Below are 56,900 nucleotides of genomic sequence, written 5' to 3' on the forward strand. Positions count from 1 at the left end.
GACATTTTCACCGGCTCGCCGCCGCGCAGCAATTGTACCATCTGCACCAGCTTCACGTCGAACGGGATGGGCTTGCCCTCGCCTTCGGACAGGGCTGCTACAGCTGCCTTGATGCGTTTGACAGTTCCCGCATGGTCGGCGCCCCAGATGTCGATCAGCGCGTCGGCATCTTCGGCCTTCTGCATGTGATAGGCAAGATCGGCGCCGAAATAGGTCCATTTGCCGTCCGACTTCTTGATCGGCCGGTCCTGATCATCGCCGAACCTGGTGCTGCGGAATAGCGGCAGCTCGACCGGCTCCCAATCTTCGGGCGGCGCCTTGCCCTTGGGCGCTTCCAGCACGCCATCGTAGACGAGATCATGTTCGCGCAGCCACGCCTCGGCAGCCTCTGGCTTTTGCGCAGCCTGCAAGGCAGCTTCGGACGCAAAAACATCATGGTTGATGCTCAGCAAAGCGAGATCGGACTTGATAAGATCCATCATCCGCTCGACCGCAAAGGCGCGGAAAATGGCGAGCCATTCGGCCTCGGGTTCGTTCTGGAAGCGGTCGCCGAATTCCTCTGCTGCCGCTTGGCCGACCGGTACGAGATAGGCGCCCGGATAGAGGCCTTCGGGAATCTCGCCGATATCCTCGCCCAGCGCCTCACGGTAACGCAGGTGCGCAGACCGGGCGAGCGTATCGACCTGACCGCCCGCATCGTTGACGTAATATTCGCGCGTGACTTCGTGGCCTGCAGATTCGAGCAGCGATGCCAGTGCGTCGCCGACGACAGCACCACGGCAATGGCCCATGTGCATGGGTCCGGTAGGGTTTGCGGAGACGTATTCGATGTTCACCCGCTTGCCTTCACCGAAGGAGGACTTGCCGTAATCATCGCCAAGCGCGGCAATGGCGGAGAGTTCCTCGATCCAGTTTTGTCGGGCGAGGCGCAGGTTGATGAAGCCGGGTCCGGCGATTTCGGCGCTTTCGATCAGCGGATCGCGGTCGAGATGCGCGACGATCTTCTCCGCCAAGGCACGCGGATTGGTCTTCGCGGCCTTGGCCAGCACCATCGCGGCGTTGGTCGCCAGATCGCCGTGCGAGGGATCACGCGGCGGCTCGACGCTCACGTTGGCGCGGCTGGTCTCGGGCGGCAGGTCGCCTTCCATTTCCAGCGCGGCGAGAACGGCGTCGATCCGGGCCGCAAAAGCGGCGTAAAGCGTTTGTGATTCAGACATAGGCAGGGCCGTTAGCCTGTTTCGCGCAGAGCGAAAAGCACCCTTTCAGGCGTCTGCTGGTTTAACGGCCCGATCAGCGCGTGGCGTTGTAGGCGAGCTGGTCCTCGTTCAGCTGGAAGCCGATCAGCAGTTCGAACGTGGCGCGGGCCACGGCGGCGCGCACATCGGGTTCGGACAAGGGATCGATTGCGGCGGACTGGTCACCGGCACGGCGGCGACGTGTGATCCGTTCGCGAATATCTTCCGGCAAGGTGGCAGCGGCACGGTCCACATAGGCTCCGGCGGTCCCGCTGGCTTGTGCGCGCTCCTGCCCGTCAGCAAAGTTCAGCGTCACCGTGCCAACGCGCTTGGCGACGACCGAAGAACCGCCGCGCATGACGGTAGAGAAATAGGGAAGTTCAACAGTACGCGCACCGCGCACATCGCGGCGCATAGCGATCACGTCGAATGTGGCGCTGGTGTAGACCTGCGCTCCGGTATCGTTGCACGTGCTGCGCACATTGGTGATGGCGGCAGTCACGTCCAGCGCATCGGCCGTGCGCGCATCGGGGCGCGAGAACATCGTCACATCGCCGGTATAATCGGGTACGCCCACGGCGGGACAGACGGAGCGGAGCGCGGTGATCCCAACGCCCGAGTCGACAACAATATCGCCATCCGAACTACACCCGGCAAGCAGGGCTACGGGTGCGGCGAGTGCAATGAGGGCGGATCGAAACTGCATATGCGTCCTTGATACTGGCGAGATCGGAGCAAGATAAGACCCCGTTCCAAGGAACAGGCCCCTAGCTCTTTCACGAGAGCCCGACAACCGCTAGAGACACGACTATGAACGCCCCCTTTCAGGAAACGTCCTCCGCCAGCGCGCAAGCCAAGGCCGAATCGGATGCAAAATTGCCGCTGAAGGTGCTGATTGCGGCTCCGCGCGGGTTCTGCGCCGGAGTGGATCGTGCCATCGAAATCGTCGAACGCTCGATCGAGAAGTTCGGCGCGCCGGTCTATGTCCGTCATGAAATCGTGCACAACCGCTTCGTGGTCGACGGCCTGCGCGAAAAGGGTGCAATCTTCGTCGAGGAACTGGACGAAGTGCCCGATGATGCGCCGGTCGTGTTCAGCGCGCATGGCGTGCCCAAGGCGGTTCCGGCAGAGGCGCAGCGGCGCAAGATGGTCTATCTCGACGCGACCTGTCCGCTGGTCAGCAAGGTCCACCGGCAGGCCGAACGCCAGATCGACAAAGGGCAGCACATCATCTTCGTCGGCCATGCCGGGCATCCGGAAGTTATCGGCACGATGGGCCAGGTCCCCGAAGGCCAGATGACCCTCGTGGAGACCGTGGAAGACATCGCCAAGCTGACATTCACGCAGGAAGACAGCCTGTCTTTCCTCACGCAGACCACGCTTTCCGTAGACGATACGCGCGAAATCATTGCCGCCTTGCAAGACCGCTATCCGCAGATCGTGGGACCGCGCGCCGAGGACATCTGCTACGCCACGTCCAACCGGCAGGAAGCGGTAAAGGCCATCAGCCCGAGCTGCGACCTGGTGCTGGTTATCGGCGCGCCCAATTCTTCCAATTCGCTGCGGCTGGTGGAAGTGGCAGAACGGCTCGGCACCGATGCCAAGCTGATCCAGCGCGCTAGCGAGATCGACCCCGAATGGCTCGCAGGCGTGGGCACTATCGGCGTCACCGCTGGCGCTTCCGCCCCCGAATTGCTCGTGCGTGAAGTGATCGACAAGCTGGGCGAGTGGCGCACGATCGAAGAAGAGAAGGTGCGCACGGCAGAAGAGAAGATGGTCTTCAAGCTGCCCCGTGAGCTGACCGACTAGGCGAGCCGATGGCGGTTTACACGCAGCTTTCGGCTGAAGACCTTGCCACGCTGATCGCCCGATATGACGTTGGCGAACTGGTGTCAGCCAAGGGCATTGCCGAGGGTGTATCCAATTCCAACTGGCTGATCGAAACCAGCGGCAGCGCTTCCAATGACAAGCGTTTCATCCTGACCATGTACGAACGCCGGATCGACATTGCCGAACTGCCGTTTTTCCTCGGCCTGCTCGATCATCTTTCGAGCCATGGCGCACCCGTTCCGCGCACAATACACGACCGCGAGGGCGCAGCCTCGCGCGAACTTGACGGCAAGGCCGTGGCGCTGATCGAATTTCTGCCCGGCGTTTCCGTCGATCATCCCACGCCTGCACAGGCCCGTAATGTCGGCGCTGTGCTGGCGCAGATGCATCAGGCGGCGCAGGACTATCCCGCCCGGCGCGCCAATGACCTCGGGCCGGCGACCTCGGCACAGGTGCTTACTGATTGCGGCGAGGAGGCGCTTGCAGCCATCGACCCCGCCCTGCCCGCCAGCCTTGGCGAAGCGCAGCGCGTCGCGGCAAACTGGCCGCAAGGTTTGCCTCGCTCCATCATCCATTCGGACCTATTCCCCGACAATGTGTTGATGTTGGGCGATAAAGTAAGCGGTCTTATCGATTTCTATTTCGCTTGCCATGATGCAATGGCCTATGATCTGGCGGTGACACATGCCGCGTGGAGCTTCGCCGATTACGGAAGAAGCTATCGCGCAGACATTGGAGAGGCGTTGGTGGCAGGCTACGAAACGGTGCGAGTGCTGGAGGAAGCGGAGAAATCCGCGCTACCCCTGCTTGCGCAAGGAGCGGCGATGCGTTTTGTTTCCAGCCGCGCGCAGGACTGGATTGAAACGCCTGCCGATGCGCTCGTCACACGCAAGGACCCGATGGATTTCATGCGCCGCTTCGATTTTTACAAGCGCGAGGGAGCGCAGGTCTTCGGATGAAGCATGTCGAAATATTCACCGATGGCGCGTGCAAGGGCAATCCCGGCCCCGGCGGATGGGGCGCCTTGCTGCGCATGGGACGGCACGAAAAGGAATTGTGCGGCAGCGAGCCCGATACAACCAACAACCGGATGGAAATGACCGCCGCGCTCATGGCGCTGCGCGCGCTCATCCAGCCGTGCGAAGTCACGCTCCATACTGACAGCCGCTATCTTATTGACGGCATGACCAAGTGGATCGAAGGCTGGAAGAGAAAGGGCTGGATGAACGCCAGCAAAAAACCAGTGCGCAATGCCGATTTATGGCACGACCTGATCGAGGCCGCAGCACCGCACAAGATCACCTGGGAATGGGTCAAAGGCCATTCCGACCACCCCGAAAATGACCGGGTCGACAAGCTCGCTAGCGACGCAGCCGACGCGATCAACGGCAAATAGGGCCGCAATTGCAAAACAGGAAGGCCGGCCCCGCGAAGGACCGGCCCCCTTGGTGATTTCATTACGCCGAGGCGGATCAGCTCTCGTCGACTACCTTGGCGCCCGGGCCGTTCTTCTGGATCGAGGCGATGGCATTCTTGGCGCTCGACTTGGATGAATAGCCTTCGGTCGAGAACATGACCTCGTCATTGTACTTGAAGCGAACACGGAATTCGCCAGCCTTGTCTTTGTAAATCTGGAAATGGTGGGCCATTCGGATAGTCTCCCTCGTTACAGTCGAGCGTTACATATCAAACATGAGGCTCTTGGCTAGGCCGATGCCTTCGCAAAACGGGCTGGCTCATACAATTTTACATCCAGCGCCTGGGTCATTGCGTCACGTGGCTCGCCTTTGAGAAGCTGCGCGCCAAGGCGTGCGGCAGCCGGAGCGGTCTGGATTCCATAGCCGCCCTGCCCCGCAAACCAGAAGAAACCAGGCACTTCGGCGTCATATCCATAGATCGGGCGACGATCGGGCGCGAAGCTGCGCAGGCCGGCCCATTTGTGCTCGACTGCCTCGATGCGCCAGTCGAGCACATGTTCAAGCCGGTCGATAGCAAGCGCCACGCCGAATTCTTCGGGCGCGGCGTCACATGGGTCCGATGGTATCTCGTCGTGCGGGCTGAGCCACAGCTTGCCGTTTTCGGGACGGAAATAGAAATTGCCCGATATGTCGAGACACAGAGGGAGGTCGGCTGGAGGTGCCGGATCGGTGCGCAATTGCACAACCGTGCGCCGGAAAGGCGTGATGCCCAACGGATGCGCGCCCGCGATTTGTGCTACCCGGTCCGCCCAAGCACCCGCCGCATTGGCGAGAACGCCCGCACTGATCGTTTCGCCATTTTCGAGTTGGAGATCCCAGCCATCCAGATGACGCTTGGCGGCTGCCAGGCGAGAGCGGCATTGCACCCTCGCACCATTGGCGCGGGCGACGCCCAGATAGTGCTGGTGCAAGCCGGCCACGTCGATGTCGGCGCATTGCGGCTGGTGGATCGCGCGATCCCATTCGGGCATCAGGCCGGGCACATGGCTTTCAAGCTGATCGCGCCCGATCTGCACCGGTGAAACGTCTGCGCCAGCAAACTTGCGGAAGAATTCGTCGATGGCAGGCTGGTCCTGCTGGCGCGCGAGATACAGGGCGCCGCGGTCACCAAGGAAGCCGTGATCGCGCAGCCACGGGCCTGATGCGCTGGTAAGGGGCACGATTTCCGGACCGCCGTAACATTGCTCCCAGAACGCGGCGGAACGACCCGTGGCATGGTAGCCGGGCTGATCCTCCGCCTCGAGCACGATGACCCGCATGTCGGGACCGAGCTCGGCGGCAAGGCTGGCTCCGGCCATTCCTGCGCCGATAATGGCAACGTCGAAGCATTCAGCCACCGGGTGCGACCTTGCGCTTGAGGAAGTCGTCAATGGCATCCAGCGCATGAATGCGTACCGGGTCGGCTTCGCGCAGGACTTCGTGCCGCGCCTCGTCTCCGAACATGAGCGATTCGACATTGGCGAGCCGGGCGATGGCGCTGCGTATTGCGGATGGGCTCACCAGCCTGTCGGCAGCGGTTGCAACGATGAAAACAGGAACCTCCACGCTTTCCAGTGCGCCGCGTCGGAAAAGCGCTGTCGCACTTTCCATCGCGCCGCTTACCCAGCCCCAGCTACCCGGGCCAAGCTCCAGTTCGGGCCGATGGCTGCGCCACCAGAGCTCGTCTTCATAGCGTTCGACATCATGTGTCAGCAGGGTCTGGCGCATCCCGGGCTTGGAACCGGGCTTTTCGCTCATCTTCCACGCGGGCCGCTTGGGGTCGCCAAGCTTTGCCATGATTTTTGCAAAGCCTCTCTTGACCGGCAGCGGCACAAGGTCAGGGAAGGTGTCAAGCATGGGTGCGGACAGGATGAGCGCGTCGGGTGCTGGATCGAGCACTTTCTCCATCACCGCCCGCAAGGTCAGATGGCCACCCATCGAATGGCCTACCAGCACCAGCGGTCCCTCGCGCCCCTCCGCCCAGCCACGCCAGAAATCTGCAAGGTCGGCGATCCACAGGGCAAAATCATCGATGTGTCCCGTGGCCAGATCATTACCTAACCGGCCCGATCCGCCCTGCCCGCGCCAGTCCGTGGCGCTGACCTGCCAGCCGCGTTCGCGCCAGTGCTCGAAGCTTTCGAGATATTTCTCATAGGCATCGCCGCGCCCGGCCATGAACAGCATCGATCCGCGCGGTGTCACATCCGCGGGTGGCTGCGGCCAGTCGATATGGCGGATCTCATGCCCGTCGGGCGCAGACCACGTGCCCTCGGTTGCGCCTTCGGGGATCGCCCGGCGATTGAATGCCTTGGGGGCGGCTGTCGCGACTTGGCTAATATGATCCTCCTGCCAGTGGTTACTTTTTGGTAAGTGATAGGCGCTAGCACAAGGCTCAAGGGACATTTGGGGGCCTTATGCTAGACGATCCGTTCAAGTACGCACTGCTCGCCGCGCTGGCAATCGCGCTGGTTACTGCTGCGTTTACCGATCTCAAGAGCCGCCGCATTGCCAATTGGCTGAACGGCGCGATTGCGCTGGGCGCTCCGCTCTTCTGGATCGCCACGGGCATGGCGCTGTGGCCGGACATTGCCTTCCAGATCGGCTGCGCTCTCGCGACCTTCGCTGTTCTCTCCGTGCTGTTCGCATTGCGTGCGATGGGTGGCGGCGACGTGAAGCTGCTGACCGCACTCGCGCTGTGGATCCAGCCGGTGATTTTCCTCAAGCTGCTGATCATGATGGCGCTGCTGGGCGGCGTCCTGACCATCGGATTTGGCATGTGGCACGTTGCCCGTCGCCAGAAAGACAAACTCGCAATTCCATATGGCGTGGCCATCGCATTGGCCGGTCTTTGGACCATCGGAACATTTTATTTGCCCGCAACTGCCGCAGCCGCGGCAGCCGGGTGAACCTCATTTTAACCAATTCCGGTCTAACCGGGGAAACGCAAATTTCGCGATCCAACTAAGGGGGCTTGACGCACCATGGACAAGAAGAAGCTCATCCTGCTGGTAGGAGCACTGATCGTAGCGATCGGTACCGCTCTTGCTGCCCGGAGCATGTTCGCAGGCGCGGCAGCTCCCGAAGTCGAAGCCGCCGAAGTGGAGCCGCAAGGCCCCAAGGTGCTGGTTGCCAAGCGCAGCCTGCCGGTTGGCACCATCATCACGGCCGATGCCGTGGCATATCAGCTCTGGCCGCAGGAATTGGTGCAAGACGCCTATTTCATCGACGGTGAAGCCGATATGGACCAGTTGCTCGGCACCGTTGTGCGTCATCCGATGACTGCAGGTGAGCCAGTGACCCAGGGTTCGCTCGTCGCACCCGGTGATCGCGGCTTCCTGGCCGCAGCGCTTGGCCCGGGCATGCGTGCCGTGACCGTCCCTGTGTCCGCCCGTACGGGTGTGGCCGGCTTTGTCTTCCCGGGTGACCGCGTGGACATGATGCTGACCCAGTCGGTCCAGGGTGAAGGTGAAGATCGCCAGGCTCTGCAGACTGCCGAGACTATCCTGACGAACCTGCGCGTTCTCGCGACCGACCAGTCGACCGAAACGACCACCACTGAAGACGGCCGTACCGTTGTCCGCGCCTTCCGTACGGTGACGCTCGAGGTGACACCGCGCATCGCCGAGAAGATCTCGGTCGCGCAGACCATCGGTACGATCAGCCTCGCGCTGCGCTCGATTGCCGACAACCAGTCCGAACTCGAACGTGCCATTGCCTCGGGCGATATCGAATTGCCTGCAAACGCCACGGCGGAAGAAGAGGAGGCGCTGCTCCGCAACGCTGTCTCCCGTCCGGGTGAAGGTGGTACCACTTTCGTGACCGGCGGCGATGTATCGCGCTTCCAGCGCAGCACCGTACCATCACGCGGAGCAGCACCTGCTGTACAGCAGGCTGGAGGCGCCCCTGTCGTCGCCGGACCGGCCGTACCTTCGGGCCCGACCGTCCGCGTGAGCCGTGGCAACCGGATGTCGGTTGAAGCGGTCGATCGTGGCGCAGGCGCGCTGCTCGACCGTCAGGCCGGCGCCATGGGCACTGCCGGGCGCGTCGCTCCCGTCGGCATGACGACCCTGCGGTGATCGCCATGAACAGCATTCACACACGAACCCAGACTTCCACCGGAATCGCTCCGAAAGGCAAGACTATGACCAGTCGTCTTATCAAGACTGTAATGAGTGCCGCAGTTGCCCTTGCGCCGCTGGCACTGGTGCCGGCAGCCCCGGCCCAGGCCCAGTCCGTCCGCCCGGCACAGGATCTTGTCCTGTCGATCGGTCGCGGCGAGCTGGTGACGGTGCCCGGCAACATGGCCGACATCTTCATCTCCAACGAATCGGTTGCCGATGTCCAGGTGAAGTCGCAGCGCCAGCTGTATGTCTTCGGACTGTCGGGCGGTGAAACCACGATCTACGCCAGCAACGCTGCCGGCGATATCATCTGGTCGGCCAATGTCCGCGTCGGTTCGAACATCGACAGCATCGACCAGCTTCTGGGTCACGCCATGCCGCAGGCCAATATCTCGGTCGCGACCATGGGCAGCAACACCGTGCTGCTGACCGGCACGGTCGCCGCGCCTGAAGACGCTGCCGAGGCAGAGCGCCTTGTCCAGGCCTTCACGGGTGACCAGACCAATGTCATCTCGCGCCTTCGCATGGCAACGCCGCTGCAGGTCAACCTGCGCGTGCGCTTCGCCGAAGTCAGCCGCTCGCTGGTTCGCACCATCGGTTCGAACATCGCGACTATCGACAGCACCGATGGCTTCCAGTTCGGCGTTGCACAGGGTCGCACACCTTCATTCGGGCGTGCAAATGGCCTTGGGGTCGGTCCGACTTCGATCACTGGCTTTGCTCCCAACCCGAACTTCAACCCGCTTCTGCCGGTTGGTGCAAACAACCAGCAATTCATCGAGGAAACGGCAAGCTCCATTACAGGCATTTCGCCTGGGACAACGCTTGGTTTCCTCGGCGAATTCCTCGGTCTCGATATCGGTGGCGCACTTGACCTTGGCGAACGCCGCGGTCTGGTGACCACGCTGGCGCAGCCGAACCTGACCGCGCTTTCGGGCGAAACCGCCGAATTCCTTGCTGGCGGCGAATTCCCGATCCCGCTGAGCCAGGGCTTGGGCACGACCACGATCCAGTACAAGAATTTCGGTGTCAGCCTTGCTTACACGCCGATCGTGCTGGCCAATGGCCGCATCTCGATGCGCGTTCGCCCCGAAGTGTCCGAACTGTCGAGCCAGGGAGCGGTGACGCTCAACGGCTTCCAGATCCCGGCACTGACCATCCGCCGCGCGGAAACGACGGTGGAACTGGGCTCGGGCGAAAGCTTCATGATCGCCGGACTGCTGCAGAACAACGCGCAGCAGACCATCGACCAGCTTCCCGGCGTCGGCGACCTGCCGATCATCGGCAATTTGTTCCGCTCGAGCGATTTCCAGCGCAACGAAACCGAGCTGGTGATCGTGGTCACGCCGTACCTGGTTCGCCCGGTCAACGACCGTGACATTCGCCTGCCAACCGATGGTTTCAACGTGCCCGATGCTGCTGCGCAGTTCCTGATGGGCCAGGAAACCGACGGCGTCACAGGTGGCAGTCGCCCTATGCCGCGTCCTGCAAATCCCGGCCCGAACGGTCCGGACCTGAGCATGACCCAGCAGAACGGCACTTCGCTTGCGAGCGGTGAAGCCCCCCGGGGTGCCGCTACCCAAACCGCCGCCGCAGCCCCGCTGCCCGGCTTCAGCTTCGACAGTGGAGAGTGATCGCCATGACTAATCGTAACAAACGACTTGCCGCAACGGCCCTGGCGCTCTCGCTCGGCTTCGGCCTCTCTGCCTGCGGGACACTGAACGAAGGCCCGCAGAACATGTCGCTCAATTCGGTCAACCAGCCGGTTGTCGAGCGCAGCAACTACACGCTTGACCTCGCCAGCGTTGCTGGCGGCCTGACGGTGCCCGAACAGGCCCGCCTTGCCGATTGGTTCGAAACGCTCGACCTCCGTTATGGCGACCGCATTTCCGTGGACGACCCGGCGATGAGCCCGGCCGTGCGCGAAGATGTTGCCGCCGTTGCCAGCCGCTTCGGCATCCTCCTGAGCGATGTCGCTCCGGTGACCGAAGGTTACGTCAACCCCGGCAATGTCCGCGTGGTCGTAACGCGCTCCATGGCGCATGTTCCGGGATGCCCGAACTGGGAAAACCGTTACGGCATCGAGCAGGGAAACCAGACTTCACCCGGCTTCGGCTGTGCGGTGAACAGCAACATCGCCGCGATGGTGGCGGATCCTGAACACCTGCTCAACGGAGCCAGCGGCTCCGGCGAAACGGTGGTCATGACTTCGAACCGTGCCATCGATTCCTATCGCAATGCGCAGCCTACCGGTGGCGGTGGCAGCAACTTGCCTGAAGTATCGTCCGAGGGGGACTAATCCGATGAGTGCACAGTGGAAACCCGGACCGCTCGGCAATCGCGAGCCGTTCTCCGCCTACATTTGCGACGAAGGTGCCCTCGATGCGCTGCGTCCGGTGGTTATCGAAATGGGCTGGCAGCCCGAGAAGTGCAACAAGGGTGGCCTGCGTAACGCAGTCCAGTCCCTGTCGATCTCGGCCAGCCCTGCCATCCTGATGGTCGACCTGTCCGAAAGCGGTGATCCGCTGAACGATATCAACGCGCTTGCCGAGGTTTGCGAACCCGGAACCGTGGTGATCGCTGTCGGCCAGGTGAACGACGTGCGCCTCTATCGCGACCTTATCGCGAGTGGCATTCACGACTACCTGCTCAAGCCGCTTTCGGCCAACCAGCTGCGCGATTCGCTCACTCAGGCCCAGGCCGTGTTCTCCGCTCCGCGCGGTGGCAATGAGGGTGATGGTGAGCACGAACATGTGGCAACCGCGATTGTCGGCACCCGTGGCGGCGTTGGCGCCTCCACCCTTGCCACGTCGCTGGCATGGCTGTTCTCGATCGAACACGAACGTTCGACCGCACTGCTCGACCTCGACGTGCATTTCGGGACTGGCGCGCTGTCGCTCGATCTCGAGCCGGGCCGCGGCCTGACCGATGCGATCGACAACCCGAGCCGTATCGATGGCCTGTTCATCGAACGCGCCATGATCCGTGCGAACGACAACCTCGCGATCATGTCTGCCGAAGCGCCGATAAACTCTCCGCTGATGACCGATGGCACCGCCTTCGTGCAGCTCGAGGAAGAGTTCCGCCAGGCATTCGACATGACCGTAATCGATCTGCCGCGCAATATGCTGATCAATTTCCCGCACCTGCTGACCGAAGTGAACGTGGTGACGCTTGTCACCGAGCTCACACTGGCATCGGCGCGTGACACGATCCGCATCCTTTCGTGGCTCAAGCAGAACGCGCCTGGCGCGCACCCGATGATCGTCTGTAACAAGATGCAGTCGGGCGCTGCCGAAATCAGCAAGGCCGATTTCGAAGCCTCGATCGAACGCAAGATCAACTTCCAGATCAGTCTTGACCAGAAGGCAGCAGTCAACGCCGCCAAGCTGGGCCAGACCTTCATCGAAGCGAACAAGGGTTCGCGCACGGTTGCTCCGCTGCGCGAGATCGCAAAGACGATCGTGGGCGTAAGCGAAGATGACGGTGCAAGCCTTGAAGAAGGCGGCAAACAGTCTTCCATGCTCGGCAAGTTCGATCTGAAGTCGCTGCTTGGCAGCGGAGCCAAAAAGGCCAAATCGAAAGAAGCTGCAGCGCAACCTGTCGACTGAATGTTCAGGGGGCAGGCCTGCCCTGCCCCCCGACTAGCCCATTGACGCAAGTATTTAGAGAAGGCGGACCATGACCATCATACAGCTCGTGCTTCTGGCCGGTGGCCTGCTGGGATTGATGATCCTGGGCTATTCTTTGTTCACCGGGACATCGCCAGGCAAGGAAAGCCAGCGCCGCCTGCAAGCGGTTCGCTATCGCCACTCGGAAAGCACGACCGACAAGGTCGAAAGCCAGCTGAAGAAGGCGATCGCCGCGCGCAAACCCAAGAAACATGCCGTGGCCGGCTCCGGCTCGCGCATGGATGCACTGGCAGTCCGGCTGAACCGCACCGGCATGGGCTGGTCGGTCCAGCAGTATCTCTATGCTTCGCTGGGACTGACGCTGGCCATTGCTGCCCTGCTCTACTTCCAGACCGGCGGAGCCATGCTTTCGCTCGGCGTGGGCATCCTGATCGGCGCGGGCTTCCCGCACCTGATCGTGGGCCATTTCATCAAGCGCCGGACCAACCAGTTCAACTCCAAGTTTCCTGACGCCATCGAGCTGCTGGTTCGCGGCCTGCGTTCGGGCCTGCCCGTGGCCGAAACCCTCTCTGTCGTCGGACAGGAAGTGCCCGGCCCGGTCGGTATCGAATTTCGCTCTGTGGTCGAACGCATCAAGATCGGCCGCACGATGGAAGAATCGTTGCAGGAAACGGCTGACAAGCTGGGCACGGCGGAATTCCAGTTCTTCGTCATCACGTTGGCCATCCAGCGCGAGACAGGTGGTAATTTGGCCGAAACGCTGTCCAACCTTGCCGATGTGCTGCGCAAGCGCGCGCAGATGAAGCTGAAGATCAAGGCGATGAGCTCGGAATCGAAAGCTTCCGCCTACATCGTTGGCGCGCTGCCCTTCATCGTGTTCGGCATGATCTACTGGATCAACCCGAGCTATATCGGCGGCTTCTTCGAAGACGATCGCCTCATCGTCACCGGCCTGTTCGGGCTCGTGTGGATGAGCATCGGCGCCTTCATCATGGCCAAAATGGTCAGCTTCGAGATCTGAGCGGGGAAAACTGATGTTCTATTTGATCGCTCAATCTACCGGTCCCAAGCTTCTCGGCGTGGATGTGATCCTTGTTGGATCGATCTTCGCCGGGATGGCCGCCGCAGCCGTGCTGCTGGCCATCTACGCGGCCGTCACGGTGAAAGACCCGATGGCAAAGCGTGTGAAAGCGCTCAACGACCGTCGCAACGAACTCAAATCGGGGATGCTCACCCAGAGCACCAAGAAGCGCCAGAGCCTGGTGCGTAAGACCGATACGACCGAGAAGATGAAAGACACGCTGGAGGGCATGAAGGTCCTCCAGGAAAGCCAGGTCAAGGACGTGCAGCAAAAGCTCGCACAGGCCGGTTTCCGCAACAAGGAAATGGCAGTCGTCATCATCTTTGCGCGCATGGTTCTGCCGGTCGCGCTGGGCTTGCTGGGCGTGGTCCTGTTCTACTGGACGGAAACCTTCCCCGAATGGGGCAGCTTCAAGCGGTTCATGGCGTTCGCAGCCCTCGTGATCGCGGGCTACAAGGGGCCGGAACTGTATCTGAAGAATATTTCGAACAAGCGCACCAAGCTGATCCAGAAGGGTCTGCCCGACGCGCTCGACCTGCTGGTGATCTGCGCCGAAGCCGGTCTTACCGTGGACGCCGCGTTCAACCGCGTTGCTCGCGAACTGGGCCGGGCCTATCCCGAGCTGGGCGAGGAATTTGCGCTTACCGCGATCGAACTTTCGTTCCTGACAGAACGTCGCCAGGCCTTCGAAAACCTCGCCTATCGCGTTGATCTGGAAGCCGTGCGCGGCGTGGTGACAACGATGATCCAGACCGAGCGTTACGGTACGCCGCTGGCATCTGCCCTGCGCGTGCTGTCTGCCGAATTCCGCAACGAGCGCATGATGCGCGCCGAGGAAAAGGCAGCTCGCCTGCCCGCGATCATGACCGTGCCGCTGATCCTGTTCATCCTGCCGGTTCTGTTCATCGTGATCCTTGGCCCGGCAGCCTGTTCCATCGCCGACGCCTTCTCTGGCGACGGTCCTGGAAGCACCGGCTAGGACAAGACCAGGTACCCGAATGCAGAAAACCCCGCGCGGCCATACGCCGCGCGGGGTTTTCTCTTAACTGGCCGCTCGATTATACAGAGCGCCTAGCGTTCAGCGCACGCCGTAAGTGCCCGAAAGATCATCTTCGGCAAGACCTTCCGCCTGCAAGCGGGCACGTTCCAGCAAGGTGCGGAAGAGTTGCAATTCTTCCGGAGAGAACCCGGTAAAAAGCTGGCGCTCCATCTCGAGTGCGAGCGGCATGATTTCGGAGTGCATGACCCGTCCGGCATCGGTCAATTCAAGCAGGTGCGAGCGGCCGTCCTGTTCGTTCGGAGTGCGCCTTGCAAGGTCCCGATCTTCCAGCACCTTGCACGCGCGGTTGACCGCCACCTTGTCCATCAAGGTCCGCTTGGTCAGGTCGCGCTGCGTCCGCGCGCCGGAATCGCCCAGCACCGCCATGACCCGCCATTCGGGGATGCTCAGCCCCCAGCGCTGGCGATATTCCATCGCGATGCGGCCACTGACCGCATTCGAGGCCAGCGATAGCTGGTAGGGCAAGAAGCGGGATAGGGCACTTGTCGGTTGCATAAGAAATCACTTTGTTGAACTTTGCGCAAATTTGCAAGTTTATGCGGTTCGGGATCGTCCCGGCGCGCTAATCCTTGCTTTCGTTCAACAGATTCACCAAACGCCCGGCGACAGCATCCAACCTCGCACGTGACGCTATGTCCCAATGCTCGCGCGGCGTGATGATCGCAGTATCCAGCACTGTATCGATGGCACTCGCCTTGCGCTGTTTGGGCAGGCCAGCGGCGAATTCGGCTAGCAGGGCGCGAGCCTTTTTGGAATTGGCTGTCATGGTCTTGATGATGTCGGAAACATCGACGTCACCATCCGGTTCGCGCCAGCAATCATAATCGGTCACCATGCCGACCAGCGCATAGGGCAGCTCGGCTTCTCGGGCGAGCCGCGCTTCAGGCATGGCGGTCATGCCGATCACATCCGCCCCCCAATCGCGGTAAATATTGCTCTCTGCGCGGGTCGAGAACTGTGGCCCCTCTATAGCGACATATGTGCCGCTCTGGTGCACCTTTGCACCAGCCTTGTCAGCAGCCTTGCCCGCCAGTTTCGAAAGCCTCGGGCAGACCGGATCGGCAAGCGGCACATGCGCGACGATACCGTCGCCAAAGAAGCTACGCTCTCGGCCTGCAGTGCGGTCAATCAGTTGATCTACAACGACAAAATCTCCAGGAGCATATTCCTCCTTTAGGCTGCCGATCGCGGAAATTGCGAGCACATCGGTAATGCCGCAGCGCTTAAGCGCATCGATGTTGGCACGGTAATTCACATGGCCGGGTGCCAGGCGGTGACCGGCGCCGTGGCGCGCGATGAAGGAGAACTGCACCGATCCGATGCGACCCGTGGTGACGGGACCCGATGGCTCGCCGAAAGAGCTTGCCACCGGAATTTCCTGTGCGTCTTCCAATGCTCCCGGTTCGTAAAGGCCCGATCCGCCGATTACGCCGATATGCCATGCCTTGGCCATTGCCAGCCCTCCCCGTGTTGCCCTGTCAACCTGAAGCGTCGCAGATTACTTCGGCGGCATCCGGATTGCTCCGTCGAGCCGCACGCATTCCCCGTTGAAATAACCGTTTTCGACCATGAAGCACACCAGGCTGGCATATTCTTCCGGATCTCCGAGCCGCTTGGGGAAAGGTACAGCCTGGGACAGCGCCGCCTGCGCTTTTTCCGGCAAGCCGGCAAGCATCGGCGTGCGGAATATGCCGGGCATGATGGCGTTGACCCTGATACCTTCGCTCATCAAGTCGCGCGCGACCGGCAGGGTCATGCCCTTCACCCCCGCCTTGGATGCGGCATAGGCAACCTGACCGATCTGGCCGTCTTCGGCGGCGACTGAAGCCGTATTCACGATACAGCCGCGCTCGCCATGATCGCCGACCGGGTCTAACGTGATCATGCCCGCTGCCGACTTCGCCATGCACTGGAACGTGCCGACGAGATTGATTTCAACCGCTTTGCGAAAGGCGTCGACCGGGTGGTGGCTGATCTCGCCCGTTTCACGGTCGCGGCGCACCAGCTTGGCGGCCGGTGCGATGCCGGCGCAATTCACCAGCACCCGCTCCTGGCCATGCGCTTCGCGTGCCTTGGCGAGACCTGCATCGACCGATGCCTCGTCGGTGACGTCGACCACGCAGGCTACGCCGCCGATGTCAGCGGCAACTTTTTCCGCGCCTTCCTTGTTCATGTCGAATATGGCGACCTTCGCACCCTTGGCTGCCAGAGCGCGGGCGGTGGCTTCACCAAGACCGGATGCTGCCCCGGTGACGATGGCACAGACAGTTTTGTCGATAATCATGCTTCTTCCTCGATCCTGCGCCACGAATATGGCGCGTGGGTTTCACTGCACGGTCCTACCGTTCGCCTGCGCCCGGTCAAGCGAGCAGCCTTCGCTCCAGTGATAAGATGCCCGGTCTTCGCCTCGGCAAAGAAAAAGGCCCCGCAACTGAAGTCGCGGGGCCTTTTCTTGTCAGTCCCTTGCGGAACGTGAGGATCAGAAGCGCACGCTGAGCGATCCGAAGAACTCACGGCCGTCAAGATCGTAGCCATTGCCGATCGGAACGTTGTTGACGCTGAACACTTCGGTGCCATCGACAAGCGGCGGAGCCGTATTGAAGATGTTCGACACGCCGAGGCGCAAAGTCATCAACTCGTTAAAGTTGTACCGGATCGACGCGTTGTGGACGAAGTAATCGTCCGCAAAGCCAATATCGCGGCAGAACACGCCATCGCCCTCGACGACGCCGTTCGGAATGAAGGCACCGGTTGCGGGATCGTTGGAACCCGAACCGTTACCCAGACACGTGTCACCGATCACGCCGGTAGGCTGGCCATCGGGGCCACGACCGAAGGCGTCGCTTAGCGGATCGATGCCACTGGCCTGCTGCTCGGTTTCACCGATCCAGCGAGTCTGCCAGGTCAAGGTCACCGGACCGTAGCCGACGGAAGCGATCGCACGACCAGTCCATTCGGGGAAGCCGAATTCGCCGGTGAAGTCATCGAAATCTTCCTCGTCATCAAGGATGAACAACGTGCTGCGTTCGATCAGGTGGTTGGCCTGCAGGGTCAATCCAAGATCAAGGATATCACCGCCGAGCGGCACTTCGTAACCGAAGCTGGCGTTGATATCGATTCCGCGGACTGTTTCCTTGTCCTGGTTCAGGAACAGCGGGAAGGCCTGCGTGATAAGCTGACGCCCACCCGAATAAACCAGCTGGTCACAGTAGATGCTGCGATCGTAGCTCGCCGGCAATTCACCTGCGGGTGTCAGCGTAACGTCGGTCGTGTCGTAACAATCATTGACCGTGAACTGAGCCGAAAGTTCGGCGATCGAGCCCTCGACGATGATCGAGTAGTAGTTGAAGTTGAACGACACGTCGAAGTTGCCGAAGTTTTCCGCTACCGCAACACCGGTCGTAAACGACTTCGAGGTTTCCGGATCGAGATCAAGAGTACCACGGTTCGCCACTTCGATGCTGCTTGCACCAATAGTGTTGGTACCCGCAGGGCTGATACCAACACGCGTGGGATCGCGACCTTCATCACGGCAAATCGCGAGCAGCGCTGCATCGCGCGTATCGAGATCGGCCTGATAACCAGCCGGGCGATCAGCACTGGCCAGAGGCTGGAAGGCCGCTGCCGGAACGGCGCACGGGTCACCAACGGTTGTGAATCCGGTGATGCCGCCCAGGAAGTTCTCGCGAAGGTTCGGAGCACGGAAAGAGGTACCATAGGTTGCCTTCAACAGAACCTGAGGCACGGGGCGCCAATCGGCCTTGAGCGAGTAAGTACCAGCTGTTCCGTAGAACTCTTCTTCGCTTACACGTCCTGCAGCATTGACGTTGAATTCACCCCAGAAATCGCTGTCGAAAACCGGGACGTTGAGTTCACCGAATGCTTCGACAATGTACTTGTCGCCATTCGTGCCGAAGTCACGGAAGAAGCCAAAGAACAGACCGTTGAAGGCGCTGATATCCGGGACCGTCGAGATGCTGTCGTGGCGGAATTCACCACCGAGTACGACTGCAAGCGGACCGGCGGGCAGCTCGACCAGATCGCCGGTGGCGTAGGCCGAAAGGACGATTTGCTCGTAAGTCGTGTCGACCTGACGGACACCGAACAGATAATCCCGCTCCGCCTGGCTGGCAAAATCGCCAAAGGGCAGCTGGAAGATGCTGTCTGCGAAGAGATTGACCGGAACACAGCCCTGCACGAGGTCTGGCGCGGCCAGGTTCGGGTTAGACAGGGTGCCGCACGGACCGATGTAGCGCGGATCGTCGCCGACGAAGTTCGCGCCCGGACGCGTCCCACCATCCCGGCTGTCGCCGATGTTGACAAGTGGCTGGCCGAATACTTCGTAGTTGTTGTCGTAGTCGTCAGCGATGCCGTCGCCATTGTTGTCGGCCACGCCGTCACCGTCGAAGTCGGCGGTGGGATCAATACCCAGCGAATAGGCCAGGCGGTCCTCGCGAATACCGCGACGGATGGAGCGGCCTTCCGAACGCGAATAGACGCCGGAAACCTCGAAGCTCCAGGAATCGCCAAAGAACGGCAGGTCACCGCGCACACCGAGCACGCCGCGATACTGTTCCTGCGTCACGTCCTGGTTGTTACGGTCACCGCGGATCTGCGCATTTGCGTCAACCGGCAGCGACATGCCGTAGTTACCACGACCGAAGGGAACGCCCGGTGCTGCGTAGACATCGAACGAACCAGGTCTGGTCCCGTTAAGGTCGCCGAAAGTATCGGCCTGGAAGTTATCCAGCAAACGACAGTCAACACCGTTCGGATTCGTGTCGATATTACAGGGGTTGAACGGGTTGAGGTCAGGCACCGACGGGAAGATGCTCGGCGAGCCGGTATTGTCCGAAAACACCTCGGCGCGGCTGTAGAGCGCTTCGAAGAACGGCGTGATGTTCATTTCACCGCCGAGCGAATATTCACCGTAAGCCATCACGTTATACAGCTTCTGCTGCGTGATGAACGACTGCTCGAGGTTCGTACCGTTCGTGTTGAAGTCGTAGAAGTCGATATCACGGATACCGTCGCCATCACGGTCAAGCTGGGCACCGAAAGCGTTCGACGAGTCGGCATAGGGGAAATCCGGGAAACCGGGGTAGTTGCTGCCGCCTGGACCGACATAGTAGGCCGAACCGCCGAAGCTGTTGGTCTGGAAGATACGACCGGTGAAGCCCGTCAGCACACATTCGTTGTTGGGGATGCTGATAGCACCGCCGGTCTGGTTTTCCAGGATGGCGCGATCGGAAACGCCAATGCGTCGGATATCGCCCTGGTTGGTGATTTCATAATCGGTACGGCAACCGTTGAACCATTCGCGATCGCTGAGCTTGATCTCGTCACGATAAGCGTATTCGGCACCGATGCCGAAGAAGCCGCGATCGAAGGTGGTGCCCCATGCGCCGCTGACTGTGTAGTCATCGCCGCCGCCATCGGGATTGACGCTGCCCGAACCGAACAGTTCAAAACCGTCAATGTCGGTGCGCAGAATAACGTTACCCACACCGGCAACGGCGTCCGAACCGTAAACCGACGATGCACCGTCGAGCAGCAGGTCGTAGCGCTCGATCAGCGAGGACGGGAGGAGGTTGATCGACGGGCTGGTCGGCGCGCCTTCCACACCAGCAGGTGCGAGGCGGCGACCGTTGATCATAAGAAGCGTACGGTTCGCACCCAGGCCACGAAGGTTGAGAGTCTGCGAACCCGGGCCATTGTCCAAAACGAAGCCCTGGAAGGTGGCGTCGATCTGCTGGCCGGCAGCAGCTTCCGAGCGCTGCAGGATCTGCGCGGCATCGAATTCACCAACGTCGCGAGCGGCTTCGGTATCAAGAACCTGAAGCGGCGAAGTGCTGGAGTAGGTGTCAGCACGGCGAACACGCGAACCGGTAACAACAATGCTACCTTCTTCATTGGCACCCTGTGCGCCGGTGTCGTCGACATCGACAACCACCTGCTCGTCAGGATCGTTGTTCGTAACGCCGGTAGCTTCCGCCGCGTCCTGCGCGAATGCCGCACCACCTGCGAGAAGCGCGCCGGCCGATACAGAGATCGCCAGACCCGTCAGGGCAGTTCTACGAAGATTTTTCATGTTTTCCCGTCCACCTTAGAAAGTCGAATTCACAAATTATTCAGCGCGCCCACGGCAACTATCTTTGCTGCTTTGCGGGAAGCGGACGGTGTACTGGAGTAAGCAGCACAGTCCGCAACGCTGGATGACGCTTCGTGCAATAGGCTCCGCCCCATGTCAAAACGCCATCGCCTACTATGGCGGCACAATGACCCGATTTGGTTTAGTCTGTGACTAAATTCACACACTGGTGAATGTCGATGATTTTGGCCAAAAATTTCGTGTAGGTTGCATCGCGCTACCTGAAAATTTCGTGAGGATGGGATTTCCGCTCTGTCGATGGTCGCTGCGCGCGTTCTTCGTTTCGCGTGGGCCACTTGCGGGGCTCGATCCTGCTCGCTCTGTCAGCAAAATCCTTGCCGGCACGAAGAAGGGCGGAGTTTCACCCGCCCTTTCCGATTCTACCAAAGTTGCAGCGTTATCAGCTTACAACCATCTTTAATTCTCCATCGCCTTCGTCGATCTCGACCGTGCTGCCATCGGGCACTTCGCCCGCCAGCAACATCTCGGCCAACGGATCCTGCAAGTAGCGCTGCACCGCACGCTTCAGCGGCCTTGCGCCATACACGGGATCATAGCCGACGCGGCCCAGCCATTTGCGCGCACCGTCGGTCAGGTCGAGTTCGATCTTTCGATCCTTGAGCAGTTTCTGCACGCGCGACACCTGGATATCGACGATCGGCGCCATGTGCTCCATCGCCAATCGGTGGAACAGGATGATCTCGTCCAGCCGGTTGAGGAATTCGGGGCGGAAATGACCGCGCACCACATCCATCACCTGCTCCTCGACATCCTCCACCTTCTGGTCGTCGCCGAGGTTCGAGAGGAACTGGCTGCCCAGATTCGATGTCAGGATGATGAGCGTGTTGGAGAAATCGACCTTGCGGCCTTGTCCGTCGGTCAGATGGCCATCGTCAAGCACCTGCAACAGCACGTTGAACACGTCGCCATGCGCTTTCTCGACCTCGTCGAACAGCACGACCTGGTAAGGCCTGCGTCGCACAGCCTCGGTCAGCACGCCGCCTTCTTCATAGCCGACATAGCCCGGAGGCGCGCCGATCAGGCGGGCGACCGAATGCTTCTCCATGAACTCACTCATGTCGATGCGGACCATGGCGTGGTCATCGTCGAACAGAAACGATGCGAGCGCCTTGGTCAGTTCGGTCTTGCCGACGCCGGTCGGGCCGAGGAACAGGAAGCTGCCCAGCGGGCGGCCGGGATCCTGCAATCCGGCACGCGCACGGCGCACGGCCTTGGACACCGAATTGATCGCCTTTTCCTGCCCGATCACACGCTTGGACAGGACGTCTTCCATCTTGAGGAGCTTGTCGCGCTCGCCCTCGAGCATCTTTTCCATCGGGATGCCGGTCCAGCGGGCAACGACAGAGGCGATGTCGTCCTCGGTCACTTCCTCGCGCAGGAGCGCGTTCTCGGTCGTGTCCTCGGCTGCGGCAAGCGCCTTTTCCAGTTCGGGGATCTTGCCGTAGGAAAGCTCGCCCGCCTTGGCGAGATCGCCAGCGCGCTGCGCCTGCTCCAGTTCGATCCGCGCCGCGTCGAGGTCTTCCTTGATCTTGGCCTCGGCATGGATCTTGTCGCGCTCGTTCTGCCAGCGCGTGGTCAGTTCGGAGGATTGCTGTTCGAGGTTGGCGAGCTCTTCGCGCAGGGCGTGGAGCCGGTCCTTGCTCGCCTGGTCGTTTTCCTTTGCCAGCGCCGATTCCTCGATCTTGAGCTGGATGATGCGCCGGTCGAGCGTTTCGATTTCCTCGGGCTTGCTCTCCACTTCCATGCGGATGCGGCTCGCCGCCTCGTCCATCAGGTCGATCGCCTTGTCGGGCAGGAAGCGGTCTGTGATGTAGCGTTCGGAAAGCTGCGCCGCAGCCACGATCGCACCATCGGTGATGCGCACGCCGTGATGCAATTCGTACTTTTCCTTGATGCCGCGCAGGATCGAGACCGTGTCTTCCACGCTCGGTTCATCAACGAATACCGGCTGGAAGCGCCGCTGGAGGGCCGCGTCCTTTTCGACATATTTCTGGTATTCATCGAGCGTGGTCGCGCCGATCGTGTGCAGTTCGCCGCGTGCCAGGGCGGGCTTGAGCAGATTGGAGGCATCCATGCTGCCTTCGCTCGCGCCCGCGCCGATCAGCGTGTGCATTTCGTCGATGAATAGGATGATCTCGCCATCGGCACCTTTCACCTCGTCCAATACGGACTTCAGCCGTTCCTCGAACTCGCCGCGATACTTCGCGCCGGCAATCATCGATCCGAGATCGAGCGCCATCAGGCGGCGATCCTTCAGGCTGTCGGGTACATCGCCATTGGCAATGCGCAGCGCGAGTCCTTCGGCAATCGCGGTCTTGCCGGTGCCGGGTTCGCCGATGACGACGGGATTGTTCTTGGTGCGCCGCGCAAGGATCTGGATGACGCGGCGGATTTCTTCGTCGCGTCCAATCACGGGGTCGAGCTTGCCGTCGCGCGCAGCCTGCGTCAGGTCGCGCGAATACTTCTTCATTGCATCATAGGATGCCTCGGCGTTGGCGCTGTCCGCCGTCTTGCCGCCGCGCAGTTCGTTGATCGCCGTGTTGAGCGCCTGCGCTGTCAGCCCCGCATCAGCGAGAGCCTTGCCCGCCTTGCTGTCCTTCGCCAGCGTCAGCGCCAGCAACAGGCGTTCGACGGTGACATATTCGTCGCCCGCCTTCTGGGCGACCTGTTCGGCGCTATCGAGAACGCGCACCGCGTCATTATCGAGACCCGGCGTCTGTTGCGCCCCGCCCCCGCTGACTGCAGGCACCTTTGCCAGCAGTGCATCGACCTGCTGGACTGCCGCGCCCGGATTCCCACCGGCGCGCTGGATCAGTCCGGCAGCCATGCCCTCTTCATCCTCCAGCAACGCCTTGAGGATGTGTTCGGGAGAAATGCGTTGGTGCGAATTGCGGATAGCCACGGTTTGCGCGCTCTGGAGAAATCCGCGTGCCCGGTCGGTGAACTTTTCGAGATTCATACCCTATTGGTCCCTTGCCTGATTACCCGTGACAGATAGTGTTGCATATGCGCAACACAAGTGGTGTCGGACCCGATATTTCTGCTCTTGGTCGAAATAATCGCCCAGCCAAGGCTAGCGCGCCGAAACGGCTTTCGCCAGCGCGCAGTCGTGCTAACAGGTTGCTCATGAAACTCATCGCCGCTCTGCGCCCGTTCGTACCCGTCGCAACTGCCCTTGCCTTGCTGGGCTGCACAACCACGGCTCAACAGCCCGCAGCCGTGCCGCAGGCCGAGGTGAGCGCGCCCACACTTGCTTCGCTGGACGAGCTGATCGCGGAAGTCAGCATTCCCTATGAGACTTTTACGCTCGATAACGGCTTGCAAGTGGTCATCCACACCGACCGCAAAAGCCCGCTTGTCGGCGTCACCACCTATTACCGCGTCGGATCGAAGCACGAGCCGCGCGGGCGCACGGGTTTTGCCCATTTGTTCGAGCACCTGATGTTTGGCGGCAGCGAGAATGTCGAAAATTTCGATGTTCCCCTGGAAGCGGCAGGATCGACCGGCACCAATGGCTCCACATGGTACGACCGCACCAATTACGTCGAGGTGGTTCCCACAGGCGCGCTCGACCTCGCGCTGATGATGGAAAGCGATCGCATGGGCTATCTGCTCGGCGCGATCAGCCAGGAGAAGCTCGATAACCAGCGCGCCGTGGTGCAGAACGAGAAGCGGCAGGGGGACAACGGTCCCTACGGTCTTGTCAGCTATCTGTTGAACGACGGGCTGCTGCCGGTCGGCCATCCCTACCGCCATTCCACCATCGGTTCGATGGCAGACCTTTCCGCCGCCAGTCTCGAAGATGTGCAGACTTGGTTCCGCGACAATTACGGGCCCAACAATGTCGTCCTTGCGCTGACCGGCGATATCGATGCAGCAACCGCGCGCCCGATGGTCGAACGCTGGTTCGGCGACATCGCGCGCGGCCCCGATGTGGAAACCGCAGACGCCGGCCCCGTGACACTGGCCGAACCGCAATATCGCGAAATCACCGACCAGGTGCCGCTGGCACGCATCTACCAGGCGTGGACCGGCCCCGGCATGGAACACCCCGATGCCGTGCCGCTGGCGGTAGGCATGTCGATCCTCGGCGGGCTCAGTTCTTCGCGGCTCGACAACACAATGGTGCGCGGCGAGGAGCTGGCGACCAGCGTTTTCGCCTATGCGCAACAGCATGAGCAATTGAGCTTCCTGCAAGCGAGCGTGAACGTGAAAACCGGCGTCGACAATGCAGAGGCGCTCACACTGCTCGAAAGCGAGATCGCAAAGATGATCTCCGAAGGCCCGACGCAGGATGAAATCAACCGCGCTGTCACGCAGATCGTATCCGGCACGATTGGAGCACAGGAGCGGGTCGGCAATTTCGGTGGCAAGGGCATGATCCTGGCCGAGGGCCTGATGTATACCGGCAATGCTGGCCAGTTCCGCGACGAGCTTGAACAGATGGCGGCGCTGACACCCGAAGCGGTTCGTGAAGCGATGGAGCGCTGGCTCTCACGCCCCTCCCACACTCTGGTTGTCGTTCCGGGCGAACGCACGCTGGATGGAGCAAATCTCGGCGGCTGGGGTGACGAACATCTCAATCCCGCGCCGCAGCCCGATACCGGCTCCGACGTGGAAGTCGCACGCACCGGCCCAGAACGCGCCCTGCCCACCCCTGCACCCGTTGGCGAATTGACCTTCCCGCAAGTCGAACGCGCCACACTGTCGAACGGCATTCCCGTTGTCCTCGCGCGCCGCACGGCCGTGCCGCAGGTGTCGCTTGCGATGGTGTTCGATGCCGGTTCGGTGGTCGATCCCATCGGACAGGCTGGCGTGCACGAAACCATGATCGACGTGCTCAGCGAAGGCACGACCACGCGCAGCGCGCTCGATATCGCGCAGGAGCAGGAGGCGCTGGGCGCATCGCTCAGTGCCGGCGCGGGCGTCGACCGTTCAATTGTCTCGCTCACCGCACTGTCCGCCAACCTCGCACCCTCGCTCGACCTGATGGCCGATGTGGTGCGCAATCCGGCCTTTGCGCCCGATGCGGTGGCCCGCGTGCGCCAGCAGCGCGAGGCCGCCATCGCGCAGCAGCTCGCTTCTCCTGCAGGCCTTGCCCAGCGCGCCTTCCTGCCGCTCGTCTATGGTGCGAACCATCCCTACGCCTATGCTTCCACCAGTGGCGATGCCGATGCGGTTGCCACGATAGAGGCAAGCGATCTTGCCGCAGAACACGGCGAGTGGATGCGTCCCGACCTCGCATCGATCACTGTAGTGGGCGATATCTCGATGGATGAACTGGTCGCCGCGCTCGAAGCCAGCTTCGGCGACTGGCAAGCTCCGGCAACCGCCGCGCCTGCCAAGAATATAGACGCTCCTACACCCGCTCCGGCTCCGCGCCTTGTGGTGGTCAACCGGCCCAATTCACCCTCGAGCTATCTCACGCTGGGTCGCCTTGTCCCCTTCGCTGGACATTTCGATGGCTTCGAAGCGCTCGAACTGGCCAACGAAGTGATCGGCAGCGGCTTCCTTTCGCGGCTTAACAACGACCTGCGCGAAACGCGCGGCTGGACCTACGGCATCCGCTCCTCGATCCCCGAAGCACGTGGCCAACGCCGCCTGCAGGTGGGTACGCAGGTGCAGGCTGACAGGACAGCGGATTCAATCCGCGTCATCCTCGACCAGATGCAGGCCTTCCCCGCCACCCGCCCGGTCGACGCCACCGAACTGCAGCGCGTAACCGACGGAAATATCCGCAATTTGCCCAACCGTTATGAAACCAACGGACAGGTGCGCAGCGCCTTGCTTGGCAATCAGTTGCTCGGCCGCGATTTGCGCTACGAAGCGCGGCTGCCCGATATCTACCGCGCGATTGATGCCGATGCGATCAATGCCGCAGCTGCGCGTTACCTCCAGCCGGAAAATTTCGTGATCGTTGTGGTGGGTGACCGTTCGGTTATCGACCCGCAGCTTGAAACGCTGGGCATGGACATCACCTATCGGGACGCGGACGCGCTTTAAGGCCAGTCCCCGCCGATCACCAAGAACACAAAGCAGGAGAGTATTATGAGCGACGTTGGCGGCACCTATGATTTCGTGGTCAACAGCCCGATGGGCGAACAGAAGGGCACCATGACCGTGGTTCCCGATGCCAGCGGCAACAGCTTCACCGGCTCGCTCAACGGCACGCTGGGTTCGATGGACATCGATGACGGCACGATCAGCGGCAACACGCTGAACTGGAAGATGAAAATGAAGATGCCCCTGCCCATGACGCTCGATTGCGAAGCCACGGTCGATGGCGACGATGTGACCGGCACTATCGACGCAGGCATGATGGGCAAGATGCCGCTTACCGCCAAGCGGCAGGGATAGGCGGGACTAGAAACTGCCCCGCAGCGCCTGGTAGATCACCGCTGTCACCGCATTCGCCAGATTGAGCGAGCGGATGTGCTCGGAACGCATCGGCAGGTAAAATTCGCGATCACCATGGGCTGCCCGGATGGCTTCGGGCAGCCCTTTCGTTTCGCAGCCGAACACCAGATAGGCATCTGCGGGGTATTCCGGCTCGTAGAAGCTGGCGGGCCCATCATCCTCGAACAGGAACAGCTGGTCCGCGCGCGGCTGGCGCTCGGCGAGGAATGCCTCCCAGCTGTCGTACTCGGCCAGCCGCACATGCTGCCAGTAATCGAGCCCGGCGCGTTTCAGCCGCGTATCGGTGATCTCGAACCCGTAAGGTCGCACAAGCACCAGCTCCAGCCCGAGCGCCACGCAGGTGCGCCCGATCGTGCCGGTGTTTCCGGGGATTTCCGGATGGACGAGGACTATGGAAGGCGCGTGGCGGGTCAGCCCAGCTTGTCCTTCAAGATCTGGTTCACCACCGCCGGGTTGGCCTTGCCCTGCATCACCTTCATCGTCTGGCCGACGAAGAAGCCGAACAGCTTGTCCTTGCCCGCCTTATACTGCTCGACCTTGTCGCCATTGGCGGCGATGATCTGCTCGATGGCGGCTTCGATCGCGCCGGTGTCGCTGACCTGCTTGAGGCCTTCGGTGTCAGCGATCTCGTCGGGCTCGCGGCCGGTCTTCAGGACAATCTCATAGATTTCCTTGGCCTGACCGCCCGAAATCTCGCCTGCGTCCTGCATCTTGAGGATGGCGGCCTGTCGTGCGGCGGTAGCGTGAGCCATATCCGCTTCGTCACCCAAGGACTTCACCACGCCTGGCGCGACCGAGAGCGACCAGTTGGCGACCTGCGTCGCGACCTTGGCCTCGGGCTTGCCGAGCGCGCTGGCGGTTTCGGCCAGCAACGTTTCAAACCGCGCAAATGTCTCCACCTCGGCGGTAAGTTCGCGGGCATTGTAGGGTGTCAGGCCGAGCTCGTTCTCGTACCGCCGGCGCTTGGCGTCGGGCAGTTCGGGCAGGCTGGCGCGGCACGCCTCGAGGAATTCGTCGTCCAGTTCGAGCGGCAGCAGGTCGGGATCGGGGAAGTAGCGATAATCATGCGCGTCTTCCTTGCTCCGCATCGAGCGGGTGGTGCCGGTGCCCGGATCGAACAGGCGCGTTTCCTGCACGATCTTTCCGCCGTCCTCCAGCACATCAACCTGGCGCTGGGCTTCGTGTTCGATCGTCTGCATGACGAAGCGCACCGAATTGACGTTCTTCGTCTCGGTCCGCGTGCCCAGTTCGGTGTCACCGACACGGCGCACGCTGACATTGACGTCGGCGCGCATCGAGCCTTCTTCCATGTTCCCGTCGCACGAGCCGACATAGCGCAGGATCGAGCGCAGCTTGCGGACATAGGCCCCGGCCTCTGCGGGTGAGGTCATATCGGGATCGCTGACGATTTCCATCAGCGCGACGCCGGTGCGGTTGAGATCGACATAGGACATGGTGGGATGCTGGTCATGCATCAGCTTGCCCGCATCCTGCTCGACATGGATACGCTCGATCCCGATGACCTTGTCCGCAGGGATACCGGCCTTCTCGTCCGCCTCGATATGCAGCGCGCCCTTGCCTACCAGCGGGTGGTAGAGCTGGCTGATCTGGTAGCCTTGCGGCAGGTCGGCGTAGAAGTAGTTCTTGCGGTCGAAACGTGACCATTTGTTGATCTGCGCCTCGATCGCCATGCCGGTGCGCACCGCCTGCCGGATGCATTCGCGATTGGGCACGGGCAGCATTCCCGGCATCGCCGCATCGACGAGACTGACCTGCGTATTGGGCTCCGCCCCGAATGCGGTGGACGCGCCCGAGAACAGCTTGGCGTTGGAGGTGACCTGCGCATGGACCTCGAGACCGACAACGATCTCCCACTCGCCCGTTGCGCCGTGAATGCGGTAGTTACTCATCTGTCTTTTCCGAAGTTGGCAAGGGCGGCGCCCCGGATGCTTTCAAGAAGCGCGTCGAATTTCCCAAGCATTTCCGCATCGAGAGTATTGGCGGGCACGCCATCGAGGACTTGTTTGATCCCCTCGATCGAAATCTCAATGTCTTGCGGTGATGCGATGCCCCGTTCAGCAAGGATACGCAGGCTCTGCGTCCCTGCAAGAAGACCGGCGAGACCAAGTGAGCGGTCGCGCTTGTCAGTCGCTGATTCTCCGAAGATATTCACCACCACTTCTCCGGCTGTGCGGTGAACCCGGCGCGCTGTTCGATGGCGAGGCCAGCATTCAGCACGCCTTGCTCGTCCATCGCGCGGCCCACGATCTGCAAGCCCAAAGGCAGGCCATCCTCGGTCATTGTTGCAGGCACGCTCATCGCGGGAAGGCCAGCGAGCGAGGCGGGCACGGCGTAGACGTCGTTCAGATACATCGTCAGCGGATCGTCGTTGAGCGAATCCAGCGGGAAGCTCGCGGTTGGCGTTGTGGGCGCGAGGATCACGTCGCATTCGCCAAAGGCCGCGTCGAAATCGCGCTGCACCAGCGTACGCACCTTCATCGCCTGGGTATAATAGGCATCGTAGAAGCCAGCGCTGAGCACATAGGTGCCGAGCATCACGCGGCGCTTCACCTCGTCCCCGAAACCTTCGGCGCGGGTGGCGGCGTACATGTCCTGCAGGCCGGCGCCTTCGGGCAGGTCGCGCAGGCCGTAACGCACGCCATCATAGCGCGCGAGGTTGGACGATGCCTCCGCCGGAGCGACAATATAGTAGGCGGGCAGCGCATATTTGGTGTGCGGCAGGCTGACCTCGACGATCTCAGCCCCGGCATCGCGCAGCCATTGCGCGCCCTGATCCCAACTGTCGAGGATCGCCTGATCGGTGCCTTCCATCCGGTATTCTTTGGGAATGCCGACTTTCTTGCCGCGCAAATCCGCATCCAGATTTCCGAACCAGTCGGGCACGGGCGCGTCGAGGCTGGTCGAATCCTTCGGATCGAACCCCGCCATCGCGCCCAGCATGATCGCGCAATCTTCTACGCTGCGGGCCATCGGCCCTGCCTGGTCGAGCGAGCTGGCGAACGCGACAACGCCCCAGCGCGAGCAGCGGCCATAGGTCGGCTTGATCCCGCAAATGCCGGTGAAGGCGGCGGGCTGGCGGATCGATCCGCCGGTATCGGTGCCGGTCGCTGCCGGAGCGATACGCGCAGCCACCGCTGCAGAGGAGCCACCCGACGAACCGCCCGGGCTCATCGCGGCATTGCTGCCTTGCTTGCGCCAGGGTGATGCGACGTTGCCGAAATGGCTGGTCTCGTTGGACGAACCCATTGCGAACTGGTCCATGTTGAGCTTGCCCAACATGCCGCAGCCCGCATCCCACAATTTCTGCGAAACTGTGCTTTCATAGCGCGGGACGAAACCTTCGAGCATGTGGCTCGCCGCCGTCGTCTGCACACCGTCGGTGCAGAACAGGTCCTTCATGCCGATCGGCACGCCCGCCATCGGGCCAAGGTCCTTGCCCGCCGCGCGCGCGGCATCGACCGCATCGGCAGCATCAATCGCCTTCTCTGGCGTAACGACAATGAAGGCGTTGAGCGCGTTTGCGGCTTCGACAGCGGCATTGAAACTGTCCGCCACTTCGCGCGCGGTGAAGTCTCCACCGGCAACGCCATCGCGAATCTCGCGAACGCCAAGCTTGGTAAATTCGGTCATTATTCGATCACCTTGGGCACGCCGTAAAAGCCGTGTTCTGCCACCGGAGCATTGGCGAGCACATCGTCGCGCCGACCGCCGCCGGTCTTGGGATCGGCATCGATTACGTCGTCGCGCAGGCGCAGCTTCTGCTCGATGACCGCGGTCATCGGCTCGACGCCGGAGGTATCGACCTCGCCCAGCTGCTCGACCCATTCGAGGATCTTGTTGAATTCGGGCACCAGATGATCGAGATCGCCCTCGTGCATCTCTATGCGTGCCAGCGAGGCGATTTTCGCCACTTCTTCTCGGGTAACGGACATGCAGGCGCGATAGCGGCGAGTGTGGGCAGCTTCAAGCTATTCGGTAGGCCCTAATTGTCGCCTTCGATCGCGACTTCGCCCTCTGCTCCAAGCGGCGCCTGCATAGGCACCCCGTCGATCACGATATAGCGTTGCGGGATTGTATGGATTTCGACCACCGAATCCTCCTTCAGTTCACCGCTGGTCAGGTTCCTGTCCGGCTCAGGAATTGGGGTATCGGCAGGTTCATCACCGCCCATGGTGTAAATCTCGAAAGCGCGGTGCTGGATAAGAGCCACCTGCCGCTGCCCATCAGCGTTTCGCCCGATATCGAGTGCGAGGCATTGGTTCTGGCATTTCCACGGCTGCTCTTGCAGCTTGCCTATAATGAACTCGCGTAATTCGGGATCGTCCGGCTGGACCCGCAAATTGTAGTCGGCTTCTACCCTACGCGCGTAACCGTAGTCATATGGCCGCTCCGTCTGCGCCTGCGCAGCCTGCGCCAATTGCGCCACTTCGCCTTCGCGCTCGGCCAGTTCTGCGAGCACCTCGCGACCCGCATCGCCGAAGTCCCAGCGAAGCGCTGCAAGGTCGAACTCCTCAAGGCTCACCTTGCCAGCATCGAGCCGCGCGACCTGGTTCTTCGCTGATATGCCGCCAAAGTCTATCAGCGGAAAGGCAAGGACAAGCGCGATACCGCAGGTCACCACCGCGAGGTGCATATTGGCGCGGCGCAGATATTGGCTCCATCCCGCCATCCGGCCACGCGCCAGCCCGACCCAATAGGCAAGGCCATAGCTGCACGCGATCACGATAGCGATCAGCGCCCAGATGCGCTCGGGTGAGAGGCCGTGCTGGTCGATACGGATACCCATGCTGATCGCGGCAAACACGGTCAGCGGGAGGATACAGAAGGCAAGCACCAGCGCCGCCGATTGCATGAAAGCGCTGGAGCTGCGCTGCGCATCGTCATCGCGTACCACGGCATTGCTCAGGACGAAGCAGCCCACGGCGCAGGTCAGCAGCACCGGCGTGGCGCTGTCGGTCGCGTCCCACAGGGCAGACCCGCCCGAAAACAGCAAAATGACGAGGAAGATCAGCAGCGCGAGCGCGAAGGGGACGGCGAGCAGCGAAAACACCAGCATGACCACGCGCTGCAAGGTCCCGATAATGCCAAGCTGGTTGCGCAGCACACCCAGCGCCGCGCCGAAGGTCAGGCCGACGAACATCGCGCTGAACCAGCCGGTCTGGATCAGCTCCTCGATCACGTCGATGCCGATCAGGCTGAACAGTCCGTGCAGCAGCCACAGCAGCGCCCAGCTCAATCCCATGAACAGGAAAGCGCCGCCCGCGCTTACCGCATCGGTCCAGACGTAGAAGTGCGTCGCCGGATAAGGTGTGTCCCAGCGCAGGCGATGGAAATTTGCCTGGAACAAGGGGATCGCGAGGACGGAGAAGAATACGCCTGCGGCAAAGGCGAACTCCTCCCCCGCGTGGCTTTCATGTGCATTGACCGCGAAATAGGCGATCCCCGCCATGACGAGGCCGATACCAAGCGCGAATATCGCTGCTTCGGCCAGGCGCTGCGGGCGCAGCACGAAACCGGCGGCGATCGCTCCGAAGAACATCAGAGCCGCAAGGGCCGCCCGCAGTGGCTCAGTGTCGAAATCCTCGAGCAGCTCGTAAACGCCAAGCCCGGCGATTGCGCCGAGCACCGCGAGTATCCACGGCCGCAGCGGCCAGTCTTCGAGGAGGACGGCTTGCTCAACAGGAGCCTTTTCGTCTTGCGTGGCTCCGGTCATGTCCTTCCCCCTTCCCCTTCAGTACAGCCTATTGCGGCGGAGCAGCAGGTGCCTGTGCACCGCTCTCACCTGCCTGCGCTTCCATCTGCGCCTGCATCATGATGGTCTGCACGCGTTGGGCTAGCTGCTGGAATTCTTCCTCGGTCAGAATTTCGTGAACCGTGACTTCGAAAGAGAGACCCGCATTGGCCGGAATGTCCGACTGCGGCGGTGGTGTATCGCCGTAGCCAAGCTCACCAGGAAACTCGATCAGGTAGGTTCCGCCCTTCTGGGTTTGCAGCAGGCCCTGGCTGAAGCCGGGCACCATGTCGCCAACCGGCATGGGCACGCCGCGCGGGATCATCGCAGCGATTTCGGGCGGCATCTGCAGTGATTCGGGCGAGCGGTCGAATTCGGTACCGTCTTCCAGCTTGCCGACGTAATCGAGGAATACCACGCTGCTTTCGGTCGGGTTAGGGCCTTCGCCCGCCGTCACTGTTTCCACAGTCAGCCCCTTGGGCATCGCAGCCCAGGCAACGCCCGCTGCCACGAGCACGGCGACGAGAACGCCGAGCCACAGTTTGAGCAGCGAGCCCTTGGCGATCGGCTGCAGGGGAACGCGGGTGACTTCGGCCATGGATCGATATCCTGTAAGATGGGGCGCGCCCGATAACCCACAAAGCAAAGGGGCGCGGAAATAACTTTCCACGCCCCTTTGGCTTAGCTGTGTCCGGCTTTCAAGCCAGACCGCTCTTATATCCGAAACGCGGTGGTCCTAGACTCCGTCGCGTTCCATGCGCTTGCGCTCCAGCTTGCGGGCGCGGCGCACGGCAGCAGCCTTTTCACGGGCGCGCTTTTCGCTGGGCTTTTCGTAGTGGCGACGCAGCTTCATCTCGCGATACACACCTTCGCGCTGCAGCTTCTTCTTGAGCGCGCGCAGGGCCTGTTCGACATTGTTATCGCGGACGATGATCTGCATAAAACCAAGCTTCTTTCATAGTTCCAAACGACCAGAGCCCGCGGATCAAGGCGCGGGATGCACCGTTATTCATCAAAAAAATATGCCAATCGCCAAAAGGCAATTGCGCCGAATCCGTAACCGGATCGGCTCGCTGAGGGCGCAGATAAGCGAATCAGGTAGGAAAAGCAAGCTATCAAGCGCCTTTCGCCTTCCGCCGCGTGGCTCCAGCGGCTAGGAGGCGCTCCATGTCCAATGCCACCCCGCAACTCTATGCCTCGCTTTCGGTCGCCCTTGGCGGCGGAATCGGGGCACTCGCGCGCTACCAGCTCGGTCGATTGATGACCGCGTGGTTGGGCGCGCCCGTCGTCAGCACTTTCCCTTTCGCCACGTTGGCGGTCAATACGCTCGGCAGCCTGCTGATGGGCCTGCTGGCCGGCTGGCTGGTGCGCAGCGCGCCCGAAAATGCCGAAGGGCTACGGCTGCTGCTGGGCGTCGGACTGCTTGGCGGGTTCACCACTTTCAGCGCCTTCAGCCTCGAACTCGCCATGCTGATCCAGCGCGGCCAGGTTGGACTTGCAGCGATTTACCTGATGCTATCGGTCGGGCTCGGCGTGACCGGCTTCGTGTTCGGCCTCGCCATGACGCGGGTGTTCTCATGACCGACACGAACAAGGACCAGGTGCGCCAGTTCACCGTCGACGCCGATGACGAGGGTGTGCGGCTGGATCGCTGGTTCAAGCGCCACCTTCCGCAGATCGGCTTCGGCACGGTCAGCCGCTGGGCACGCACGGGCCAGATCCGCGTCGATGGCAAGCGCGCCAAGGTCGATGACCGGCTGGCCGAGGGCCAGGTGCTGCGCGTTCCTCCCGGCGGAGAAGACCGCGCCCGCACCCAGCGCGAACGCCGCGACCTGACGCCCGAGGAAGAAGCGCTCGCCGAAGAAATGCTGATCACCCGCACCAAATCGGCGCTGGTGCTCAACAAGCCTCCGGGGCTAGCCACGCAGGGCGGCACGAAGACCACCAGACACGTCGACGGATTGCTCGATGCCTATGCGGGCGAGGACGAATCGCGCCCGCGCCTTGTCCACCGGCTCGACAAGGATACATCGGGCGTTTTGCTGATCGCACGAACCGCCGGCAGCGCAGCTTTCTTCTCGAAGCGGTTTTCAGGTCGCAGTGCGAAGAAGATCTACTGGGCGCTGGTCGTGGGCGTGCCCGATGTGGCCGAAGGCACAATCGATGCACCGCTCGCCAAGCAGCCGGGAACCGGCGGCGAGAAGATGCATGTCGATATGGAAGGCGGACAGCCCGCACGCACGGTCTACCGCGTGGTCGAACGGGCCGGAAACGCCGCCGCATGGGTCGAACTGCAGCCTTTCACCGGACGCACGCACCAGCTGCGCGTCCATATGGCCGCCATCGGACACCCGATCGTGGGTGATGGCAAATATGGCGGTCAGGACGCTTTCCTCACCGGCAGCGTCAGCCGCAAGATGCACCTCCACGCGCGCCGCCTCATCATCGACGCGCCCAAGGGCGAAACGCTGGACGTAACCGCCGACCTGCCCGAACATTTCGCGCAAAGCATGGAGCAATTGGGTTTCGACCTGTCGCTGAGCGATGCGGGACCGATCGCCACGCCCCCGCCCGAACGCAACAAGGCGGAAAAGAAGCAGGCGGCCAAGGCTCATGCCAAGCAATATCGCAAGGCCCGCCGCGGCGAGCGCAAGGCGCGCGGAGCCGAAGGCGGCAAGAAACGCGGGGTACGCAAACCTCCGGCCAAACCCAAGGGTCGCCGGACGTGAGCGCCACAAGGCTCGCCGTATTCGATTGCGACGGAACCTTGTCCGACGGGCAGGCGGGTGTCTGCCACGCGATGGATATTGCCTTTGCGGAGGCCGGCCTTCCGCCGCCCGATCGCCACCTGGTCCGCCGCATCGTCGGGTTGAGCCTGCCGCAAGCGGTGCGCCACCTTGCGCCCGATGCCTCCGCAGACCAGCACAGCGCGGCGGTCGAGGCTTACAAGATCGGCTTCCGCCAATCGCGCGAAGACGGATCCCTGCGCGAACCGCTGTTCGAGGGGATTGTCGACCTGCTTCACCGCCTCCACGCGCAAGGCTGGATGCTTGCGGTCGCCACCGGCAAATCGGATCGCGGACTTGCGGCAACGCTCAGCGCCAATGGCCTCAGCGACTTGTTCGCCGCCACCCACACCGCCGACCGCCACCCCTCGAAACCGCACCCGGCCATGTTGCAGGCTGCAATGAATGATGTGCTGGCAGAACCTGCCAACACGGTGATGATCGGCGATACGGTCTACGATATGCAGATGGCCGCCGAGGCGGGGACGCAGGCGCTGGGCGTGAGCTGGGGCTATCACGAGACGGAAGAACTGCTAGCCGCCGGTGCACGCGGCGTGGCGCAGGATACTGCCGAACTGGAGGCTTTGCTCAATGGCTGATCAGGACCACGATCCCGCAAAATCTCGCTGGATGATGCTGCAGGCGATCCGGCTGGGCGGTCTGCTCCTGCTGCTGGGCGGGATCGTTATCCTCAGCGAGAGAGTTTCCGGACCGCAGGCTCTCGGCATAGGAATGATCGTTATCGGCATGTTCGCTTTCTTCATCCTGCCGATCCAGATCGCGCGCCGCTGGAAGACTCCGTCCGAATGAAGCGCTTTTACAAGAATGTTGCACTGATCGAGGCCGGTGGCGGCTGGCAGGTTACGCTCGACGCGCGCCCGCTGCGCACGCAATTGGGCTCGCAGCAGATCGTGCCGAGCAGGGCCGCTGCCGAATTGCTCGCAGGAGAATGGCGTGCGCAGGGCGAGGAAGTCGATCCGCGCAGCTTCATCTTCCGCGACCTCGCCGACTTCGCCATCGATATTGTGCGCCCGGAACGATCTGCGGCCATCGGCAAGCTGCTCGACTACGCGGGCACCGACACGCTGTGCTACCGCGCCGATCCCGACCAGCCGCTATACGAACGCCAGCAGGACTTGTGGGAGCCTCTCGTCACAGCCTGCGAGGAGCGCCATGCGGTGAAGCTGGTGCGGGTAAGCGGGATCGTTCACCACGCGCAGTCCGATGAAACCATCGCGGTATTGCGCGACAGGCTGGAAGACGAGGACGATTTTACGCTGGCCGCACTGGCGACACTCGCCTCGATCGCAGCCTCGCTTGTCGTGCCGCTTGCCGTGCTGGAAGATGGGGCGGACGTGTCCGGACTCTTTGCTGCCGCCAATGCCGAGGAAGACTGGCAGGCCGAGCTATGGGGCTGGGATGCGGAGGCCGAGACCGTGCGCGCACAGCGGCTCGAAGCGTTCGAGAAGGCGGCGCAATTTGCAGAGGCCGTGCGGGGCTAGCCGACCCACTCCGCGACCTGGTCCGCCACGGTGTTCGCCGCTTGATTCAACGCCGCGCCGACTGCATTAGCTTCCGGCGCAATGCCGCTGACGCTTTCCTCGAACCGGCGGGTCAACACGCGACCATCGGGCAATTCGAGCACCGCGTCATAGCGCACGACCACGCTTCCGGTGACCGCGTCGTAATCCATTGCGGCAAGCGTACCGGCGAGCTGTGTCTGCGCGACATATTCCAGCTCTCCGCCGCTCGCGACAAGGCGATTGCCCTTCGCACGGATCGTTTCGGCGAGCACATTGCGGAACAATTGCGCTGGCTTTTCCACCCAGAACGCATCGGCGAGATAGGCGAGCGAGCTGTCCGAAGTCACCACCGGAATGCGGTTGACGTTCAGGCGCTGCGAGACATCGGGCACCTGCACCGCGAGTGCCGCAGTTGCCTGCCCTTCGGTCGCCGCACCTGCGGGGACGCTGGCCATCGGCGTCAGCGTGAGCAATTGTTCGGGCGGTTCGGCGCCGAAGCTGATGCAGCCGGACAGCAGGCCCAGCGAAGCCAGGGCTGCGAATGCGGGTTTGAAGATGCGTCGACGCATGGGGTTCACTCTCATGGCTCGTAATCCGGCAAGGCCTGGCCACCGACCAGCGAACCTGCGCCTTCGGTTTCCAGCCGCTCTGTCATGTTGCGAAGGCTCTGGCTAGTGGAGCGCAGGTCGCGCATCGCGGCAGTGGCCGCCGGCAAGGTGTCCTGTGAAAGCTGGCGGGTCAGCGGCTCGACATTTTCGAGCGATGCTTCGAGCGCAGCGGCCGCGCCGCGTGCTGAAGCCAGCGTCTGGCGCAGGTCGGCGGACAATTGCGCACCGTCATTTTCGACCAGCCCGTCAACCGAACGCAAGGTGTCTTCAAATGCGGCAAGCGTCGCGGTGGACTGGTTCAGCGTGCCTTGCAGTTCCTGCAAGGTGCGCTCAATCTCGGGCGAAGTGCGCGCCAGTTCGCCGCTGATGGCATCGGTATTGCGCAATATGCCGGCAATGGAATCCTGGTTGTCGTCATCAAGCACGCGCGTGAGCCTGTCGGTCAGCGTGGCGAGGCGTTCGAGCAGCAGCGGCGCGCTGGCGAGAATCTCGCCGATTGCGCCGGGCGCTGGCGGAATGACCGGAACACCTTCTGGACAGTCGGTCGTATCGCAGCTGATTTCAGGCAGATTGCTGCGACCGCCAGCCAGTGAAATGTTCGATACGCCGGTGAAGCTGGCGGAGACGCTTGCTTCGGTGCCGACATGGATAGGAACATCATCGTCGAGCCGGATGCGGACTTTGACGAATTCGGGATCGCGTTCCCAGATCGAGATATCGCTGACCTGCCCGACAGGTACGCCCGAATAGGTTACGACCGATCCTTCGGCGACGCCGCCGACCGATTGTTCGAAGAATATGTCATATTCCTCATTCGCGCGGTCGCCAAGCCTTGCCAGCCAGACGAAGAACACCGCCGCGGCTGCCAGCAACAGCAGGGTGACGGCTCCGACCCAAACGTGATTGGCGCGTGTTTCCATGGCTTTGGTCTATGCCTCCCCGCCGTGGGACTTGTCCAATGCTTTCCGGCGAACATCGGATCCCTGGTAAGATTGCGCAGCGGCTCGGCTGCGCGGTCCGTTGAAATATTCCTGGATCCACGGATGATCTGTTTCGAGCAATTCGGGGATCGTGCCCACGGCGATCACCTTCTTGTCGGCCAGCACCGCAACGCGGTCGCAAATTGCATACAGCGTGTCGAGATCGTGGGTGATGAGAAAGACTGTCAGGCCCAGCGTATCGGTCAGTTCACGCAGCAGCTCATCGAACTTGGCCGCGCCGATGGGATCGAGGCCCGCCGTCGGCTCGTCGAGGAACAGCAGTTCGGGATCGAGCGACAGGGCGCGCGCCAGCCCTGCGCGTTTGCGCATACCGCCCGATAGCTCGCTCGGGAACTTGCTCGCCGCTTCGGCAGGAAGACCTGTCAGCACGGTCTTGTAACGCGCAATCTCGTCGAGCAGTTCCTGCTTCAGTTCGGGGTAGAACTGCTTGAGCGGAACCTGCACGTTCTCGGCCACGGTCAGCGTGGAGAACAGTGCCCCGCCCTGGAACAACACGCCCCAACGGTTGCGCACGCCGATCACCTCGTCAGGCTCTGCATCGGTGATGTTCTGGCCGAACACCTCGATGTCGCCCTCCTGCGGGACTTGCAATCCGATGACGGAGCGCATCAGCACCGACTTGCCGGTTCCCGATCCACCGACGACGCCGAGAATCTCGCCCTTGCGCACGTCGAGATCAAGCTCGTCATGTACGACAAAATCACCAAAGGCATTGGTCAGGCCGCGGATGCAGATGGGGTGCTCGCCCTCGAATTTCTCGGGCACATCATCGGATGCTTCTTCAAGCACCTGGTTGCGCAGATCGTCGTCCTCTTCGCTCATCCCCAGCCCAATTCCGTAAAGAAGACTGCGAAGAACGCGTCGAGCACAATGACCATGAAGATCGCTTGCACGACCGCCATCGTCGTGCGCAGGCCAACTTCCTCGGCGTTACCCTTGACCTGCATCCCCTGATAGCAACCCGACAGCGCGATGATCAGGCCGAAGACCGGAGCCTTCAACATGCCAACGTAGAAGTCGTACATCGGCACGACTTCCTGCACGCGGGCAAGGAAGGTGAGGAACGGAATGCCCAGCATGACATCGCCGATTACCGCGCCGCCGATGATCGCGACGACGGAGGCATAGAAGCCGAGCAGCGGCATCATGATAACCGCGGCAAGAATGCGCGGGATGACCAGCGCCTCCATCGGAGAGACGCCAATCGTGCGCATAGCGTCGATTTCTTCAGTCAGCTGCATCGTGCCGATCTGCGCCGCAAAGGCAGAGCCCGAACGGCCCGCCACCATGATCGCTGTCATCAGCACGCCCAGCTCGCGCAAGGTGATGCGTCCGACCAGATTCACCGTCAGCGTTTCCGCACCGAATTGCTGCAATTGAACCGCGCCCTGCTGCGCAATCACGATACCGATGAGAAAGCTCATCAACCCGATGATCGGCAGCGAACTCACGCCAACGAGCTCCATCTGCCGCACCAGCGCCTTCATGCGGAACCGGCGCGGATGCAGCATGACTGACCCGAATGCGATCAACAGCGCGCCAAGAAAGCCGATGTTCTTACGCAGCCCTGCGAGGAATTCGACAACCTTCTTACCCACGTGTTCGGTAACGCGGCCAAAGATATAGGGTCGCGGCGGAATGATTGCGGCAGTGCTGGCGCTTTCCTCGACCGCTTCCAGCAGCACTTCTGCCACTTCGCTCGCGCCGACAATCTCGGCACCATGTTCTTCGGCAAAACGATGGACGATCCAAGCACCGACCGTGTCCACGCTGGTTGCGCCGGAAATGTCGACGAACTGCACCGATTCGCTGTAATCGCGCAATTGCGGGTCGAGCAGGCCGATGCCCGAGACTACCAGCGGCCCGGTGATGGATACGGTTACCCGGCCACCACGTTCTTCCACACTAAAGTCGGCCCATTCGCGCATTGGGGCATCCTATGAGGGCAAAACCGATGCCTCGCAAGATTTTCGCGTGTTGCCCTTAAGATAAGGCGCTGGCAAAGCGCCTCACATGACGAAAGAGCTCGACACAACCTTCGACCCCGCCGCTATCGAAGCGAAATGGTATTCCCATTGGGAGGAAAACGGCAGCTTCCGGCCAGAGCGCCCGAATGCCGAGCCTTTCACGCTGGTCAATCCGCCACCCAATGTGACGGGCAGCCTGCATATCGGCCACGCACTGGACAATACCTTGCAGGATATCGTGATCCGTTACGAACGGCTTCGCGGCAAGGATGCGCTGTGGGTGGTGGGCATGGATCACGCCGGGATCGCCACGCAAATGGTGGTCGAGCGCCAGCTTGAGGAAAAGCAGGACAAGCGCACCAATTATTCGCGCGAGGAATTCGTGCAGAAAGTGTGGGACTGGAAAGCCGAGAGCGGCGGCCAGATCACCCGCCAGTTGCGCCGGCTGGGCTGTTCGATGGACTGGAGCCGCGAACAGTTCACCATGGACGATCACTTCACCAAGGCCGTGCTCAAGACCTTTGTCGACCTCCACAATGATGGCCTGATCTACCGCGACAAGCGGCTGGTAAATTGGGACCCCAAGCTCAAGACCGCGATCAGCGATCTCGAGGTCGAGACGCGCGATGTCCAGGGCAGTTTCTGGACCATCACCTACCCGCTCGCCGATGGTTCGGGTGAAGTGCGCGTGTCCACCACCCGGCCCGAAACCATGCTCGCCGACATGGCAGTGGCGGTGCATCCCGATGACGACCGCTACAAGGACCTTGTTGCGCGCGGGGCCAAGGTGAAGCTGCCCATTACGGGCCGTGAAATTCCCATCGTTGCGGACGAACACGCCGATCCCGAACTGGGCAGCGGCGCGGTGAAGATTACACCGGGGCACGACTTCAACGATTTCGACGTCGGCAAGCGCGCAGGTATTGTGCCCGGCGACATGCTCAACATGCTCGATGCCGAAGCGCGCGTGTGTCAGGTGGCGGACGGGCTGATCCCCGATGAACTGCTCGGCATGGACCGCTTCGATGCGCGTGAGCGGGTGGTGGTGATGCTCAAAGAGAGCGGCCACCTCGTGCCGCACATCAGCAAGACCAAGAAAGGCGAGGAGGTCGAACTCGACGCCGAGCCGCGCACCATCGCGACACCTTTCGGCGACCGCGGCGGCGTGGTTATCGAGCCGTGGCTGACCGACCAGTGGTATGTCGATGCCGAAAAGCTCGCCGTGCGCCCCATCGCTGCGGTGAAATCGGGCGAAATCGAGATCGTCCCGAAGACATGGGAAAAGACCTTCTTCAACTGGATGGAAAACATCCAGCCGTGGTGCGTCAGCCGCCAGCTTTGGTGGGGCCACCGGATTCCTGCGTGGTATGATGCCGCAGGCAATGTCTATGTCGCCGAAGATGAAGAGTCAGCGCAGGCCAAGGCAGGCGCAAGCGTTGAGCTAACCCGCGACGAGGACGTGCTCGACACATGGTTCTCTTCCGCCCTGTGGCCCTTCGCCACGCTCGGCTGGCCCGACGAGACCGCGCTGCTCGAAAAGCACTACCCGAACAACCTCCTCATCAGCGGGTTCGACATATTGTTCTTCTGGGACGCCCGCATGATGATGATGGGCTATTACAACATGGACGCCCGTCCTTGGGAGAAGCTCTACCTGCACGGGTTGGTGCGCGCGGCAGACGGTTCCAAGATGAGCAAGTCAAAAGGCAACGTAGTCGATCCGCTCGGCCTGATCGACAAGTATGGCGCCGATGCATTGCGCTTCTTCATGGCGGCGATGGAAAGCCAGGGGCGCGACATCAAGATGGATGAACGGCGCGTCGAGGGCTATCGCAATTTCGCGACAAAGCTCTGGAATGCAACGCGTTTCTGCCAGTCGAACGGTATTGGCGCTTCGTCCACGATCAAGGCTCCCGAAGCCAGGCTGGCGGCAAACCAGTGGATCATCGGCGAGGTCCAGCAGACGGTCGAAGCGCTCGAAAGCGCGATGGCAGACCTGCGTTTCGACGCGGCGGCAAACACGATCTACCAGTTTACATGGTCGCGCTTCTGCGACTGGTATCTCGAACTGATCAAGCCTGTCTTTGCAGGCGACGCGAGCAGTTCGGCGGCGGTGGAAACGCGCGAAGTTGCCGGATGGGCGCTCGACCAGATTTTCGTTATGCTGCACCCCTTCATGCCCTTCGTGACCGAGGAATTGTGGAACGCCCAGGGTGATCGCAGTTACGATCTGATCTGCGCCAAATGGCCCGATCCGCGTGCGCAGGTTTCCAAAGAGGCGACCGACGCAATCGACTGGACGATCGCGCTCACAACCGCGAGCCGCGGAGCGCGCAACGAATTGGGCATTTCGCCGGGCGAGAAATTGCCCGCCTACTGCCCTGCCCCGTCCGACCTTGCCCGCAGCGTGGTCGAGCGCAGCTCCGCCGCCATCGAGCGGCTCGCGCGACTGACGCCGATAACTCTTGGCGAAGCTCCCACCGGCGCAGCGATGCAGGTGACGGCGGGAGAGGACGTGTTCATCGTGCCGCTCGAAGGCGTGATAGACATTGATGCCGAACGCGCGCGTCTTGAGAAGGCGCTCGCCGGCTCGCAGAAGGAAGCCAAGTCGCTCGAAGGGCGGCTGGGCAATGCCAATTTCGTCGAACGCGCCAAACCCGAAGCGGTCGAAAAGGCGCGCGCGGACCTTGCCCATCACAAGGCCGAAGCCGAGCGGCTGGAGGCGGCGCTGGCGCGATTGGGGTGAGCTGCAGATTCCCTACTGCCCGACTCTGTGCAAGGGTGGCTGCATGACAAGCGCACTCTCCAGCCCTGATGCTCCGAACAGCCCCGTTTTCGGGCCTCGGGTTTTTGGGATCAGGACTGTGCTCCATGTGCTCCAAATGTGCAGAATTTGCGGTGAAGCGTTGTGACGATTGTTCTTGCCACAGACGATAGCGGCGGACCGGAAATCTTCGCCAGCGTGCAGGGCGAAGGCCCCTCTGCCGGAATGCCGGTCGCCTTCGTGCGCCTGTCGCGCTGCAACCTCGCCTGCGTGTGGTGCGACACCGCCTACACCTGGCATTTCGAGGGCGACAACCGCCCACACCGCTCGGATCAAACTTATGAGCGAAAGGCCAACCAGATCACGCTTGGGCCGGAAGATGTCGCTGCACGCATCGCGGCGCTTGGCCAGAACCGGCTCGTCATCACCGGCGGCGAACCGCTGATGCAGGCTGGCAGGCTAGCCGAAATGCTCGAGCACTTGCCCGACGTGCAGGTAGAAATCGAAACCAACGGCACGATCGACCCGCCCGCGCGGCTCGATGTGCGGGTGGACCAATACAACGTCAGCCCCAAGCTGGCGCATAGCGGCAATCCGGCCGAGCTGGCGCTCAAGCCCGAAATGCTTGACCGCTGGGCCACCGACCAGCGCGCTTTCTTCAAATTCGTGATCGCCCAGCCGGGAGACGTTGCAGAAGTGCAGGCCCTCGCCCGCGCACACGCCATCCGCGCGGGGCGCGTCTATCTGATGCCCGAAGGCACCGACAGCGAAACCTTGCGCGAGCGCGAGAAGTGGCTCGTGCCGCTATGCCTGCAAAACGGCTACCGCATGAGCGACCGGCTGCACATCCACCTGTTCGGCGACACGCGCGGAACTTGATTTGTTTGCGATCACGCCCCCTGCGCGCGCCAGCGTTGGACGGTGCGAAGGACCATGTCTTCCTCGCCGCCGCCATTGTTCCACAGGTCGACGAAGCTCGGGTCTTCGGATGCGGGACGCTTGCTTTCCTCGAGATTGTCGAAGCTTACGCGGATCGGGATCGACACACCCTCGCCGCAAATAATGCATTCGCGGTTGCGCAGCGCGGGGATGGAATCGAGGAAGCCGCGCGCACCTTCGGGCATGGCGGCTTTCACAAAGGCCTGGTCGCGCTCGTTGTTGAGGCGCATCGAGATGATCGTACCGCACTGTGAAAGCACGCCTTCGGCAAGGTCGGACGGTCGCTGCGTAATGAGGCCGAGCGAGATACCGTATTTACGGCCTTCCTTGGCGATGCGCGACAGAATCGTGCCGACCGAGTTGCCATCCGAATTCTTCTCGTTGGGCACATATCGGTGCGCCTCTTCACAAACGAGCAGGATCGGGCTTGTCTTCTCGTTTCGGCCCCAGATGGCGAAGTCGAACACAAGGCGGCTGAGCACCGCCACCACCGTGCTGGTAATGTCGGATGGTACGCCCGACACGTCGATAATGGAGATCGGCTTGCCGGAAGAGGGCATGCGGAAAATCTTGGAAATAAACTCGGCCATCGTGTCGCCGACCAACATGCCGGAGAACATGAACTGGTAGCGCGGATCGGCCTTCAGCTCGTCGATCTTGGTCTTGATGCGCATGTAAGGCGCGGTGTTGGTTGCCTTGTCGAGCTTGCCCATCTCGTCCTGGATCATGCCCGTCAGGTCGGAAAGCAGATAAGGGATCGGCGAGTCGACGGTGATCTTGCCCATCGTTTCGGCCAGCCTGTTCTTCGAGCGCGCCGCAAGCAAACACTTGGCGAGAATATCGCGGTCGTTCTGCAGATCGTTGCCGGAGGATTTCAGCAGCACTTCGCAATGTTCTTCGAAGTTCATCAACCAATACGGCATCTGCAGATTGGTGACGTCGAAGATCTGTCCGGTGTTGCGGAAGGCGGCGGAATATTCGCCATGCGGGTCGATCATCAGGATGTGGCCCTGCGGCGCAGCCTGGCAGATGCGGTGGAGGATCAGCGCGGCGCTGGTCGATTTACCCGTACCGGTAGAGCCGAGCAGCGCGAAGTGCTTGCCCAGCATGGCGTCGATATACATGCCGGCGCGGATGTCGCTGGTCGGATAGACCGTGCCGATCTGGATCGCACTGCGCCCGTCCGAAGCGTAAATCTGCTTCAGATCTTCAGAAGTCGCCGGATAGACCAACGCACCGGGAATGGGATAGCGCGTCACACCACGGCGGAAGCTGTGGATCTTGCCGGTCAGTCGCTCTTCCATCCCCTCACCGAGGAAGTCGATATTGGCGACGATGGAATTCTCGGCACGGCGGTCCTGACGCTGGTTGCGCACGGAAGCGAGCAGCCAGCCGTCGCCTGTCTTGATCTTGATTTGCGAACCGACCTGTCCGGCCAGCGCGATCGACGGATCGATATCCGCCATGCATTCGGTCAGCCGTTCGAGATCGAGCGCGATGGCAGAGCCCGAACCGGCGATTTCTAGCACGACACCGATGGGCTGGCGGGCACATTCGACGCTCTGCGCCTCGCGCTGCTGGCGTTGCTCCTCTTCGGAAGTCGGTGCTTCGGACGGGCTCGCCGGTGTGGCGTCGGCAAACTGGCTTCCAGGCATCTCGGTCATAAACGGCTCACAGGGCTGTTGGATATGCCCTGTGCGTAGCGCCATCGAGGTTAAGATCGCGTCAATCCTACGGGCTTTTTGGCCTGATTTGCCGCCAGTTATTTCAAACGAGTGCGAACAGGCGTCCAGCCGCCCAGCCCATGAAAACCGAAAGGCCCACGGCGAACAGGCCGTAAAGGAAGGAGTTATCCTGCGCCTCCTCCGCCACAACGCCCTCGAAGCCCTCCTTGCGAACATCAACGTCCGATGTGGCAGACGTGATGACCCGGCCATCGGCAATCGCGAAGGTTTCCGCCACGTAGCGCCCCGGTATCACGTTGGAGGGGATCGGCAATCGGGCGCGGTAGAGCACGCCTTCGTTCACCGTTACGCCGCTTTCATATTGGGCATAAAGGCCCTGACGCTGGCGCAGATCGACAAGTCCGGCGGCGAAACGCGCCTGTTCTTCTGGATCGATCGAACCGCTCGGGGAAAGCTGAAGATAAGGCAGGCCAAGTTCGAAAATCGCGGCCGTGCTCTGGTCGACGATATCCGCGATCGGGCGCGAGCTGGCGATGGCGTAAAAGCTTGGAACAGAACGGTAATCGGTGCTGCCCGCATTGACCCAGATGGTGCCCAGGAACCGCTCCTTCTCACGCAAGCGGACTTCCTCGGTCGGGCCTTTCAGGACGACGACCACGTCATAATCGCTCTGCATGATGCCGCCCGAAGGATCGAGGATTGCGCCGAAGAGCAACAGGTCGGCCCCGGTAAAGCCCTGGCGCAGAACGATATCGTGTTCGGAAACATCGGGCACCAATATCGGATCGCCCGATTGCGCGCTGGTCGTGGAATTGATGCCAAACGCCAGGAACATCGCGCCCACGACCACAAGGAGGCGGCGGATCATAACGGCACCACCGAATAGACTTCATCCGGCGTCACGGTCAGGCCGTAAACCATGCGCAATGCAATCGCGACCACGATCATGCCGAGCGCCAGCCGCAAATGTTCCGGCTTGGCGAACTGCGCGATCCTGGTGCCGAACTGCGCGCCGGTCACCGATCCCAGCAGCAACAGGCCCGCGAGGACGATATCGACAGCGCGCGTAGTGAAGGCGTGGACCATGGTCACCAGCATGGTGATGAAAAGGATGTTGAACAGGCTTGTCCCGACCACGACCTTCGCACTCATGCCAAGAATATAGAGCATGGCAGGCACCATCATAAACCCGCCTCCAACGCCCATCAGCATTGTCAGTATGCCGACAAGTAGACCGAGGATGAGCGGGGCGATAGGAGAAATGTAGAGGCCGGAGCGATAGAATCGCCAGCGATAGGGCAATGCGGCAATCCACGGGTGGTGGCGGCGCTTCGCGGCGCGTCCCTTGTCACCGTCTGTACTCAGCACTCCCAGCGACTGCAGGGCTTCCTGCAGCATCAATCCACCGATCGTGCCGAGCAGCAGGACATAAAGGATGTTGATGACCGTATCGATCTGCCCGATCGACGCCAGCGCGTTGAACAGGCCCGCGCCGACCAGGGCCCCGAGCATTCCCCCGGCTACCGTTACAAGCCCGATCTGGTAGTCCACGCCCTGGTTGCGGCTATGAGCGAATACTCCTGAAACGCTCGCCCCGGTTACCTGCGTTGCAGCAGATGCGGCGGCAACAGTTGGCGGAATGCCGTAGAAAATCAGCAACGGTGTCGTGAGGAAGCCGCCCCCCACACCGAACACGCCCGACAATATCCCTGTCGCCAGCCCGAGCAGGATGATTACGAGCCCGTCGACCGCTAGATTGGCAATGGGGAGGTAAACGTCCATGCACTGCGCCTAACCCATGCGAGCGCGCTATTGAAGGCGAATGACGTCAAGCGCTTAAAAACCGGCGGACAGTGTGAGCGCCGGGCCACTCGCTGGCTGGGCATCACCTGCGACCCGGAACCGGTAATCGGCAGAAACCCTCCCGCGAGCCTGCCCCACGCTGAACGAGACAGCCGCGCTCGGCCCGATATCGAGCCGCTTAGCGTCTTCCTGCGCCCCGCCCCAGGCGCCAGCGCCAGCCGACAACCGGAAATCCTGCGTTTCGGCAAGGTCACGCGTAATGCGTGCCTGCCCGTCGACGAAAGGTGTCGCGAAGTCGCCACTGACATAGCCACCTTGCAAATAGGCTTCGCCGGTCAATCCGCCGGGAAGGTCGAGTGGAGGAAACTCGGTTACCGCATAAGCTGCAGCGCGCGGCTCGGTCCGCCGCTCGGTCTCGCTGACACGCGCCTCTGCCGCCAGCCTTACAGGGATTGGTGGGACTGGACGAGCCGAAATCCCGAGTGCCAGTTCGCGCTCGCGACGACCTTCGAGAGCAGCACTGGCCCGCAAATGCATCTGCGGCGCGTGCCTGCTCGATGGAGCGAGGCGATAGCGCATGACAGCCCCGACCTGACTTCGCCCGTAGCTCGGGCGACCGGTAAGCAGCGGCGAATCATTGTCCTGCCGCCACAAGGCCCAGGCATCCATCGCCCAGCGCGAGGTGCCCCGTGTTTGCTGCAACGGCGCAGCTGCTTCAGGAACATAGACCGCTTGTGGCCCGCTATTGGTGCCCGACATCGCTGGGCCGCTACCGCTGCGATAGCCTGCACTCAGCAGGTAGGCATGGGCGACCAGATTGCCCGCTCCGGCAAATCCACGCCGGGACAGGGCTAATCGGCTCGCGCCAAAGTCCCGGTACACTGCAGGCTGCGCGTTCAAGGATGTATGCACCTGAGAGGGCAATGGTAGCGGAGCCGGTGGCAGCGGTGTCTGCCAGCTCGGTAGAGCTGGCTCGTAGTATGGATCAGCCTGTTCCGCCGGTGTAGCTTCATTCGCCGCATTTGCTTGTGAAGTGTCGGCGATGGGCGTTGAGGAAGACGCTTGCGCAAAGGGAAGATTTTCAAGCGAGGCGGGAAGAAATGGCGGTTGCCAAAGCGCGATCCGCACAAGTGCCCAAATCGCGATGATACCGCCCAGCATCATGAGCGCACCGCCGCGTTTGCCGGAGCGCCTGATCTCCACGCGGTTCATGCTGCGCGCTCGATTGCCGGACGCAAGGAAACTTGCGGTGCGGGATGGCGGTCATGCGCCGTTTTCTCCCATTCGGGATCGCCGCCGCGCAAGGTGCGGGCATAAGCGAACATCGCCCGCCGCCCGGCCATGATTGCGATGACGTTTGAGAGTGGAATGCGCAGGACCGCACGCAGGCCTTCCATCGCGCCATATTCGCGGGCGGTGAAGGCGAAACGCATCGCCGCCCGCCACACGAAGGCCGCCATATTGAGCGCCAGCAGGGTTAGAAGCAACGGCGTTGGTTCCCACGGCCTTTCGTAGCCAGCAAGATCAAGCCCGGTCAGCACCAGCGCAAGCGCGAACAATGTGTATCCCGTGAGCAGGACGACCGCGGCCAGGGGCCCGCGACGATCGCGCAGACGCATCCACTTCTCGACGAGCGTGCCGTTCCAGCCAAGCCTGTCCCAGCCCTGGAAAGCAATACCGTGCACCCAACGCGCTTTCTGCCGAACGGCTTGCGCGAGCGTCGAGGGAAAGTAGGACCGGGTTGCGACCAATTGCCCGTCATCACCACGCACACGCAGGAAGCGTGACCGCCCCCCTGCTGCGCCGATGGCCAAGCCAAGCTCGTAATCTTCGGTCAATGACAGGCCGGAAAAAGGACCTTCCGAATTCCGGCTCGTGGATGGATTGCCACCGCGCGCCATTGTGTCGAGCAGGTCGCGGCGGAAGGCGCAGCCAACGCCGGCGGCAGGCAGGGCGGCACCCAGCGCATCGCGCACGACCATCCCCTTGCCATGCGATTCGGCAAATTCTTCGCAATAGTGGCTCCCCACCCATGGCGAAGCCGGGTGCGGGAGAGGCAGGACGGGCAATTGCACGAATTCGCAATCGTCGATCGCGCGATCGATCAGGCCCAGCGCGGCCGGATCGACCATGTCTTCGGCGTCATGCAGCAAGACAGTGCGATACGCGGTGCCGCGTCGCAATTCATCCTGTTCCATCGCGCGGTACAGACGATTGAGACAGTCGGCCTTGGTCGAGGGGCCGTAGCGGTCATGCACGACCATGCGAACGCGGCGATCACCACCAGCCCCTTCGAGTGCGGACTGCAGGCTGGCGGGGTCGTTGCGATAGCAGCCGATGTAGAAAGTGACGTTGTCCTGCGCCCACGCGCTACGTGCATGCGCCAGCGTCCGGTCGATGACCTCGCGCTCCTGCCATGTCGGGATGAAAACGGCGACAGCGCCGGACAGACGGCGGTGGCGCATATCCGAGCGCGTGACGGTATGCGTGTGACCACGACCGGTGACGCGGCGCCACAGCCAGATCAGGTCAACCGCAATTTCGTCTATCGCCCCAAGCAGGAAGAACACCCCTGCGAACAGCAACAATTCATATTCTATCAGCGCCAACCATTCCAGCGCGGACCAAGCCGCCAGGTCCATGCCTGAGCCCCCGTTCATACCCAACTCACACTACGCAATAGCGCGTAGGCCTACATTTTACATGAGTTAATGCAACTCGCTGCGGGTAATTTCCGCGCAAATCGCGCTTTTGGGCCGACAAGGCTTGAAATGACCAGGCATTTGCGAAAGGGACTTCCCGCATGTCCGAACCGAACATTATACGCGCCGCCGTCCGTAACTTCACCGCCCTGTTCAAGGCCGATGCCTTTGAAGGTGTGTTGCTGATCGCCGTGGCGATCGTGGCACTGGTGATCGCCAATTCAGGCGTCGCGCCAGCCTATTTCGAACTGTTCAACGGGTATCTTTGGTCGAAAGATGCCTTCTACCTCAATACCATTCACCTGTGGGTGAACGATGGTTTGATGGTCATCTTCTTCTTTGTCGTCGGGCTGGAAGTGAAGCGCGAATTGTATCGCGGCAATCTGGCCGATCCCAAGGCGCGCACCTTGCCCATCCTGGCCGCCGCTGCCGGCATGGCGGCACCAGCAGCGGTCTATATGTTCATAGCCGGTTCCGAGCCGGCACTGGCACGTGGCTGGGCCATCCCGGCCGCGACCGACATTGCCTTTGCAATGGGCGTTGTCGGCCTACTGGGCACCCGGGTTCCCGCGCCGTTGCGACTCTTCCTTTTGACCGTAGCCATCGTGGATGACATCGGTGCCGTTGCGATTATCGCGGTATTCTACACCGAGGAAATCAAGATGATGTTCCTCGCCGCATCGGGCGTTGTGCTGGGACTGATGTTCGTGCTCAACAAGATGCGCGTTACCTCGATGGCGCCCTACATCCTGCTCACCGTGGTGCTCTGGTACTGCGTGCTTTATTCGGGCATCCACGCCACGATTGCCGGTGTCCTGGCGGCACTGACAATCCCGATGTACGGCAAGAATGGTAGCTGCATGCTCGAAGACATGGAGCACGCACTAGTGCCGTGGAACGCCTATATTGTTGTGCCAATCTTCGGTTTTGCCAATGCCGGTGTGAACATCTCGGGTCTTGGTCTTGATGCGCTACTCGACCCCCTGCCGCTCGCCATTGCGGCGGGCCTTGTCCTCGGCAAGCAGGTCGGAATCTTCGCTACTGTCTGGACTATCGTGAAGCTCAAGATCGTACCCAAGCCGCCGGGTTGCACATGGGCGGAAATCTGGGGCGTCACCGTATTGTGCGGGATCGGCTTCACCATGAGCCTGTTCATTGGAGAGCTCGCCTTCGAAGGCACCGACGAGGCAGCACGCCTGTTGCGCGATGAGGCCAAAATCGGTGTTCTGGTCGGCTCGCTTATATCAGCCGTGCTGGGTTACACCATATTGCGCATGACCGCGCCGCACGCCGATGAGAAGGACGATCCTGCAAGTCCGGTCGTCTGATACGACCGGACTGGGCGAGGAAAAAGCGTTCAGTCTTTCTTGGCAATGGGCGGATTGTCGCCCAGATCTTCGTACCAGGCTTCGACCGGACCGTTCAACTTGAGGGTGAGCGGGCGACCCTTGCGGTCAACCGTCTTGCCGGCCTGTACCCGCACCCATCCTTCGGAGATGCAGTATTCCTCAATATCGGTGCGCTCCCGCCCTTTGAAACGGATCGCAACGCCGCGCTGCAGCAACTCTCCGTTAAAGTGGGGGCTACGCGGATCGATCGCGAGGTGATCGGGCGGTGTGTCGGAAGGGTTTGTTTCGCTCATGGGCGAAGGCCACTAGCGCGCCATTGAGAAAAATCAATCGCTGCCGGGCAATTGGTCGGGCGGCACCTCGGTCGGTACAGCGCCAGGATGAACGGTGTCTCCCTGGTCGGGCTGCACCTCATCGGGCTGCGGCGGACTTCCGGGAGTTTCCTCGGGCCGGCCATTGCTGACCTGCGAATCCTGCGAAACGAATTCGCCTAACTGGAATCCTGCTATGGGTTCACGGATAATCATGGCGTGGCTGACCTCTCTTTTGAGCCTGCTAAAAGAACGGTGAAGCGCGACTTTCTGTTCCCGGCTGCAATTCTGCTCATCGCACGCCTTGCCCTTTTCCCCGCGCCCTTATAAGGGCGGCGCTTCGTTTCGCAGGCTCCCTGTCTGCGGGTTCGCTTGGCTGCGGGCGTGGCGGAATTGGTAGACGCGCTGGTTTTAGGTACCAGTATCGCAAGATGTGGGGGTTCGAGTCCCTTCGCCCGCACCAGTTCGCTGGTCACTACCTGCCCTGTCGAACCGATTGAGAGAGATATACAAAGGCTGCACATGCAAATCGTCGAAACCACCAATGAAGGCCTGAAGCGCGCCTACACCATCACCATTCCTGCCAAGGATATCGATGCCCGCATCGAAGCAGAGGTGAAGAAGGTCGCCCCGCAAGTCCGGATGCCCGGCTTCCGTCCCGGCAAGGTCCCGGCCAATCTCGTGCGCAAGATGCACGGTGAAGCCCTGCACGCAGATGTGCTCAACAACACGCTGCGCGAATCGGTCGATGGCCTGATCAAGGACAAGAAACTGCGCCCGGCACTGCAGCCCAAGGTGGAAATGGCCGACGGCTATGAACAGGGCAAGGACGCCAAGCTGACCGTGGAAGTCGAAGTGCTGCCCGAAATCGAGGCGCCTTCGATCGACGGTCTGAAGCTCGAAAAGCTCAACGTTCCGGTCAGCGACAAGGAACTCGACGAAGCGCTCGGGAAGATTGCCGAGGGCCAGAAGAGCTACAAGGACGCGCCCAAGACGAAGAAGGCTGCCGACGGCGACCAGCTGATCATCGATTTCGTCGGCCGAGTGGACGGCGAGGAATTCGAAGGCGGTAAGGCCGAGGACGCACCGCTCGTGATCGGCGCAGGCCAGTTCATCCCGGGCTTCGAAGAGCAACTCACCGGCGCCAAGACGGGCGATGAGAAGACCATCAAGGTCACCTTCCCCGAAGATTACCCCGCCGAACACCTTGCCGGAAAGGATGCCGAATTCGACATCACCGTAAAGCAGGTGAAGGTCGAAGCCGAAACCAAGGTGGATGACGACTTCGCCAAGCAGCTCGGCCTTGAAGGTATCGACAAGCTGAAGGAGCTGGTGAAGGGCCAGATCGAGCAGGAAAGCGCCGGTCTCACCCGCACGCAGATGAAGCGCCAGCTGCTCGACACGCTCGCCGCCGACCATGATTTCGACGTTCCGCCGACCATGGTGGAAGCCGAGTTCGACCAGATCTGGAACCAGCTGACACAGGAAGCTGCCAAGGAAGACGATCCCGACAAGGCGATGAAGGAAATCGAGGCGGAGAAGGACGATTACAAGCGTATCGCCGAACGCCGCGTGCGCCTTGGCCTGCTCCTGTCGGAAATCGGCCAGGCCAATGGCGTGGAAGTCAGCCAGCAGGAAATGCAGATGCTGATGCAGCAGGCCGCGCAGCAGTACCGCCCGGAAGACCGTGACAGGTTCATGGAATATGTCCGCAACGAGCCGATGGCGCAGGCGCAGCTTCGCGCTCCGCTGTATGAAGACAAGGTCGTCGACTTCCTCTTCGACAAGGCCGAGGTGACCGAGCGCGAAGTGACGCGGGAAGAACTCGAAGCCGCGATCGAGGCCGAGGAAGCTGCTCCGGCTCCGGCCAAGAAGAAGGCTCCGGCCAAGAAGAAGGCGCCCGCCAAGAAGGCGGCTGCCAAGGACGATGGCGACAAGAAGCCGGCTGCGAAGAAGGCTCCTGCCAAGAAAGCTCCGGCCAAGAAGGCTGCGCCGAAGAAAGACGCAGCGGCAAAGCCAGCAGCGAAAAAGGCACCTGCCAAGAAGGCTGCGGCCAAGAAGGCACCGGCCAAAAAAGCTGCCGCCAAGAAATAGGCGGAATTTCCGCTACACCAATTGGCCCTCCCCGGCACACGCCGCGGAGGGCCTTTTTGTTTCCGCTAGAAGCTGCCGGTCAGCGTGAGGGTGATCGTCTGCCCGCGATCACGCAGGCGCTCTTCGGTAAAGAGGACCGGTGAACTGTCGCGCGGACCGTCATAAACGGTGCGCAGCAACGTATCGCCGCCATTGAAGATGTTGCCCAGCCGCAGGTTTGCCGTCGCTCCCAGCACGTTCTTGTGCTCGACGAAGACTGCACCGAACGTACTAGGACCGAACTCGAGGATTTCCTGTTCGACCCGGAACCGCGGCGCGCGCTCGGTGTCCTGGAACGACCAGCCCCATGCCCAATCGCTGGCCGGAATATCATGGCGGAAGTCGAGCTCGATTTCGAATGGATCGTTCCCGTCGAAGCGTCGCTCTACCAGTGTAACCGGATCATTCAGCTTGGAGTTTTCCCATTGAAGTTCGACTTCAAGCTGCGCGCCTTGCAACCCCAATGGCGCAAGCTGCAGCGTACCGATCAGATCCATGCCCTTTCGCCGCGCACTTTGGATATTGCCGCGCGCCTCTCCGCCACCGGCAACGGGCAAAATAAGTACCAGATCTTCGATCTGTTCATCGAACAGCGTCAATGTGGCTGACCCGAATGCGCCAAAATTCTTCGCGAATTCGAGTGTTATGCCCCAATTTTGCTGCGGTCTCAGGTCGCTGTTTCCGGCGTTTTCCTGGTTTTCCGAGAAATTGACGCTGGCTAGGAAATCGCCGAAATCGAGTTGCCCGACCTCGCGCGCTATTCCCAGGCTGATATCGAACCCGTCAGCCGGATTCCATGCCAGCCCGAGCGAACCCTTGGGGCGCTGGAAACTGCGGGAGCGGGCATTGGCCCCGGTCTGTGCGATCTGCGAATACTCGCCGCCGCCGACCATCTGGACCGACAGGCGTTCGGTGATCGGAAAGCCCACGCTCAACAGTGCTTCATAACGATCCTCGCGCACCCCGCCCGCGCCGCCAGGGAAAGCCACCTCGACGAAATTATCGCGCGACGCATCGAAGTCGAACAACCGCCCGACCTGGTCGAGCCGGTTGAATGCAGCTTCTGCCGAGACCTGCCATTCCGCGCCCCACATGGCCCAGCCATATTCGCCGCGCCCGATCCGCTCACCTTCGTCGGCGATGCGTATGAACTGGGAGCCGCTGGTCGACAGATCACCATCGTCGAGCAATGACACGGCAATGCGCTCGCGGTGGTCATAGCTTTCGAGAGCGATAAGCTTGAGCTGTCCGGTACCAAGCGGGAATGTGATGTCGCCGCTGATCTCATAGAACCATTCATCGCTGTTGGTGGTGAACCGCTCCTCGAACAGGGGAAGCGGATTGTTGGCCTGGCGAAACTCCTCCTCCTCGGCATCGAAAATCTCGATTCCGCCGGTAAGGTTGAGATTGACCTCAACATCATTCGCCACTTCGAAGGCGAAGAAGCCGGTCAGGTTTGGTCTGTTGAACAGATTGGAAGCGCGATTGAGCCTCGCATCCACCGTGCCATCGGCATTGGTTATGATTGCCGGACCTATCCGGCCGCTAGCAAAATCGCGGTTCTCCAGCGCCAGCGTATAGTCGACCCCTCCCAAGCTACCGGTAAGCGAGATTTCGCCCTCGAACCACTGGGCAGGCGCGCTCAGCGTGTTCCATTCGGGCCGCCAGCGGAACTGCCCCGACGGACCGCTTTGCACGACAATGATATTGGCTACGCGGCCCGATAGGCCGGGGATGTCGAGTGATGCGCCGTCCACGACTTCAATACGCAGCACATTGCCCACCGGAATGCGCGTAAGAAGGTCGGCGGTGCTGGTGGATTTGCTCGACACGCGTTCGCCGTTGATCAGCAGGTTCTCGGACGCCTGCCCGAAACCGCGCCCGCCACCACCGCCAAATACGCCGCCTTGATCAACATTGAAGCCGGGGATTTGCTCGATCAAGTCGAGTGCATTGCGAGGGGCAAAGCGAGCGAAGTCCGAAGGCGTATAGACCTCGCGGGCTATGGCCCGGGATTGAGCTGCCTCCTCAACGACGTCCGCATCCTGCACGACGGGCTCATTCCCCGCCGCCTCCTGCGCATGGGCGATGCCCGCATGACCGACAAAGGCCAGCGTTATCAATCCGATCTGCACGCGGCGGTAAGGCAATTGAAATCTCGTTCCCACAATTGAAGCGCGGCTAGACCATTGCCACCGTCACAACAAGGACAGCTTAATCGCGTCCTGAAGGTTCCCACCGTTCGAAGCCTGGCGCGGGCAGAGTGACGCTGCGCGCGCGTTCATAGGCTGCGCCAGCTTGCAGGATGGCATGATCGCTCCAAGCGCCGCCGATGAAGGATAGCCCGACTGGCAATCCATCGATCTGGCCCATCGGCACGGTGAGATGCGGATAGCCTGCAATGGCAGCGAGAGAGCCGATGCCGATACCACTGCGGTAATTGTCACCATTGACGAGGTCCGTCATCCACGCCGGGCCGCGCGTCGGGGCGATAAGCAACGCGATATCGTGCTCGGCCAGCATGGCGTCGATACCCTCAGGTCCGGCAAGTCGGAAACTGTTGGCGCGCGCC

General features: G+C 61.6%; 52 protein-coding genes and 1 tRNA gene (2 of these 53 only partly in view). 22 read left to right on the top strand and 31 right to left on the bottom strand.

Annotated features, from left to right (window positions below; all coding sequences use genetic code 11):
* Both argS and AAC850_RS03060 read right to left on the bottom strand, forming a co-directional pair.
* Positions 1-1,217: the 5' portion of an arginine--tRNA ligase gene (gene argS, locus AAC850_RS03055; RefSeq protein WP_340587136.1), read on the bottom strand. 532 nt of this gene lie to the left of the window's left edge; 1,217 of the gene's 1,749 nt are visible here — the first part of the coding sequence; its start codon is at positions 1,215-1,217; its stop codon lies off the left edge, out of view.
* 73 nt (positions 1,218-1,290) lie between these two features.
* The gene (locus AAC850_RS03060; protein WP_340587137.1) at positions 1,291-1,941 is read right to left on the bottom strand and encodes a hypothetical protein; all 651 of its coding nucleotides are present in this window, start codon (positions 1,939-1,941) and stop codon (positions 1,291-1,293) included.
* Positions 1,942-2,045: 104 nt separating this feature from the next.
* Between AAC850_RS03060 and ispH the strand changes: the two genes are divergently transcribed.
* The 3 genes from ispH to rnhA are packed head-to-tail and all read left to right on the top strand — an operon-like array spanning position 2,046 to position 4,461.
* On the top strand, positions 2,046-3,044 hold the full coding sequence (gene ispH / locus AAC850_RS03065) for a 4-hydroxy-3-methylbut-2-enyl diphosphate reductase (RefSeq protein ID WP_340587138.1): 999 nt from the start codon (positions 2,046-2,048) through the stop codon (positions 3,042-3,044).
* Between the two features lie 8 nt (positions 3,045-3,052).
* On the top strand, positions 3,053-4,024 hold the full coding sequence (gene thrB / locus AAC850_RS03070) for a homoserine kinase (protein ID WP_340587139.1): 972 nt from the start codon (positions 3,053-3,055) through the stop codon (positions 4,022-4,024).
* The gene (gene rnhA, locus AAC850_RS03075; RefSeq protein WP_340587140.1) at positions 4,021-4,461 is read left to right on the top strand and encodes a ribonuclease HI; all 441 of its coding nucleotides are present in this window, start codon (positions 4,021-4,023) and stop codon (positions 4,459-4,461) included. Before thrB ends, rnhA begins: the two co-directional genes overlap by 4 nt.
* 76 nt (positions 4,462-4,537) lie before the next feature.
* On the opposite strand, the gene AAC850_RS03080 is transcribed toward rnhA, so the two are convergent.
* Genes AAC850_RS03080 through AAC850_RS03090 form a run of 3 tightly spaced genes read right to left on the bottom strand, consistent with a single transcriptional unit; the run spans position 4,538 to position 6,925 of the window.
* On the bottom strand, positions 4,538-4,714 hold the full coding sequence (locus AAC850_RS03080; RefSeq protein ID WP_340587141.1) for a YegP family protein: 177 nt from the start codon (positions 4,712-4,714) through the stop codon (positions 4,538-4,540).
* A 56-nt stretch (positions 4,715-4,770) separates the two neighbouring features.
* A complete protein-coding gene (locus AAC850_RS03085; RefSeq protein ID WP_422723170.1) occupies positions 4,771-5,919 on the bottom strand; it encodes an NAD(P)/FAD-dependent oxidoreductase in 1,149 nt (382 codons plus the stop codon).
* Positions 5,873-6,925, bottom strand: a complete 1,053-nt coding sequence (locus tag AAC850_RS03090; RefSeq protein ID WP_340587143.1) for an alpha/beta fold hydrolase — start codon at positions 6,923-6,925, stop codon at positions 5,873-5,875. The genes AAC850_RS03085 and AAC850_RS03090 overlap by 47 nt, the downstream gene beginning before the upstream one ends.
* 11 nt (positions 6,926-6,936) lie before the next feature.
* On the opposite strand from AAC850_RS03090, the gene AAC850_RS03095 reads away from it, so the two are divergent.
* The 7 genes from AAC850_RS03095 (at position 6,937) to AAC850_RS03125 (ending at position 14,335) form a co-directional block, all read left to right on the top strand.
* On the top strand, positions 6,937-7,428 hold the full coding sequence (locus AAC850_RS03095; protein WP_340587144.1) for an A24 family peptidase: 492 nt from the start codon (positions 6,937-6,939) through the stop codon (positions 7,426-7,428).
* A gap of 75 nt (positions 7,429-7,503) precedes the next feature.
* Entirely contained in the window at positions 7,504-8,598 is a 1,095-nt protein-coding gene (gene cpaB / locus AAC850_RS03100; RefSeq protein WP_340587145.1) for a Flp pilus assembly protein CpaB, read from the top strand.
* Positions 8,599-8,663: 65 nt separating this feature from the next.
* Complete coding sequence (locus AAC850_RS03105; RefSeq protein WP_340587146.1) at positions 8,664-10,277, top strand: type II and III secretion system protein family protein; 1,614 nt, start codon at positions 8,664-8,666, stop codon at positions 10,275-10,277.
* A gap of 5 nt (positions 10,278-10,282) precedes the next feature.
* Positions 10,283-10,942 (top strand): CpaD family pilus assembly protein, encoded by a 660-nt coding sequence (locus AAC850_RS03110; protein WP_340587147.1) that lies wholly within the window; start codon positions 10,283-10,285, stop codon positions 10,940-10,942.
* Between the two features lie 4 nt (positions 10,943-10,946).
* The gene (locus tag AAC850_RS03115; RefSeq protein ID WP_340587148.1) at positions 10,947-12,254 is read left to right on the top strand and encodes a pilus assembly protein CpaE; all 1,308 of its coding nucleotides are present in this window, start codon (positions 10,947-10,949) and stop codon (positions 12,252-12,254) included.
* A gap of 70 nt (positions 12,255-12,324) precedes the next feature.
* Positions 12,325-13,296: a type II secretion system F family protein gene (locus AAC850_RS03120; RefSeq protein WP_340587149.1), complete on the top strand. Its 972-nt coding sequence runs from the start codon at positions 12,325-12,327 to the stop codon at positions 13,294-13,296.
* Positions 13,297-13,318: 22 nt separating this feature from the next.
* On the top strand, positions 13,319-14,335 hold the full coding sequence (locus tag AAC850_RS03125; protein ID WP_340587231.1) for a type II secretion system F family protein: 1,017 nt from the start codon (positions 13,319-13,321) through the stop codon (positions 14,333-14,335).
* 99 nt (positions 14,336-14,434) lie between these two features.
* Here the strand turns inward: AAC850_RS03125 and AAC850_RS03130 are convergent, their stop codons facing one another.
* From AAC850_RS03130 to clpB, 5 genes are all read right to left on the bottom strand, one after another.
* The gene (locus tag AAC850_RS03130; RefSeq protein WP_340587150.1) at positions 14,435-14,911 is read right to left on the bottom strand and encodes a MarR family winged helix-turn-helix transcriptional regulator; all 477 of its coding nucleotides are present in this window, start codon (positions 14,909-14,911) and stop codon (positions 14,435-14,437) included.
* A 67-nt stretch (positions 14,912-14,978) separates the two neighbouring features.
* Positions 14,979-15,869 carry an S-methyl-5'-thioadenosine phosphorylase gene (gene mtnP / locus AAC850_RS03135; RefSeq protein WP_340587151.1) on the bottom strand — a complete coding sequence of 297 codons (891 nt, stop codon included), beginning with the start codon at positions 15,867-15,869 and terminating at the stop codon, positions 14,979-14,981.
* A gap of 45 nt (positions 15,870-15,914) precedes the next feature.
* Positions 15,915-16,700: an SDR family oxidoreductase gene (locus tag AAC850_RS03140; RefSeq protein WP_340587152.1), complete on the bottom strand. Its 786-nt coding sequence runs from the start codon at positions 16,698-16,700 to the stop codon at positions 15,915-15,917.
* Between the two features lie 195 nt (positions 16,701-16,895).
* On the bottom strand, positions 16,896-20,507 hold the full coding sequence (locus tag AAC850_RS03145; RefSeq protein WP_340587153.1) for a TonB-dependent receptor domain-containing protein: 3,612 nt from the start codon (positions 20,505-20,507) through the stop codon (positions 16,896-16,898).
* Between the two features lie 460 nt (positions 20,508-20,967).
* Positions 20,968-23,547, bottom strand: a complete 2,580-nt coding sequence (gene clpB / locus AAC850_RS03150; protein WP_340587154.1) for an ATP-dependent chaperone ClpB — start codon at positions 23,545-23,547, stop codon at positions 20,968-20,970.
* Positions 23,548-23,714: 167 nt separating this feature from the next.
* Between clpB and AAC850_RS03155 the strand changes: the two genes are divergently transcribed.
* Both AAC850_RS03155 and AAC850_RS03160 read left to right on the top strand, forming a co-directional pair.
* Positions 23,715-26,591 (top strand): M16 family metallopeptidase, encoded by a 2,877-nt coding sequence (locus AAC850_RS03155; RefSeq protein ID WP_340587155.1) that lies wholly within the window; start codon positions 23,715-23,717, stop codon positions 26,589-26,591.
* Between the two features lie 45 nt (positions 26,592-26,636).
* A complete protein-coding gene (locus AAC850_RS03160; RefSeq protein WP_340587156.1) occupies positions 26,637-26,945 on the top strand; it encodes a hypothetical protein in 309 nt (102 codons plus the stop codon).
* A 6-nt stretch (positions 26,946-26,951) separates the two neighbouring features.
* Here the strand turns inward: AAC850_RS03160 and AAC850_RS03165 are convergent, their stop codons facing one another.
* The 8 genes from AAC850_RS03165 to rpsU form a co-directional block, all read right to left on the bottom strand.
* Complete coding sequence (locus AAC850_RS03165; protein WP_340587232.1) at positions 26,952-27,419, bottom strand: tRNA (cytidine(34)-2'-O)-methyltransferase; 468 nt, start codon at positions 27,417-27,419, stop codon at positions 26,952-26,954.
* Complete coding sequence (gene gatB / locus AAC850_RS03170) at positions 27,416-28,915, bottom strand: Asp-tRNA(Asn)/Glu-tRNA(Gln) amidotransferase subunit GatB (RefSeq protein ID WP_340587157.1); 1,500 nt, start codon at positions 28,913-28,915, stop codon at positions 27,416-27,418. The genes AAC850_RS03165 and gatB overlap by 4 nt, the downstream gene beginning before the upstream one ends.
* The gene (locus AAC850_RS03175; protein WP_340587158.1) at positions 28,912-29,178 is read right to left on the bottom strand and encodes a hypothetical protein; all 267 of its coding nucleotides are present in this window, start codon (positions 29,176-29,178) and stop codon (positions 28,912-28,914) included. The genes gatB and AAC850_RS03175 overlap by 4 nt, the downstream gene beginning before the upstream one ends.
* The gene (gene gatA, locus AAC850_RS03180) at positions 29,175-30,656 is read right to left on the bottom strand and encodes an Asp-tRNA(Asn)/Glu-tRNA(Gln) amidotransferase subunit GatA (protein ID WP_340587159.1); all 1,482 of its coding nucleotides are present in this window, start codon (positions 30,654-30,656) and stop codon (positions 29,175-29,177) included. The genes AAC850_RS03175 and gatA overlap by 4 nt, the downstream gene beginning before the upstream one ends.
* On the bottom strand, positions 30,656-30,958 hold the full coding sequence (gene gatC, locus AAC850_RS03185) for an Asp-tRNA(Asn)/Glu-tRNA(Gln) amidotransferase subunit GatC (RefSeq protein ID WP_340587160.1): 303 nt from the start codon (positions 30,956-30,958) through the stop codon (positions 30,656-30,658). The genes gatA and gatC overlap by 1 nt, the downstream gene beginning before the upstream one ends.
* A gap of 50 nt (positions 30,959-31,008) precedes the next feature.
* Positions 31,009-32,739 (bottom strand): DUF4153 domain-containing protein, encoded by a 1,731-nt coding sequence (locus AAC850_RS03190; protein ID WP_340587161.1) that lies wholly within the window; start codon positions 32,737-32,739, stop codon positions 31,009-31,011.
* Between the two features lie 28 nt (positions 32,740-32,767).
* On the bottom strand, positions 32,768-33,355 hold the full coding sequence (locus AAC850_RS03195) for an FKBP-type peptidyl-prolyl cis-trans isomerase (protein ID WP_340587162.1): 588 nt from the start codon (positions 33,353-33,355) through the stop codon (positions 32,768-32,770).
* Positions 33,356-33,493: 138 nt separating this feature from the next.
* On the bottom strand, positions 33,494-33,697 hold the full coding sequence (gene rpsU / locus AAC850_RS03200) for a 30S ribosomal protein S21 (protein WP_340587163.1): 204 nt from the start codon (positions 33,695-33,697) through the stop codon (positions 33,494-33,496).
* A 227-nt stretch (positions 33,698-33,924) separates the two neighbouring features.
* Between rpsU and crcB the strand changes: the two genes are divergently transcribed.
* The 5 genes from crcB to AAC850_RS03225 are packed head-to-tail and all read left to right on the top strand — an operon-like array spanning position 33,925 to position 37,045.
* On the top strand, positions 33,925-34,338 hold the full coding sequence (gene crcB, locus AAC850_RS03205) for a fluoride efflux transporter CrcB (protein WP_340587164.1): 414 nt from the start codon (positions 33,925-33,927) through the stop codon (positions 34,336-34,338).
* Complete coding sequence (locus tag AAC850_RS03210; RefSeq protein WP_340587165.1) at positions 34,335-35,486, top strand: RluA family pseudouridine synthase; 1,152 nt, start codon at positions 34,335-34,337, stop codon at positions 35,484-35,486. The genes crcB and AAC850_RS03210 overlap by 4 nt, the downstream gene beginning before the upstream one ends.
* Entirely contained in the window at positions 35,483-36,142 is a 660-nt protein-coding gene (locus tag AAC850_RS03215) for an HAD-IA family hydrolase (RefSeq protein WP_340587166.1), read from the top strand. The genes AAC850_RS03210 and AAC850_RS03215 overlap by 4 nt, the downstream gene beginning before the upstream one ends.
* Positions 36,135-36,353 carry a hypothetical protein gene (locus AAC850_RS03220; RefSeq protein ID WP_340587167.1) on the top strand — a complete coding sequence of 73 codons (219 nt, stop codon included), beginning with the start codon at positions 36,135-36,137 and terminating at the stop codon, positions 36,351-36,353. Before AAC850_RS03215 ends, AAC850_RS03220 begins: the two co-directional genes overlap by 8 nt.
* Positions 36,350-37,045 carry an ATP12 family chaperone protein gene (locus AAC850_RS03225; RefSeq protein WP_340587168.1) on the top strand — a complete coding sequence of 232 codons (696 nt, stop codon included), beginning with the start codon at positions 36,350-36,352 and terminating at the stop codon, positions 37,043-37,045. The genes AAC850_RS03220 and AAC850_RS03225 overlap by 4 nt, the downstream gene beginning before the upstream one ends.
* On the opposite strand, the gene AAC850_RS03230 is transcribed toward AAC850_RS03225, so the two are convergent.
* The 4 genes from AAC850_RS03230 to AAC850_RS03245 are packed head-to-tail and all read right to left on the bottom strand — an operon-like array spanning position 37,042 to position 40,603.
* Positions 37,042-37,650, bottom strand: coding sequence for an ABC-type transport auxiliary lipoprotein family protein (locus AAC850_RS03230; RefSeq protein WP_340587169.1), 609 nt, complete (start codon positions 37,648-37,650; stop codon positions 37,042-37,044). The genes AAC850_RS03225 and AAC850_RS03230 overlap by 4 nt on opposite strands.
* Positions 37,647-38,594, bottom strand: coding sequence for an MlaD family protein (locus tag AAC850_RS03235; RefSeq protein ID WP_340587170.1), 948 nt, complete (start codon positions 38,592-38,594; stop codon positions 37,647-37,649). Before AAC850_RS03235 ends, AAC850_RS03230 begins: the two co-directional genes overlap by 4 nt.
* A 9-nt stretch (positions 38,595-38,603) precedes the next feature.
* On the bottom strand, positions 38,604-39,497 hold the full coding sequence (locus AAC850_RS03240; protein ID WP_340587171.1) for an ABC transporter ATP-binding protein: 894 nt from the start codon (positions 39,495-39,497) through the stop codon (positions 38,604-38,606).
* Positions 39,494-40,603, bottom strand: coding sequence for an MlaE family ABC transporter permease (locus AAC850_RS03245; RefSeq protein ID WP_340587172.1), 1,110 nt, complete (start codon positions 40,601-40,603; stop codon positions 39,494-39,496). Before AAC850_RS03245 ends, AAC850_RS03240 begins: the two co-directional genes overlap by 4 nt.
* An 85-nt stretch (positions 40,604-40,688) precedes the next feature.
* On the opposite strand from AAC850_RS03245, the gene AAC850_RS03250 reads away from it, so the two are divergent.
* Both AAC850_RS03250 and AAC850_RS03255 read left to right on the top strand, forming a co-directional pair.
* The gene (locus AAC850_RS03250; protein WP_340587173.1) at positions 40,689-43,388 is read left to right on the top strand and encodes a valine--tRNA ligase; all 2,700 of its coding nucleotides are present in this window, start codon (positions 40,689-40,691) and stop codon (positions 43,386-43,388) included.
* Between the two features lie 162 nt (positions 43,389-43,550).
* Positions 43,551-44,285: a 7-carboxy-7-deazaguanine synthase QueE gene (locus AAC850_RS03255; RefSeq protein ID WP_340587174.1), complete on the top strand. Its 735-nt coding sequence runs from the start codon at positions 43,551-43,553 to the stop codon at positions 44,283-44,285.
* 11 nt (positions 44,286-44,296) lie between these two features.
* Here the strand turns inward: AAC850_RS03255 and AAC850_RS03260 are convergent, their stop codons facing one another.
* From AAC850_RS03260 to AAC850_RS03280, 5 genes are all read right to left on the bottom strand, one after another.
* A complete protein-coding gene (locus AAC850_RS03260) occupies positions 44,297-46,009 on the bottom strand; it encodes an ATP-binding protein (RefSeq protein WP_340587175.1) in 1,713 nt (570 codons plus the stop codon).
* A 103-nt stretch (positions 46,010-46,112) separates the two neighbouring features.
* On the bottom strand, positions 46,113-46,898 hold the full coding sequence (locus AAC850_RS03265; RefSeq protein WP_422723171.1) for a TIGR02186 family protein: 786 nt from the start codon (positions 46,896-46,898) through the stop codon (positions 46,113-46,115).
* Positions 46,895-47,812, bottom strand: coding sequence for a sulfite exporter TauE/SafE family protein (locus AAC850_RS03270; RefSeq protein WP_340587176.1), 918 nt, complete (start codon positions 47,810-47,812; stop codon positions 46,895-46,897). The genes AAC850_RS03265 and AAC850_RS03270 overlap by 4 nt, the downstream gene beginning before the upstream one ends.
* A gap of 54 nt (positions 47,813-47,866) precedes the next feature.
* Positions 47,867-49,036, bottom strand: a complete 1,170-nt coding sequence (locus AAC850_RS03275) for a hypothetical protein (RefSeq protein WP_340587177.1) — start codon at positions 49,034-49,036, stop codon at positions 47,867-47,869.
* A gap of 5 nt (positions 49,037-49,041) precedes the next feature.
* Positions 49,042-50,475: a glycosyl transferase family protein gene (locus tag AAC850_RS03280; RefSeq protein ID WP_340587178.1), complete on the bottom strand. Its 1,434-nt coding sequence runs from the start codon at positions 50,473-50,475 to the stop codon at positions 49,042-49,044.
* Between the two features lie 161 nt (positions 50,476-50,636).
* Between AAC850_RS03280 and nhaA the strand changes: the two genes are divergently transcribed.
* Positions 50,637-51,863 (top strand): Na+/H+ antiporter NhaA, encoded by a 1,227-nt coding sequence (gene nhaA / locus AAC850_RS03285; protein WP_340587179.1) that lies wholly within the window; start codon positions 50,637-50,639, stop codon positions 51,861-51,863.
* 29 nt (positions 51,864-51,892) lie between these two features.
* Here nhaA and AAC850_RS03290 read toward each other — a convergent pair whose 3' ends face one another.
* Positions 51,893-52,177 carry a DUF3297 family protein gene (locus tag AAC850_RS03290; protein WP_340587180.1) on the bottom strand — a complete coding sequence of 95 codons (285 nt, stop codon included), beginning with the start codon at positions 52,175-52,177 and terminating at the stop codon, positions 51,893-51,895.
* 33 nt (positions 52,178-52,210) lie between these two features.
* Positions 52,211-52,411, bottom strand: a complete 201-nt coding sequence (locus AAC850_RS03295; protein WP_340587181.1) for a hypothetical protein — start codon at positions 52,409-52,411, stop codon at positions 52,211-52,213.
* 162 nt (positions 52,412-52,573) lie between these two features.
* On the opposite strand from AAC850_RS03295, the gene AAC850_RS03300 reads away from it, so the two are divergent.
* Positions 52,574-52,658 (top strand) — tRNA-Leu (locus tag AAC850_RS03300).
* 59 nt (positions 52,659-52,717) lie between these two features.
* Positions 52,718-54,289 carry a trigger factor gene (gene tig / locus AAC850_RS03305; RefSeq protein ID WP_340587182.1) on the top strand — a complete coding sequence of 524 codons (1,572 nt, stop codon included), beginning with the start codon at positions 52,718-52,720 and terminating at the stop codon, positions 54,287-54,289.
* A gap of 65 nt (positions 54,290-54,354) precedes the next feature.
* Here tig and AAC850_RS03310 read toward each other — a convergent pair whose 3' ends face one another.
* Together AAC850_RS03310 and AAC850_RS03315 are read right to left on the bottom strand one after the other, a co-directional pair.
* On the bottom strand, positions 54,355-56,496 hold the full coding sequence (locus tag AAC850_RS03310) for a TonB-dependent receptor plug domain-containing protein (protein WP_340587183.1): 2,142 nt from the start codon (positions 56,494-56,496) through the stop codon (positions 54,355-54,357).
* 46 nt (positions 56,497-56,542) lie between these two features.
* Positions 56,543-56,900, bottom strand: partial view of an amidase gene (locus AAC850_RS03315; protein ID WP_340587184.1) — the 3' portion only. It continues 1,163 nt past the right edge of the window; the window shows 358 of its 1,521 coding nt (coding positions 1,164-1,521); its start codon lies off the right edge, out of view; the stop codon is at positions 56,543-56,545.

The organism is Erythrobacter alti (genome assembly GCF_037996805.1).
GTDB lineage: Bacteria > Pseudomonadota > Alphaproteobacteria > Sphingomonadales > Sphingomonadaceae > Alteraurantiacibacter > Alteraurantiacibacter alti.

What these genes read in the sequence shown, in the direction of transcription:
- AAC850_RS03060 (WP_340587137.1), bottom strand. Translation starts at nt 1,941, where the DNA reads ATGCAGTTTCGATCCGCCCTCATTGCACTCGCCGCACCCGTAGCCCTG.
- ispH (WP_340587138.1), top strand. Translation starts at nt 2,046, where the DNA reads ATGAACGCCCCCTTTCAGGAAACGTCCTCCGCCAGCGCGCAAGCCAAG.
- thrB (WP_340587139.1), top strand. Translation starts at nt 3,053, where the DNA reads ATGGCGGTTTACACGCAGCTTTCGGCTGAAGACCTTGCCACGCTGATC.
- rnhA (WP_340587140.1), top strand. Translation starts at nt 4,021, where the DNA reads ATGAAGCATGTCGAAATATTCACCGATGGCGCGTGCAAGGGCAATCCC.
- AAC850_RS03080 (WP_340587141.1), bottom strand. Translation starts at nt 4,714, where the DNA reads ATGGCCCACCATTTCCAGATTTACAAAGACAAGGCTGGCGAATTCCGT.
- AAC850_RS03085 (WP_422723170.1), bottom strand. Translation starts at nt 5,919, where the DNA reads ATGCCATTGACGACTTCCTCAAGCGCAAGGTCGCACCCGGTGGCTGAA.
- AAC850_RS03090 (WP_340587143.1), bottom strand. Translation starts at nt 6,925, where the DNA reads ATGTCCCTTGAGCCTTGTGCTAGCGCCTATCACTTACCAAAAAGTAAC.
- AAC850_RS03095 (WP_340587144.1), top strand. Translation starts at nt 6,937, where the DNA reads ATGCTAGACGATCCGTTCAAGTACGCACTGCTCGCCGCGCTGGCAATC.
- cpaB (WP_340587145.1), top strand. Translation starts at nt 7,504, where the DNA reads ATGGACAAGAAGAAGCTCATCCTGCTGGTAGGAGCACTGATCGTAGCG.
- AAC850_RS03105 (WP_340587146.1), top strand. Translation starts at nt 8,664, where the DNA reads ATGACCAGTCGTCTTATCAAGACTGTAATGAGTGCCGCAGTTGCCCTT.
- AAC850_RS03110 (WP_340587147.1), top strand. Translation starts at nt 10,283, where the DNA reads ATGACTAATCGTAACAAACGACTTGCCGCAACGGCCCTGGCGCTCTCG.
- AAC850_RS03115 (WP_340587148.1), top strand. Translation starts at nt 10,947, where the DNA reads ATGAGTGCACAGTGGAAACCCGGACCGCTCGGCAATCGCGAGCCGTTC.
- AAC850_RS03120 (WP_340587149.1), top strand. Translation starts at nt 12,325, where the DNA reads ATGACCATCATACAGCTCGTGCTTCTGGCCGGTGGCCTGCTGGGATTG.
- AAC850_RS03130 (WP_340587150.1), bottom strand. Translation starts at nt 14,911, where the DNA reads ATGCAACCGACAAGTGCCCTATCCCGCTTCTTGCCCTACCAGCTATCG.
- mtnP (WP_340587151.1), bottom strand. Translation starts at nt 15,869, where the DNA reads ATGGCCAAGGCATGGCATATCGGCGTAATCGGCGGATCGGGCCTTTAC.
- AAC850_RS03140 (WP_340587152.1), bottom strand. Translation starts at nt 16,700, where the DNA reads ATGATTATCGACAAAACTGTCTGTGCCATCGTCACCGGGGCAGCATCC.
- AAC850_RS03145 (WP_340587153.1), bottom strand. Translation starts at nt 20,507, where the DNA reads ATGAAAAATCTTCGTAGAACTGCCCTGACGGGTCTGGCGATCTCTGTA.
- clpB (WP_340587154.1), bottom strand. Translation starts at nt 23,547, where the DNA reads ATGAATCTCGAAAAGTTCACCGACCGGGCACGCGGATTTCTCCAGAGC.
- AAC850_RS03155 (WP_340587155.1), top strand. Translation starts at nt 23,715, where the DNA reads ATGAAACTCATCGCCGCTCTGCGCCCGTTCGTACCCGTCGCAACTGCC.
- AAC850_RS03160 (WP_340587156.1), top strand. Translation starts at nt 26,637, where the DNA reads ATGAGCGACGTTGGCGGCACCTATGATTTCGTGGTCAACAGCCCGATG.
- gatB (WP_340587157.1), bottom strand. Translation starts at nt 28,915, where the DNA reads ATGAGTAACTACCGCATTCACGGCGCAACGGGCGAGTGGGAGATCGTT.
- gatA (WP_340587159.1), bottom strand. Translation starts at nt 30,656, where the DNA reads ATGACCGAATTTACCAAGCTTGGCGTTCGCGAGATTCGCGATGGCGTT.
- gatC (WP_340587160.1), bottom strand. Translation starts at nt 30,958, where the DNA reads ATGTCCGTTACCCGAGAAGAAGTGGCGAAAATCGCCTCGCTGGCACGC.
- AAC850_RS03190 (WP_340587161.1), bottom strand. Translation starts at nt 32,739, where the DNA reads ATGACCGGAGCCACGCAAGACGAAAAGGCTCCTGTTGAGCAAGCCGTC.
- AAC850_RS03195 (WP_340587162.1), bottom strand. Translation starts at nt 33,355, where the DNA reads ATGGCCGAAGTCACCCGCGTTCCCCTGCAGCCGATCGCCAAGGGCTCG.
- rpsU (WP_340587163.1), bottom strand. Translation starts at nt 33,697, where the DNA reads ATGCAGATCATCGTCCGCGATAACAATGTCGAACAGGCCCTGCGCGCG.
- crcB (WP_340587164.1), top strand. Translation starts at nt 33,925, where the DNA reads ATGTCCAATGCCACCCCGCAACTCTATGCCTCGCTTTCGGTCGCCCTT.
- AAC850_RS03210 (WP_340587165.1), top strand. Translation starts at nt 34,335, where the DNA reads ATGACCGACACGAACAAGGACCAGGTGCGCCAGTTCACCGTCGACGCC.
- AAC850_RS03220 (WP_340587167.1), top strand. Translation starts at nt 36,135, where the DNA reads ATGGCTGATCAGGACCACGATCCCGCAAAATCTCGCTGGATGATGCTG.
- AAC850_RS03225 (WP_340587168.1), top strand. Translation starts at nt 36,350, where the DNA reads ATGAAGCGCTTTTACAAGAATGTTGCACTGATCGAGGCCGGTGGCGGC.
- AAC850_RS03230 (WP_340587169.1), bottom strand. Translation starts at nt 37,650, where the DNA reads ATGAGAGTGAACCCCATGCGTCGACGCATCTTCAAACCCGCATTCGCA.
- AAC850_RS03235 (WP_340587170.1), bottom strand. Translation starts at nt 38,594, where the DNA reads ATGGAAACACGCGCCAATCACGTTTGGGTCGGAGCCGTCACCCTGCTG.
- AAC850_RS03240 (WP_340587171.1), bottom strand. Translation starts at nt 39,497, where the DNA reads ATGAGCGAAGAGGACGACGATCTGCGCAACCAGGTGCTTGAAGAAGCA.
- AAC850_RS03245 (WP_340587172.1), bottom strand. Translation starts at nt 40,603, where the DNA reads ATGCGCGAATGGGCCGACTTTAGTGTGGAAGAACGTGGTGGCCGGGTA.
- AAC850_RS03250 (WP_340587173.1), top strand. Translation starts at nt 40,689, where the DNA reads ATGACGAAAGAGCTCGACACAACCTTCGACCCCGCCGCTATCGAAGCG.
- AAC850_RS03260 (WP_340587175.1), bottom strand. Translation starts at nt 46,009, where the DNA reads ATGACCGAGATGCCTGGAAGCCAGTTTGCCGACGCCACACCGGCGAGC.
- AAC850_RS03265 (WP_422723171.1), bottom strand. Translation starts at nt 46,898, where the DNA reads ATGATCCGCCGCCTCCTTGTGGTCGTGGGCGCGATGTTCCTGGCGTTT.
- AAC850_RS03270 (WP_340587176.1), bottom strand. Translation starts at nt 47,812, where the DNA reads ATGGACGTTTACCTCCCCATTGCCAATCTAGCGGTCGACGGGCTCGTA.
- AAC850_RS03280 (WP_340587178.1), bottom strand. Translation starts at nt 50,475, where the DNA reads ATGGACCTGGCGGCTTGGTCCGCGCTGGAATGGTTGGCGCTGATAGAA.
- nhaA (WP_340587179.1), top strand. Translation starts at nt 50,637, where the DNA reads ATGTCCGAACCGAACATTATACGCGCCGCCGTCCGTAACTTCACCGCC.
- AAC850_RS03290 (WP_340587180.1), bottom strand. Translation starts at nt 52,177, where the DNA reads ATGAGCGAAACAAACCCTTCCGACACACCGCCCGATCACCTCGCGATC.
- AAC850_RS03295 (WP_340587181.1), bottom strand. Translation starts at nt 52,411, where the DNA reads ATGATTATCCGTGAACCCATAGCAGGATTCCAGTTAGGCGAATTCGTT.
- tig (WP_340587182.1), top strand. Translation starts at nt 52,718, where the DNA reads ATGCAAATCGTCGAAACCACCAATGAAGGCCTGAAGCGCGCCTACACC.